Here is a 57671-nt window from a genome sequence, read left to right as displayed (position 1 = left end):
CGTGCAGGGCGTGGAGTACTACCGCAACGCCGACCCGAACGACCGCGTCCCGGGTCTCATGCACGTCACCTTCGGCGACTACCACGTATCGGACGTGGACTTTGTCGCGGCGTTCGACGTGGACGCCAAGAAGGTCGGCATGGACCTCGCGGAGGCGATCGTCGCCAGCGAGAACAACACCATCAAGCTCTGCGACGTGCCGCCCACCGGCGTCAGCGTCCAGCGCGGCCCGACCTTCGACGGCCTGGGCCAGTACTACCGCGAGATCATCGAGGAGTCCGACGCCGCGCCGGTCGACGTGACCAAGGCGCTGCGCGACGCCCAGGTCGACGTGGTCGTCTGCTACCTGCCGGTCGGCTCCGAGCAGGCCGCCAAGTTCTACGCCCAGGCCGCGATCGACGCCGGCTGCGCCTTCGTCAACGCGCTGCCGGTCTTCATCGCCTCCGACCCGGAGTGGGCGCAGAAGTTCACCGACGCCGGCCTGCCGATCGTCGGTGACGACATCAAGAGCCAGGTCGGCGCCACCATCGTGCACCGCGCGCTGGCGAAGCTGTTCGAGGACCGGGGCGTCGAGCTGCTGCGCACCTACCAGCTCAACTTCGGCGGCAACATGGACTTCATGAACATGCTGGAGCGCACCCGGCTGGTCTCGAAGAAGATCTCGAAGACCCAGTCGGTCACGTCCCAGATCCCGCACGAGATGGTCAAGAGCGACGTGCACATCGGCCCGTCGGACCACGTGCCGTGGCTGGACGACCGCAAGTGGGCGTACATCCGCCTGGAGGGCCGTTCCTTCGGTGACACCCCGCTCAACGCCGAGCTGAAGCTCGAGGTGTGGGACTCGCCGAACTCCGCCGGTGTCATCATCGACGCCGTCCGGGCCGCCAAGATCGCCCTGGACCGCAAGGTCGGTGGCCCGATCCTCTCGGCCTCCTCCTACTTCATGAAGTCCCCGCCGGAGCAGTACGCCGACCACGACGCGCACGCCGCCGTCGAGTCCTTCATCAAGGGCGACATCGAGCGCTGACGCGCCCACCACCAGCACCACCGAGGGCCGGGTCCGTACGGACCCGGCCCTCGCGTGTTCAGCCCGCCATCTCCAGGTACGGCGACAGCCGCAACGTCAACTCCTCGACCGAGTCGACCTCACCACTGGTCAACGCGTCGGTCAACGCCATCCGGTCCTTGGCCGGCATGGTGAGGCGCAGGCCGGAACGAGTCAGCAGGATGCGCATCGCCGCCCAGGCGAGCCCGGCGTTCCACAGGTCGAGGGGACGCCAGACCGTCAACCCGTGCAGCAGTGCCGCCGCCCGGTCCAGCGCGGTCGGGTAGGCGGCCTGTCCGACCAACCGCGCGTGCGGTCGGGCCGCCGCCGCCACGAGTATCCCGGCGTCCCGCACCTGGCTCCGGGGGCCGGTGTGCTCGGCGAGCAGGGTCAGCAGGTCCTCGGCGTCCGGCCAGGGGTGGGTCATCTGTCCCCCAGCATCTCGAAGAACTCCGCGTCCTCCTCGAACACCCGGCGGGCGGCCTGACGGGTCCATTCGTCCCGGTCGTGCCGGTCCAGGTAGGCCTGCACCGCCACCTCGACCGTCTTGTGCATCGACCGGTGCTCCGCCTCGGCGAGTTCCTTGAGTCGCTGCTCGACCTCGGGCTTCAGGTTCAGGGTGAAGGCCATACCAGAGTTGTATAACTCGTCGCTCGGCTGGTCAACCACGCTCGACGCCACGTCTCCTCCTCGCTGGGTCGCCGTCCGCGACGATGGTGGCGAGGACCGCTCGGATCAGGGCGGACGGACTGTGCGATCACCCCTCGGGCAGCCAGGCGCGGCGCAGCGCCACCCCCGCCTCCAACTCCAACAGCGTCACCTTGCGCGGCAGGCCGCCGCCGAAGCCGACCAGCTTGCCGCCCGCGCCGACGATCCGGTGGCAGGGCACGATCACCGGGACCGGGTTGCGGTTGCAGGCCACCCCGACCGCACGTGCCGCGCCGGGGTCGCCGACCAGCCGGGCCACCTCGCCGTAGGTGAGCGTCTCCCCGTACGGGATGCGGGTCATCTCCCGCCAGACGGCGCGCTCGAACTCGGACCCGCGCGGCACCGTCACCGGCACGGTGAACCCGGTCAGCTCACCGGCGAAGTACGCCAGCAGTTCCGCCACCGCCCGACCGGTCAACCCGTCGACGGGCTCGTCGTCGGCCGAGGCGACCCGGCCGAAGTGCGTGCCGCAGACCGCCGTCCCGTCGGTGGCGACGGAGAATTCCCCGATCGGCGAGTCCAGCACGGTCCAACGCATGCGGCCATTCTTCACGCACCGCCGGGACACCGGGCGGTGCCCCTAGCTCCCGTACGAGATGCTCCATTCCTTGCCGTCGAAAACGGCCTTCGCGCTGGTCATGCCGGCGGGATAGGACACCTGTGCCGGTGTGGTGAGTTCGGAGACGTCCATCACCTCGCTGCTCTCGAAGCTCCCGAAGGCGACCCAGTAGGTGGGTTTCGGGTCGAACTCGACGCTGGCGTTGGTCAGGGTCGGCACGACGAACGTGCCGGCCCCTGACATGCCGATCCCTACACTTCCCTGGTCCTGGTCCCCCGGCCCCGGGACAGTATTGTCCTCCTTGATTATCAGGCTTCCGTTCTTTCCGGAGGAACTGGTTGGCCCGAATTCGAAACCGCCTTTGACGTAGGAGAGGGTGACCAGGTTGTTCTGGGTCAGGTCGGCCGACAGGGTCTGGCCCGCCACGAACTGCGTTCCGGGGACGAGAGCCCCGACCTGACCCCAGACGAAGTTGTAGTCGATGTTCCACTGGTATTCGACGGTGGTCGACGGGTGGCACATCTTCGACATCCAGGCGAGCGTGACCGCGTCGCTCGGGAGGACTGGCATCTCCTGGAAGAGGATGGCGTTCATGCCATCGAGCGCCGAATTGTTCAGGATCGTAATGCTGTACCCGACTGCACCCGGCGGGGCTGAGCTGGCCCGAGAGACGCCCTCGCGCGCCCCGGCCGCTGCCCGGCCGGCAGGACCCGCACCAAGCAGCGCGGCACCGAGTCCTGCGCCCAGCGCGACAAACCCGTCCCGTCGACTGATTCTGAATTCCTTCATGAACCCTCCTCGCTCGCAAAGAACGCCCCTGCTGGCGCCCCCTGAAGAGGAGAGGTACGCGTCAAGGCTCGATTTATCCGAAGCTTCATCTCGGATCAGCAATTTGGCGTTGTCAATATGTTAGATAGGATTTACCGCAAGCGCAAGGGATTCCCCCTCATGCGGAACGGGCAACTCCCAGCTGCCGATAATTGCGCGGGAAAGTAGTTCGATATACGCACTGTGCAGCGGAAGACGCTTCAGGTGCGGTGCGGCCGCAACGGACCGCCGCCCCGATCCAGGGACGGGTGCCCGACGCCCCCCGTCGGTCCCGAGCGGGAGCAGGCGGGAGCGGTCGGCAGGCGACGGCGACAAAAGTGCGTCGGACGGGGCAAGGTTTCCCCGCTGCCGAGCGTCTTCGGTACGGAGGTGAACGGTGACCGAAGGCACCGACGGGGAGTTCACCGCGTTCGTCAACGAACGGGGGGACGCGCTGCTGCGCGTCGCGTACGCGCTGGCGGGCAGCCAGCACGCCGCCGAGGACCTGCTGCAGAACGCGCTGGCCAAGGCGTACGCCCGGTGGCCCCGCATCCGGGGTGACGCCGAGCCGTACGTGCGCCGCATTCTCTACCACGACCAGGTCTCCGGCTGGCGACGGCTGGCCCGGCGCCGTGAGGTCCCGGTGGCGGTGTTGCCGGAACGACCCGGCGAGCGCAACAGCAGCCACGACAGCGAGCTGCGGATGCTGCTGCGCGACGCGCTCCGGACGCTGCCGCCCCGGCAACGGGCGGTGCTGACGCTGCGCTACCTGGAGGACCTCAGTGTCGAGCAGACCGCCGCGATCCTCGGCTGCCGGGCCGGCACGGTGGCCAGCCAGGCCTCCCGCGCGCTGACCCGGCTGCGGGAACTGGTGCCGTCCTTCGACGATCTCATCGGCAGCCCGGAGGTGAAGCGATGAGCCGACGGGCGGAGGACGCGCTGCGGGCCGCCGTACACGATCTCGCCGACGAGGCGCGGCCGTCGCCCCGGCTGGCCCTGGCGGCGCTGGCCCGGGGCCATCGGCTGCGCACCCGACGCCGGGTCGCGGTGGTCGGCACGGCGGTGGTGGTGGCGGTGGCGCTGGTGGTGCCGTTCGTGCTGATCCGGCCGGAGCACCCGGTCCGACCGGTGCGGCCCACGCCGAGCCCCACCCCCGGTACGACGCTGCTGCCCACCCCCGGTGCCGACTGGCCGACCCGGCCGTTGGCGCTACCCGGTGGCTGGGTGGTCACCGGCGGCGTGACCGGCGGCACCGGGTACGTGCTGGACCGCACCCGGTCCCGTTACGTCCGTGCCGGCGGATATGCCGAGGTGTGGCCGGCCCCCACCGGCACGGTCACCGCCGTGCGGGACGAGCAGCGCCCCGGCCAGCTCGGTCTCGCCGACGCGGCCACCGGGAAGCTGCGCTGGCAGCGGGTCCGGGGTGCGCTGGACGTCCAGTGGTCGCCGGACGGCCGCCGGTTGGCGGTGACCGTCCGGCGGGGCGGGGTGCACCACCTCGGCGTGCTGGAGGTCGGCGGGCGGTACCGGGAGTACCGGGTGGACCCCGTCAGGTACCGCTGCACCGACTACTGCGCCTTCACCTGGACCCGGGACGGCCGGGAGGTGGCGTTGCCGCTGACCGACAGCTTCGCGCCACAGTCCGAGAGCAGCCGCCATCCACGCTGGGGGGTGCAGTTCTTCTCCGCCGACGACGGGCGGCCGACCCGGTTCGTGAAGATCCCCGGCGACCCGGCCGGCCCGTGGTCCTGGTCGCCCGACGGGAACCGGGTGGTGGTCCAGGGGCAGCGGGAGCCGTTGCTGGTCGACGCGGTCACCGGTGCGGTGCTCGGCCCGCTGCCGGTGGCCGAGGTCGCCTGGGTCGACGACGACCGGCTGCTCTACCGGCGGCCGGGTGGCTACCGGGACGTCGTACTCGCCGACCCCGCCGGCCACGAGCTGCAACGGTTGCCGCTGCCGAGGGAGTTGGCCGAACGGACGGTGTCCATCGCCCCCAAATGATCACGCGGAACGTTGCGTCGGGTCGCTACCGTGCAGGTCGTGGCCACGGGGACGCTCATCTTTCTGATCATCGGTGGGGCGGGCGTCGGTGTGCTCGCGCTCGCCCTGCTCGGCGGCGAAATCCTGCATTTCGGTCATCCCGACGTCGACGGTCCGGTCTCCGTCGAGGCCGTCGCCGGTTTCCTCGGCGCGTTCGGCTTCGGCGCGGCCATCGTCAACGAGCTGCTCGGTGGGCGTACCCCGGGGATGATCGCGGCGGCGGTCGGTGGCGGCGCACTCGCCGCGGTGCCCACCGCGTGGCTGGCGGGTCGGCTGAGCCGGGCGGCGCGCGACATGCGCACCGACGCCACCCCCACCCGGGACGACCTGGTCGGCGCGCTCGGCCTGGTGGTCACCCCGATCCCGACCGGCGGCTACGGCGAGGTGCGGGTACGCGTCGCCGGCCAACCGGTGAAACTCAACGCCCGCGCCGACGAGCCCATCCCGCTCGGTGCGCAGATCTTCGTGGTGCAGACGCTGAGCGAGACCAGCGTGCACGTCGAGACCTACTGACCCCTCTTCTCGCAGAGACGGAACCCCCATGCCTCTCCTCATCGCCATCGGTGGCGCGGTCGTCCTCGCCCTCGTCCTCGTGTTGTTCGTGCTCTCCCGGATCAAGGTCGCCGGCCCGAACGAGGCGTTCATCGTCACCGGCCGCAAGGGTCGGACCACGCAGACCGCCGACGGCGGCCGGTCCACCGACAACTCCGGCCAGAAGGTCGTCCTCGGCGCGTCCGTCTTCGTCCTGCCGGTGGTGCAGAAGCTCCAGTCGCTCGACCTGTCCAGCCGCCGCATCGACGTCGGCATCCGGGGCGCGGTCAGCAAGCAGGGCATCCGGGCCGACCTGCACGGTGTCGCCATCGTCAAGGTTGGCGGCACCGAGGACGCGATCCGCGCCGCCGCCCAACGGTTCCTGCACCAGCAGGACGAGATCGACAACTTCACCCGGGAGGTGCTGGCCGGCGCGCTGCGCTCGATCGTCGGCCGGCTCACCGTCGAGGAGGTCATCCGGGACCGGGCGGCGTTCGCCAACGCGGTCGCCGAGGAGGCCGAGCACTCGATGACCAACCAGGGGCTGGTGCTGGACACCTTCCAGCTCCAGGACATCCTCGCCGAGGGGTCGTACCTGCAGGACCTCGGTCGGCCGGAGGCGGCCCGGGTGCTCAAGGACGCCGCCATCGCCGAGGCCCGCGCCCGGCAGCAGGCCGAGCAGGAGCGGCTGCTGGCCGAGGAGGCGATCGCCGAGGCGAACCGGAACCTGTCGCTGAAGCAGGCCGGCATCCAGGCCGAGATCGACGCGGCGAAGGCGAAGTCGGCGGCGGCCGGGCCGCTCGCCCAGGCCGAGCGGGACCAGGCGATCCTCTCCGAGCAGCAGAAGGTGGCCGAGCGCAACGCCGAGCTGAAGCAGCGTCAGCTCGACACCGAGGTGCGCAAGCCGGCCGACGCGGCCCGGTACAAGGTGGAGCAGGAGGCCGAGGCGGCCCGTAACGCGGCGGTGCTGAACGCCGACGCGCAGCGGCAGGCCACCATCGCCGCCGCCCAGGCCGCCGCCGAGCAGGCCCGGCTCACCGGTGAGGGCGAGCGGGCCCGCCGCGCGGCGCTGGCCGAGGCCAACGCGATCGAAGGTGCCAAGGAGGGTGAGGCCGAGCAGCGGCGGCGGTCCGCGATCGCCGAGGCGGTCGAGCGGGAGGGCCAGGCCGAGGCCACGGCCATCCTGGCCCGCGGTCAGGCCGAGGCCGACGCGATGGCCCGTAAGGCCGAGGCGTTCGCCGCGTACGGTGAGGCCGCCGTGCTCGACCTGCTGGTCAAGATGTTGCCGCAGGTGGTCGAGGCGGCCAGCGCCCCGATCGGCGCGATCGACAAACTGACGGTGATCTCCACCGACGGGGCGTCCTCGTTGACCAAGTCGGTGGCCGGCAACGTGGCCCAGGGCCTCCAGCTCGGCTCCGACCTCACCGGCATCGACCTGTCGGCCCTGCTCGCCAAGCTCGGCGCGGCGTCGGCCGGGTCCCCGGCCAACGGCAAGCCGCCGGTCGAGGGCAGCGCGGTCGAGACCCGCTGACCGTACGACGGAAGGGGCCGTCCGGTGTGCCGGGCGGCCCCTTCCGTCGGTCAGCTCAGCGCAGGCCCTGGTCGTGGGCCCAGCGCAGCAGTTCCGCCTCGGCCTCGTCACGGTCGAGCGGGCCGCGTTCCAGGCGCAGCTCCTTGAGGTGCTGCCAGGCCCGGCCGACCAGCGGACCGGGCGGCACGCCGAGCAGCTCCATGATCGCGTTGCCGTCGAGGTCGGGCCGGACCCGGGCCAGGTCCTCCTCGGCGGCGATCCGGGTGATCCGCTCCTCCAACGCGTCGTAGTCGGCGGCCAACTGGGCGGCCTTGCGCCGGTTGCGGGTGGTGCAGTCCGAGCGGGTCAGCTTGTGCAGCCGGTCCACCAGGTCACCGGCGTCGGTGACGTACCGGCGCACGGCCGAGTCGGTCCACTCGCCCCGGCCGTACCCGTAGAACCGCAGGTGCAGGCCGACCAGCTTGGTGACCTGGGAGGTGACGTCCTTCGGGTAGCGCAGGGCCTTCATCCGCGCCTTGGTCAGCCGGGCACCGACCACCTCGTGGTGGTGGAAGCTGACCCGCCCGTCCCCACCGACCGCCTTGGTGGCCGGCTTGCCCACGTCGTGCATGAGCGCGGCCATCCGGAGCACGAAGTCACAGCCGTCCGTCTCGTAGGACACCGCGTTGCTCACCACGGTCAACGTGTGCTCGTAGACGTCCTTGTGCTGGGCGTGCTCGTCGATGGTCAGCTTGAGGCCGGTCAGCTCGGGCAGGAACCGGTCGGCCAGCCCGGTGTCGACCAGCAGCCGCAGCCCGGTGATCGGGTCGGTGCCGCACAGCAGCTTGGTGAACTCGTCGCGGATCCGCTCGGCGGTGATCCGGTCCAGGTCGGCGGCCATCGAGGTCATCGCCGTCCGTACGTCGGGGTGGACGGCGAAGCAGAGCTGGGCGGCGAACCGGGCGGCCCGCAGCATCCGCAGCGGGTCGTCGCCGAACGACTCGGCCGGCGTGCCCGGGGTACGGATGATCTTCGCGGCCAGGTCGTCCAGCCCGCCGTACGGGTCGGTGAACCGGTGGTCGGGGAGGCTGACCGCCATCGCGTTGACGGTGAAGTCGCGCCGCCGCAGGTCGTCGGTGAGGTTGGTGCCGTACTCCACCACCGGGTTGCGGCTGACCTGGTCGTACGCCTCGGCACGGAAGGTGGTGACCTCCAGCCGGAGGCCGTCGCGCTGGCAGCCGATGGTGCCGAACTCCCGACCGGTCTCCCAGATCGACTCGGCCCAGCCCTTGATGATCCGTAACGTCTGGTCGGGGTGGGCGTCGGTGCAGAAGTCCAGGTCGTCGCCGAGCCGCCCGAGCAGGGCGTCGCGCACCGAACCACCCACCAGGTGCAGCTCGTGGCCGGCGCGGGCGAACCGGCGGCCCAGCTCGTCGGCGACCGGTGAGACGCGGAGCAGCTCGGCGACGGCGTTGCGCTGCGCGGTGGTCAGCTCACGGCGTTCGGCGGCGTGGGGTGTGGAGGCTTCGGACATGGGATCGCCAGCCTATCGGGCGGGGACGGGAACCAATCCGCCGGGCGCGGATGTCGGGTCCGGGTTGACTATGGTCATGGCGTGCGGACCGGTACCGGCTCCGACGGATCCCTGGGAGGCTGGAGATGAGCGGCGGGCTCTACCGCAGCGCGAACGCCGCGCAGGGTGACGACGGGCTCCGGCCGTACGACGGGGCGACCTTCATCTCCGCCGAGCCGCTGAACCAGCCGGGTGTGGAGGCGACCGCGCCGCCGCAGGAGGTGGTCGCGGAGACCAGCGCCGCGGCGAACAGCGCGGTGATGGCGGTCGGCAGCCTGGTCAGCCGGGGCACCGGCTTCATCCGCAACCTGATGATCGGTGCCGCGCTGGGCAGCGCCGTCGGCGACGCGTTCACCACCGCCCAGTTCCTGCCCAACCAGGTGTACGAGTTCCTGCTCGGCGGCGTGCTGACCAGTGTGCTGATCCCGGTGCTGGTACGTCGGCGCAAGGCCGACCCGGACCGGGGTGAGGCGTACGCCCAGCGGCTGCTGACTCTCGCGGTGCTGGCCCTCGCGGTCACGGTCGTGCTGGCCCTGCTGCTGGCCTCGACCCTGACCACGCTCTACGCCGGCGGCAAGAACGCGGCGTACACCGGCCTGGTCACGAACCTGTCGTACCTGATGCTGCCGATGCTGTTCTTCACCGGCGTCAGCGCGTTGATCGCGGCGGTGCTGAACACCCGGGGGCACTTCGCCGCGCCGATGTGGGCGCCGATCCTCAACAACCTGGTCGTCATCGGCACCTTCGGCCTCTACATCGTGGTGTACGACGCGCAGGCGCTGGGCCCGGAGGACATCGGCTGGGACCGGATCCTGCTGGTCGGCGGGGGCACCCTGCTCGGCGTGGCGGTGCAGGCTGCCGGGCTGCTGCCGGCGCTGCGCAAGGTGGGTTTCCGGTGGAAGCTGCGGTTCGACTTCCGGGAGTTGGGTCTACGTGAGCTGGCCCGGCTCGGTGGCTGGATGTTCTGCTACGTCGCGGTCAACCAGCTCGGCCTGTTCGTGGTGGTCAACCTGCTCACCCGGGCCGCCGGTGGCGACGACAGCAACGCCGGCCTGCTGATCTACAACAACGTCTTCCTGCTGCTGATGATGGCGCACGGCATCATCGCCGTCTCGATCATCACGGCGCTGATGCCCCGGATGAGCGCCGCCGCCGCCGAGGGCCGGTTCGCCGACGTCACCGCCGACCTGTCCCGGGGCACCCGGATGGTGACGGCGGTGCTCGCCCCGATCGCGGTCTGTTACGCGGTGCTGGCCGGCCCGGTCTCCGTGGTGGTCTTCCGGTACGGCGCGTTCACCGGCGACAACGCGCTTGCCACCTCGCTGGTGCTGCTGGTCGCCGCGCTGGGCCTGGTGCCGTTCGCGATCAGCCAGCTGTTCACCTTCGCCTTCTACGCGCTGCCGGACACCCGCACCCCGGCGCTGGTCAACATCCCGGTGGTGATCCTGCGGGTGGCCGTGCAGATCGGGGTCTTCGTCGCCTTCTCGGCCACCTTCGCGGCGGCCGGCATGATGCTCGGCAACGCCGTCTCGTACGTGGCGGCGGCGGTGCTGTCGGCGATGCTGCTGCGGCCCCGGGTGGGCCGGATCGGGCTGGGCCGGATCATGCGGACCGTGGGCAAGGTGCTGGTGGCGGCGCTCGGCGCGGCGCTGGTCGGCCTGCTGGTGGTCAACCTGCTCCCCGGTGACCCGGGCAACCTGAGCTGGACGGCGGCGGCGGTGCGGCTGGTCCTCGGCGGGGTGGTGATCGGCGGGACGTACCTGGGCCTGGCGATGGTGCTGCGGATCGGTGAGATCACCGAGGTGGTCGGGATGGTGCGCCGCCGGCTCGGCCGCTGATCCGCTGACCGTGCGGGGCCGGGCGGACAGGGGACACGCAGGGTGAACGAGGATCACCAGCCTGGGGACACGCCTGTGGATAACTTGGTTAGTCCCCGCTCAGTCACCGTAAGGGCCTGTGGACAACCAACCGTACGGCTGAGCATGTGCGGCCGTTCGGGGGGAACCTGACGTACTGCCACCGGGTTGTCACCGGTGGGCCGGCCCGAGGGTCGGTGGCTTGCGGCCAGCGTCTAGATTGGCCAGTACATGTGCCAGCAACGCGGGCGAGAGTGGCGGTAACCGGACTAATCCCCTCATATGCGACAGCCCGTTGAGCGCGGCGGGAAGATGACATGTCGGGATGGCGGGCGGTCCGGGTAAGGTCGCTGTCGACGGACACGGCAGGTGGCCGACTCCCGCGTCGACGCCGCCGGCCGCTCCATCGACGGCGGATCGGGAAGCCACATGCCCAGCAGTTCGGGTCCATCGATCGACACGATCACCGAGGGAGGACGGGTGACCCAGGTCGGCGAGGGTCAGGAGGCGGAGGAAACCGCTCCTCCGGTCATGACCTTCGGTGCTCCCACAGCCGGTGAGATCCTCGCCGAGCGGTACGAGTTGGTCGAGCACATCAACAACGACAGCGCCGGGCGCCTGGTCTGGCGGGGTGTCGACGTCATCCTGCGCCGCCCCGTGGCCGTGGTGCTCCGCTACCCGGGAGGCGACTCCGCCACCGAGATGCTCCAGGCCGCCGTGGCGGCCAGCCGGGTCATCCACCCGAACCTGGTCGGCGTCTACGACGCCATCGACGAGGACGTCCGGGCCTACGTCGTCCGGGAGTGGGTCGACGGTCGGTCCCTGCGTGAGCTGGTCGCCGACGGTCCGTTGGATCCGGCCCGAGCCACCGCCATCGGCAACGCGGTCGCCAGCGCCATGGCCGCCGTGCACGCCACCGGGATGGTCCACGGCAACGTGCACCCCGGCACCGTGATGATCAGCGATGACGGCCGGGTGGTGCTGGCCGACGCCCGCACCGACGGCGACGACAGCCAGGAAGCCGACATCCGCGCGGTGGGCGGCATCCTCTACTTCGCCCTCACCGGGCACTGGCCGCACGCCGAGGCGCCGCTGCGCGGTGCGACCGCCGGCCACGGCCGCGCCGCCATCCCGGACGCCGTCCGCGACGCCAGCGGCGCCATCGCCGCACCCCGGCAGGTCCGGGCCGGCGTGCCGGCGTACCTCGACGACCTGACCATGGACCTGCTCGACGCCGAGATCGCCCCGCCGTCGTCGGACGTGCTCTCGGCCGAGCTGGGCCGGCTCGACATCCCCGCCGAGGACCACTTCCTCGACCAGACCGGCACCATCCGGTTCACCGCCGACGGCGTCGAGGACCGCTCGCCGCTCGCCGCCGCAGGGGGTCGGAAGGTCGCCATCGGCATCGCCGGTCTGCTGGCGGTCGCCCTGATCGGCCTGCTCATCGGCATCAACACGCTGGGTGGCGACGACGACCCGCAGACCGAGCCGGTGGCCCGCCCCTCCGCCAGCACCCCGGCCGGCGACGCCACCCCGGCCCCCGCCGTGCGCAAGCTGAACATCCAGGACATCCGGATCATCGACCCGGACAGCCGGCAACGCAACGAGCTGGGCGACGCCGAAAAGATGCTGGACGGCGACGAGGACAAGGGTTGGGAGACCGACACCTACTACTCGGCCAACTTCAGCAACTACAAGAAGGGCATGGGGGTCTGGATCGACCTCGGCGCCCCGCACACCGTCAAGTCACTCACGGCCACCCTGTCGGACTCCGGCGTCTCCGCGGCCCTGTTCACCGGCACCGGCGACTTCCCGTCCAGCTCGCAGGGCGACAAGGACCTGGTCAAGGGGTTCAAGACGCGGATCGGGCAGCCGTTCGAGCAGCACGACGGCACCAAGATGGCCTTCGACGGCTTCGACCCCGAGCAGAAATACCAGTACCTGCTCTTCTGGATCACCGAGCTGCCCTCCACCGAGCGGGGCTTCAAGCTGGGCGTCCAGGAGATCGCGGTCCAGGGATCGTGACCTGCCGGCCGCGACCCCGTCACCGCCTCCGCCGGGCGTGGTGATGGTCGGTCGCGGCGGGCACCCACCCGACCCGGCGACCGGCGGGCCGACGGCGACCGGGGCACCGCAGCCCGAGGCCACCGACCTGGACCTGCTGCGTGCCCACGTCGCCGGTGACCGGGACGCCTTCACCGAACTCTTCCACCGGCACCGCGACCGGCTCTGGGCGGTGGCCCTGCGGACCACGGGTGACCGGGAGGAGGCAGCCGACGCACTCCAGGACGCACTGCTGTCCGCCCACCGCGCCGCCGGCCGGTTCCGGGGCGACTCCGCCGTCACCACCTGGCTACACCGGATCGTGGTCAACGCCTGTCTGGACCGGCTCCGCCGCCGGCAGGCCCACCCCACCGTCCCGCTGTCCGACGGCAACCACACCGACGACGCCCGGGGCACCGGCGGCGTCGAGCCGGCGGCACCCGCCACCGACCACGACACCGCCCTGGTGGTACGCCAGGCGCTGGCCGGGTTGCCGGTCGAGCAGCGGGCCGCGCTGATCCTGGTGGACGTGCAGGGCTACCCGGTGGCCGAAGTCGCCCTGATCCTCGGGGTGGCCGAGGGCACGGTCAAGAGTCGCTGCGCCCGGGGCCGGGCCCGGCTCGCCCGGGTGCTCGGGCACCTGCGCTCAGGTGGGGACGAACCGTCGCCCTACCCGGCCGCCAGCTCAGCGACCACGCGGGGCGGGCACCTCCGGACGGGTCGGGACGTTTCCGACGTCACACCGGGGAACCGGCAGCCGACCGACGGCGTCCGATCGGGGTCGGGGCAGGCCCGGCGGGGCGCCATCCAGGAGGAGACGTGACGGGCCGGGAGTTCAGGGAGGTCGACCACGACCTGCTCGCCGACTATCTGGGCGGGGCACTGGACGGCACCCCGGAGCAGACCGTCGTCGCCCGACTCGTCGCCGAGGACCCGGCCTGGTCCGACGCGCACGACGTGCTGGCCCCCGCCCTGACCCGGGTGCACGACGAGCTGACGGGTTGGGGTGCCGCCGTACCGGAGATGCCCCTGGCCGTGGTGGAGCGGCTCACCGCCGTGCTCGCCGGTGCCGGCCCGGCCACCCCACCCACCGACGACACCGCCACACCCGACCGCGCCGACCCGCAGGTCGGCCCGGTGCCCACGCAACCGGGCGGGTCGCGTACCCCCGGCGGTCGGGCCGGAGCCGGACGCACCGATGCGTCGGGTCCCGGTCGGCGACGGCGCTGGGCGCGGCTCGCCGGGCCGGTCAGCATCGCCGCGGTGTCGTTGGCCGCAGTGGGGTTCGGCGTGGCCCACCTGCTCGACGGCGCGGCCTCCCGGGACTCCCCCGCCACGACGATGGCCGGGCCGGCGCAGGACGGCGCGGAAAACGCGGGCCGGGGGTTCCGGTTCACCGGTGAGACCCAACGCAGCGGCATCGACTGGTCCCCGACGACGCTGCGCGGCACCACGGCCGCCCCACTGCCCCGCCCCGTCACCCCGCCGGGTCTCCAGTCCGCGGAGGGGCCCGAGGTCACCACCCAGATCGACCCCACCACGCCGGAGAGCAAGCGACTCACCGCACCCGGTGGGCTCGACCGGCTGACCGGGCGGGCGGCGCTCGACGCCTGTCTCGCCGACATCGCCGCCGAGCACAACCGTGGGCCGGTCGCCGTCGAGCTGGTCGACTACGCCACGTTCAACGGTCTGCCTGCGGTGGTGGTCCGCTTCACCGATCCCGGCGGTGCACGGTGGGCGTGGGCGAGCGGTGCGGAGTGCGGTGTGCCGGGGTCCGGCGCGGACACCCGCTACCAGGCGCAGGTAGGGTGAGGACCCGGTCACCCCTCGTCCCGCATCGCGTGACGTGACCCACCGGACGACCGGTCCGGGAATCCCCGGTTCGTACGATGACGTTCTGCAAGTCAGCCGCCGACGTCGTTGAACCGTCGGCGCTCGGATCGACGTCGGTGCGCCGCCGATGTCGTACACACACATCGGGAGACGGCAGTGGACGAGGTCCGCAACCTGATCATCATCGGCTCCGGGCCGGCCGGCTACACGGCGGCGGTCTACGCCGCGCGCGCCAACCTGAAGCCACTCGTGATCGAGGGTGTGCAGTCCGGTGGTGCGTTGATGACCACGACCGAGGTGGAGAACTTCCCCGGTTTCGCCGACGGCATCCTCGGCCCCGAGCTGATGGACAACATGCGCAAGCAGGCCGAACGGTTCGGTGCGGAGTTCCTGACCGACGACGTCACCCGGGTCGAGCTGAAGGACACCGGCGACACCGGTTCCGACGCGGTGAGCACCGTGTGGGTCGGGCAGACCGCCTACCGGGCCAAGGCCGTCATCCTCTCCACCGGCTCGGCCTGGCGTCCGTTGGGCGTGCCGGGCGAGCAGGAATACCTGGGGCACGGCGTGTCGTCCTGCGCCACCTGTGACGGGTTCTTCTTCCGCAACCAGCACATCGTGGTGGTCGGCGGCGGTGACTCCGCGATGGAGGAGGCCAGCTTCCTCACCCGGTTCGCCGAGTCGGTCACCATCATCCACCGGCGCGACTCGTTCCGGGCCAGCAAGATCATGGCCGACCGCGCGCTGGGCAACGACAAGATCAGGGTGGAGTGGAACAGCACCGTCGAGGAGGTGCTCGGCGACGACGGCAAGGTGACCGGCGTCCGGGTCCGCAACGTGCACACCGGCGACGTCAAGGTGCTCGACGTGACCGGCGTCTTCGTGGCGATCGGCCACGACCCGCGCAGCGAACTCTTCCGCGACCAGGTCGAGCTGGACGACGAGGGTTACGTGAAGGTGCAGGCCCCGAGCACCCGCACCAGCGTGCCGGGTGTCTTCGCCGCCGGTGACGTGGTCGACCACACCTACCGGCAGGCAATCACCGCCGCCGGCACGGGCTGCGCCGCCGCCCTCGACGCCGAGCGGTTCATCGCCACCCTGAGCTGAACGACAGCAACACCAACAATCTGAGGAGGAGGGTCATAGTGGGAGCAACGAAGGTCGTCACCGACGCCAGCTTCACCGCCGACGTGCTGAAGTCCGACAAGCCGGTCCTGGTGGACTTCTGGGCCGAGTGGTGCGGCCCGTGCCGCAAGGTCTCGCCGCTGCTGGAGGAGATCGCGGGCGAGATGGCCGGTCAGGTCACCATCGTCAAGCTCAACATCGACGAGAACCCGGAGACGGCCCGCGCCTACCGGATCATGTCGGTGCCGACCCTCACCATCTTCAAGAACGGCGAGCCGGTGCAGTCGATCGCGGGGGCCAAGCCGAAGGGCGAACTGGTCCGGCTGATCGAGTCGGCGCTGTAACACCTGCGCACCACCGGAACCCCGTACCCCCACCGGGTGCGGGGTTCCGGTCGTCCCGGCCACCTGACCTGCGCGAACCGCCGGCCGGACCAGACCGGTCACGGTACGCTCCGTAAGCGCTGGTCCTCCGGACGCACAGCGTGGCCGTCTGCGAAGGTGCCCGGCAGCCAACCTCTGAGGGGGTCCTGCGTGCGTCCGATCCGATCCGGTGACCGTGGACCGGCAGTGACCGAGATCCGTGCCGTCCTGACCGGCCTGGACCTCCTCGCCGCCACACCCGGTGACGAGTTCGACGTCGCCACCGAACGTGCCGTCCGGGCCTTCCAGCAGTCCCGCGGGCTCAGCGCCGACGGCCGGGTCGGCGCGGAGACCTGGCGGGCCCTGGACGCCGCCCGCTGGCGACTCGGGGCCCGCACCCTCTACCACGCGGTGCCCGAACCCCTCACCGGCGATGACGTCCGCTCCCTGCAGGAACGACTGCTGGAGATGGGGTACGACGTCGGGGGCGCCGACGCCGTCTACGGCGTACGCACCTCCCGGGCGGTGGCCCAGTTCCAACGTGAGGTCGGGTTGAAGCCCGACGGCTCCTGCGGCCCGTACACGATGGGTGCGCTGCGGCGGCTCGGCCGCAAGGTCGTCGGCGGACGCCCCCAGTGGCTGCGGGAGTCCGACGCCATCCGGCAGTCCGGCCCGACGCTGGTCGGGCGGACCGTGGTCATCGACCCGGGGCACGGCGGCACCGACCCGGGCGTGGTGGTGCCCGACGGTTCGCTGCGCTGGACCGAGGCGGACCTGGTGCACGACCTGGCCAGCCGGCTGGAGGGGCGGCTCGCCGCAGCCGGGGTACGGGTGCAGCTGACCCGTGGCCCCGCCCCCCGCGACTGCCTGCCGGACGTCGACCGGGCGGAACTGGCCAACTCCCTCGGTGCCGACGTGTTCATCTCGCTGCACACCGACGGTCACGCCGACCCGGCCGCCGACGGGGTCGCCACCTACCACTACGGCACCGACAACGGCGTCACCTCGGCCACCGGGGAACGACTCGCCGGGCTGGTGCAGCGGGAGATCGTGGCGCGGACCGGGCTGCGGGACTGCCGTACCCACGCCAAGGCGTGGGACCTGCTGCGACTGACCAGGATGCCGGCCGTCCGGGTCGAGGTGGGCTACCTGACCTCACCGCAGGACCGGGCCCGGCTGGTCGACCCCCGGTTCCGGGACCGGGTCGTCGAGGCGATCGTGGCCGCCGTACAACGGATGTTCTTCCCGGTCGAACGGGACGTGCCGACCGGCTCGATCGACGTCAGCGCCCTGCGGGCGGTGGTGACGGCCGGCGCGGTCCGCGACTGACCCGGGCGCGGCCCGGGTCGGCGGCCCGCTCAGCCGGCGCTGGACCGGGTCGCCGGGGCGGGGCGCACCGGCCGCAGCAGGCTCTCCGGGCTCATCGAGCCGAGCAGCTTCTCCAACGCGTACTCGACGTCGGACTTCCAGCTCAGCGCGGTGCGCAGCTCCAGGCGCAGGCGCGGGTAGCGGGGGTGCGGACGGACCGTCTTGAAGCCCACCGAGAGGAAGAAGTCGGTCGGGGCGACGCAGGCCCGCACGGTGTCCTCCGGCTCGTCACCGAACTTCGCGTCACCGAACGCCTCGATCGCCTTGATGCCCCGCTTGGTCAGGTCCCGGGCGACACCCTGCACCAGCATCCGGCCCAGCCCACCGCCCGCGAACGCGGGCACCACACTGGCGGTCATCAGCAACGCGGCGTCCGCCGACACCGGCGAGGTCGGGAAGGCCATCGAGCGGGGCACGTAGGCCGGCGGTGCGTACAGCACGAAACCGGCGGGCATCCCGTCGACGTACGCCAGCTTGCCGCAGGAACCCCACTCCAGCAGCGTCTGGGAGACCCACGCCTCCTTCTCCAGCCCCGGGTCACCGTTGGCGCAGGCCCGCTCGGCGGAGACCGGGTCCAACTCCCAGTAGACGCACTGCCGGCACGGGCGAGGCAGGTCCTCCAGGGTGTCGAGGGTCAGACTGACCAGACGTCGCGACATCAGCGCATCCCCACACTCAGGCTCGGAGGCGAGACCAGCCCGCAGCGGCGGCACACCGGCTGCGTCCCCGACGAGCGATCGTACGCCGCCTGCCGACCGTACGGGAGGGGACGCGCGAATCGCCACCCGGGCCCGGGGACGGACGTCCGGGATGTGGACGGGGACCACATCGTGACCGACGACCGTCCCGCCGGGGATTACGATCGACCGACCGGCGTCCCCGCGCCGCCATGGTCGCCGGCACCGCGGGTACCCCAGCGGGCGGGAGCCCGACCGACACCCGATCGAGGTGATGTCATGACCGGCACGACGCTTGACGACTACACCGACCGGTACGCCCGGCGCGTCCGGGGCATGACCGCCTCGGAGATCCGGGCCCTCTTCGCGGTGGCCAGCCGGCCGGAGGTCGTCTCGCTCGCCGGTGGCGCACCCTACATCGCCGCGTTGCCGCTCGACGCGGTCGGCGAGATGCTCGGCAAGCTCGGCAGCGAGCTCGGCACCACCACCCTCCAGTACGGCATCGGTCAGGGCACCCTGGAGCTGCGCGAACGGATCTGCGAGGTGATGGCGGACTCCGGCATCGACGCCTCCTGCGGCGCCTCCCCCGACGACGTGGTGGTCACCGTCGGCGGTCAGCAGGCGCTCGACCTGGTGGCCCGGCTCTTCCTCGACCCGGGTGACGTGGTGCTCGCCGAAGGCCCGACCTACGTCGGCGCACTCGGGGTGTTCCAGGCCGCCCAGGCGCAGGTCGTCCACGTGCCGATGGACGATGACGGGCTGATCCCGGAGGCCCTGGAGGTGGCGATCGCCGACCAGGCCCGCGCCGGCCGGCGGGTGAAGTTCCTCTACACCATCCCCACCTACCAGAACCCGGCCGGCGTGACGCTGAGCGAGGAACGGCGGGAACGGGTGCTCGACATCTGCGAGCGCGCCGGCCTGCTGGTGGTCGAGGACGACCCGTACGGCCAGCTGGGTTTCGAGGGTGAGGCGCCCAGGCCGCTGCGGGCCCGCCGCCGCGACGGGGTGTTCTATCTGAGCACCTTCTCCAAGACCTTTGCCCCCGGGCTGCGGGTGGGTTGGATCCTGGCCCCGCACGCGGTCCGCGACAAACTGGTCATCGCCAGTGAGGCGCAGATCCTCTGCCCCAGCGCTTTCGCGCAGGCCGCCGTCACGACGTACCTGTCGACGATGCCGTGGCGCGAACAGCTCAAGGTCTACCGCGAGGTCTACCGGGAACGGCGTGACGCCCTGCTCGGCGCGCTGCACGACCTGATGCCGGAGGGCACCACCTGGACCAGGCCCACCGGCGGTCTCTTCGTCTGGGCCAGCCTGCCCGACGGGCTGGACGCCAAGGCGATGGTGCCACGTTCCATCGCCGCCCGGGTCGCATACGTACCGGGCACCGGTTTCTATGCCGACGGCACCGGCACCGGCAACATGCGGCTCAACTTCTCCTTCCCCACCCCGGAGCGGATCCGGGAGGGGGTACGCCGGCTGGCCCGGGTCATGGAGCAGGAGATCGCCATGCGGCAGGTCTTCGGCCCGGTCGGGCCGACCGGGAGCCGGCGGGGCGGGGCGGACGTCCCCGGCCCCGACTTGGCATGATGCCCGCATGGCTGCCATCCCCGTCGAGCGCACCGTCGTGACCGATTCCGCCGCCGCAGTTCCTGCGACCACCGGTCCCGCCACCGACCTGCACATCCTGGTGCTGGCCGGTGGCCTGTCGTACGAGCGGGACGTCTCCCTACGGTCCGGCCGGCGGGTCCTCGACGCGCTGCGCAGCGCCGGGGTGGAGGCGGAGCTACGGGACGCCGACGTGGCACTGCTGCCCGCGCTGGCCGCCGACCCGCCGGACGCCGTGGTGATCGCCCTGCACGGTGCGACCGGCGAGGACGGCTCGCTACGCGGGGTGCTCGACCTGTGCGACGTGCCCTACGTCGGCTGTGACGCGCGGGCCGCCCGGCTGGCCTGGGACAAACCGTCGGCCAAGGCGGTGCTGCGGGAGAACGGCATCCCCACCCCCGACTGGGTGGCCCTGCCGCACGACCGCTTCTCCGAGCTGGGCGCGGTGGCCGTGCTCGACCGCATCGTGCAACGGTTGGGGTTGCCGCTGATGGTCAAGCCCACGCAGGGCGGCTCGGGCCTGGGCGCCGCCGTGGTGCGGGATACCGCCGCCCTCCCGGCCGCGATGGTCGGTTGCTTCGCGTACGACTCGACGGCACTGGTCGAGCGGTACGTGCCCGGCATGGACGTGGCGGTGTCGGTGCTCGACCTGGGCGACGGGCCACAGGCGCTACCGCCGGTGGAGATCGTGCCCCGCAACGGCGTGTACGACTACGCTGCCCGCTACACCGCCGGCCGGACCACCTGGCACGCACCGGCCCGCCTCGACCCGGCGGTGGCCGGCGCGGTGGCCGAGGTGGCGTTGGCCGCCCACACCGCGCTCGGGCTGCGCGACCTCTCCCGGGTCGACCTGATCGTCGACGGGGACGGCCGACCCCACGTGCTGGAGGTCAACGTGTCGCCCGGCATGACGGAGACGTCGCTGCTGCCGTTGGCGATCCAGGCGGCCGGGCTGGACTTCGGTCAGGTCCTCGGCACACTGGTCGGCCGGACGGCAGCCCGCCGCCGCCCCTGATCCGCGCCCGCGCTGCCGGGCTTTCCCCGCTGCCGGGCTTTCCCCGCTGCCGGGTTGCCCGGACAGGGGTCGGTAGCCCTGCGGGTCGGGGTGGTCCCCGTGCGGCCGGATCAGCGCCGGTCGGGGTCTGACGCGACAGTCACGCCGGGCCCGTCGTGGGCTTCGCCGCGCTGCCGGCGTCGGTCCCGTCCGTACCGTCGACTGCCGTGCCTTCGGCCTCCGACGCGACCGTGTCGGTGTTCCCCGGCCCGGTACCGGGCCGGTCCGTTCCGCTGCCACCCGGGCCGGTGCCGGTGGCGGCGGCAGCCCGGTCGGCCGTGCCCCTCGGATCCGGACGGGCAGCCGTGTCGGCCCGTCCCGGACCGGCACCGTCAGCGGTGCCGTCGTCGTCAGCGCCGACGGTGCGGGGTTCCCTGCTGTCGGCGTCCCGGGTGGCGGTTTCTCTGCTGTCGGCGTCCCGGGTGCTGCGCGGATCGAGGCCGAGGGCCGCGCTGTCGGGCCCGGTCCTCTCCGGGGCCGACGCGGTCGCACTCTGTACCGACGCGGTCCCGGTGTTGATTCCGGTCTCAGCTTCGGCCCCGGTCGAGCCTTCCGTCGGGACCGGAAGAGGGATCTCCTCCTCCGACTCGATCACGGAGACGGCGTCTCCGGCGGCCGCAGCCGCGGCTGCCTCGGCCGACGACTGCGCGGCGATGCTGGAGGGCGTCTGCCACTGGATTCGCGGCGGCTCGGCGAGGGGCCGGCCGCCGAACTCGGCGAGCCAGGCCGCGACATGTGCGAGGTTTTCCCGCCACTGGGATTCGGAGATGGGCGGCAGGATCGAGTCCCAGAGCGACAGGAAGGTGCCACGCAGCTGGAGTCGGCCGTACGGGCGGGCCAGGAACCACATGTGCAGGTGGGCGGACCCGTCACCCCACCGGTTCACATGCACCCGGGCGACGCCGTCCAGCGAGCGGATGGCGCGTTCCAGTCGGACGGTCATCACCCCGAGTTCGGCAGCGAGCAGATTGGGCAGGTCGCCCAGGTCGAGATGCGACCGCGACTCAAGGATCAGCACCATCGGCAGGCCGGTCGGACGGTCCATGGCCCGCACCCGCCACCGCTCACCCACCCAGATGTACGCGTCGTCGGGTGCTTTGCAGGCGATGCACTCCCGGAGCCCTTCACCCTTACGGGGAGGCTCGACCGCCACCGGTTCGTCGAGGTGCTTGACGCGCAGCTCGCCCTCGAAGGGAAACGACGGCCACTGGGTGAAGTCTGGAACTGGGGAGGCAGGGGTGTCGTGCACGACGCTGACCCTAACCGAGACCGGCACCGCTGTCCCTACCCCGAACGCCGCTGATCACGACGGGATTTCGGCCGATCGAATCGGCTGACACCGGGGCGCGGCGGGGGCGACGGGTGGGTTGTCCACAGGCTGATGAGATCACCACCACACCCCGTCATCCACAGGCTGGGGATGGCTCTGACGCGCTGTTTCACGTGAAACGGGTAGGGCCTGTGGAAAACTCCTGTGGATAACTTTGGCGTTCGTCCACAGCACTGTTCACAGGGGTGACGTGCTCGACTCGTTCAACGATCGAAGGGCGGCTGTAGCTGTCGGCAGCTCCGGGCTTTTAGCCCGGACACCGGTCCCCTCGGGCATGCGATCGGTCCCGTGGGCGAGCGCCAGACCGCCGGCCTTGCTCCTGTCGCCAGCTCCTTCTCCCCCCGAGAGCACTCTCGACCTCCTGCACGATCCATCGAGAGCCCCGCTCGATCACGAGGGATACGGGAGACCCATGTCCTCATCGGCCGCCGTGGCGCTGTTCGCTCCCGACCGCCGATCACCGCGATCGCCCGCTGGGATCACCATTCGCTGCTACCTGCGCCGCCGGCCGGAGCCGACTCCATGGCTACGCACGCGAGTCCGGCTTCAGGGGGAACGGCGAACGCCGCCCCGGGCACCTGGTGCGATCGTCGGTGGAGCGGCAGGCCCGTTTCACGTGAAACCGGCGCAGTGTCGACTGCCGAGTGGCAGCTCCGACACCTCCCCGCCGGTACCGCCCGCCGCCATCGGATGGAAGGTTCGGCGAGGTAGAAGTTGGATCGCAACCGCAGGGGCATGTTCCACGTGAAACCTGATCGAGGCAGTTGTTCCACGTGGAACATCGTCGTTTCGGTAGTAGCGTCCCGGCGGCCGGCAGCAGCATCTCCCCCCGAGGGCGGACGGCCCGGAGGTGGACGGCCTGAGGGCTGGGCCCGGAGGGGCGGGGGCGGAGAGCCAGGGGGCGGGGGCCCGACCCTCGGGGCCCCCGAGGGTCGGGGGCCGGAGTGCAGGAGGGGCCAAGGGGCCAAGGGGCCAAGGGGCCAAGGGGCCAAGGGGCCAAGGGGCCAAGGGGCCGGAAGGCGGAGGGGCCGGAGGGTCGGAGGGTGGGGGTCGCGCGACCCGGCCACGGCCGGAGGCGACCACGGCCGATGCCCGACCCGCTGTCGTGCCCGCCATGCCCGCAAATCCCACGGCACGGACCGTCCTCCAGGACGAAAGCCCTGCCTCGCTCCCCAGTGCGCGGCCGTGGCTCCGCGTCGCGCAGCGGGCCGAGGCCCTCAGATCGACTGAGCCGCCACGTGAGCGTCTCGGGTACCACCAGGGCGGGACGTCACCTTTCCAGCCGTCTCCGGCGTCCTGAGCGATCCGGTGCACCCATCATCGGCAGCCGCCGGACGGATCAGCAGACCGCTCGGCGGACGGCGGCTCCTCCGCGAAGCCGTGGATGCCAGGTGGTCCGCGCCCGCCGGTCCGCGCGGTCGGTTCCCGCCGGCCCGTGCCGTCCGCGCCCACCGGCGCGCGCGGTCGGGCGGTTCCCGGCCGACCGGTCGACTGGTGGGCAGTTCGCGGCCGGTCGGTGACTGGTGGACGGTTCCGCACGCGATCGGCGGGTGGGACGCGACTGGCCTGCGGCCCACTCTGCGCTCCTGCGTTTCACGTGAAACAGGGGCGACGCTCGGCTCGGTGGCGGCACCCGAGGACATGTCGACCCGCAGGGGAGAAGCCCGCCGACCCCGAGCAGAACGGCCGCCGGGCGGGAAGCCCTCGGAGTCGGGTGATGAAGGGCGAGGGCCCGGCGTGGACGTGCTCTGCTGAGAGCAGCAGGTCCACCGCCCACGTTGGCAGCGGAGCAGCACCACCAGAACGGCCGCGTACCCGTCTCGGGTACGCGGCCGGGGAACGGCGGGAAACGGATCAGTCCTCGGGCTCGGATTGGCCTTCCTCGCCGACCCCGATGATGCCGACGATCCGCTCCAGGTCGTCCACCGTGGCGAACTCGATCGTGATCTTTCCCTTGCTCCGACCGATGTCCACCTTCACCCGGGTGTCGAACCGGTCGGAGAGCCGGTCGGCCAGATCGGTCAACGCCGGGGCGTGCGCCTTGGACCGGCGCTTGGCTGCCGGGGTCTTCGCGGGGCCGTCGCTGAGCGTCAGTGCCACGATTTCCTCGGTGGCCCGGACCGAGAGCCCTTCGGCGACGATCCGCAGGGCCAACTGCTCCTGCGCCTCGGACTCGTCGAGGCTGAGCAGCGCGCGGGCGTGGCCGGCCGACAACACACCGGCCGCCACCCGGCGCTGGACCTGCGGGGGCAGATTCAGCAGCCGGATCGTGTTCGAGATCTGTGGCCGGCTCCGCCCGATCCGCCGGGCCAGCTCCTCGTGGGTCGCGCCGAACTCCTCCAGCAGCTGCTGGTAGGCCGCAGCCTCTTCCAACGGGTTGAGGTTGGCCCGGTGGATGTTCTCCAGGAGCGCGTCCCGGAGCATGGCGTCGTCCTTCGTCTCCCGGACGATCGCGGGAATGCTCTCCCGACCGACCGCCTGGGCGGCACGCCAGCGCCGTTCACCCATGACGAGTTCGTACTTCTCGCTGTCCAGCTGCCGGACCACGATCGGCTGGAGGAAGCCGACCTCCTGGATGGAGGTCTTGAGTTCTTCCAGCGCCTCCTCGTCGAAGACGTGCCGGGGTTGCTTGGGGTTCGGCACGATCGCGTCGACGGAGATCTCGGCGAAGCGCGCACCGGGCACCGGGCTGAGTTGCGGCTCGTCGGGCGGCGGTGCGAGGGCCACCGGCGCAGGCGTCGTCACGTCCAGGGCCACCGGATCGGTGGACGTCTCGGTCGCCGGCCGCACCGGGTCGACCTCCACGGGCAAGGTCGCCGTGGTCGTGCTCTCCTGCACCGGCCCGGTCGGGATCAGCGCACCGAGCCCTCTACCCAGACCGCCCCGGGGACGGTTCTTCATACGACGCCTCCCAGCGACTCGTCCGCACTACGCATTCCGGCTCACCGGCTCCTTGGCACCGCGCTCGGCGATTTCCTGGGCAGCCTCGAAGTAACTCGTGGCTCCCCGCGATCCGGGATCGTAGGTCATCACGGACTGCCCGTAGCTCGGGGCCTCCGACACCCGCACGTTGCGGGGGATGACGGCCTGGAGGACCTTGTCGCCGAAGTGGTTCCGGACGTCCTGCTCCACCGCGTCGGCGAGCCGGGTACGGCGGTCGTACATGGTGAGCAGGATCGTGGAGACCTCCAGCTTCGGGTTGAGGTGCTGGCGAACCAGGTTGATGTTGTTTATCAACTGGTTCAGCCCCTCCAGCGCGTAGTACTCGCACTGGATCGGGATCAGCACCTCCTGCGCGGCCACCAGGGCGTTGACCGTCAGCAGCCCGAGGGAGGGTGGGCAGTCGATGAAGACGTAGTCGAAGTGCCCCGGGTACGCCTCGATGGCCCGGTTGAGCCGGGACTCCCGGGCGACCACGGAGACCAGTTCGATCTCGGCGCCGGCCAGGTCGATGGTCGCCGGCACGCACCACAGGTTGGGGATGCCCTCGACCTCCTGGGCCACCTCCGCCAGCGGCACGCTGTCGATCAGGCAGTCATAGACGTCCGGCACCCCGGTGTGGTGCGGGACGTTCAACCCGGTGGAAGCGTTGCCCTGCGGGTCGAGGTCGACCACCAGCACCCGGTTGCCGTGCAGGGCCAGCGCCACCGCCAGGTTCACCGTGGTCGTGGTCTTGCCCACGCCGCCCTTCTGATTGGCAACGCACATCACCCGGGTCCGCTCAGGACGGGGCATGGTCACCTCGCCACTCGGATTAAGGATCTGCACGGCGCGCATCGCCTCCATAGCCAACGGTGGGTCATCCTCTTCGCGCGTCGGAGTTTCACGTGAAACGTACGCGGCGTCCGCCGAACCCACGGCGACGGGCCCGGGGACGGGCCCGGGAATGTCGAGGGCAGGCGTCGCGTCGGGCACCGCGTCGGGGTGGGGTTGGGTGGGCACCGATGGTGTATTGCCGTGCAGCGGAGCCGTGAACCGCGACGACGCCCCCGCGTTACGTCGTGCCGAGGGTGCCGCCCGGCCGTCGGGAGCACGGGTGGGACCGCCGTCGGAGCCGGATCGGACGGTAGGCGGCGGAACGTACGACTCGGGAGCCGGGCGTGCCGCACCCACCACCGGAGGCTCACGCCGCGATCCGGGAGTGCGCTCCGGCGGATGGATCGTCGGCTGCCCGCCGGCAGTCCGGTCCTGATGGTCGGTTTCACGTGAAACAGGGCCCGCGTCCGAGCCCGACCCGTCGGGACGGTTCACCCGTGGATCGTCGTACCTGCCGTCGTCATGCACCTGTCATCCCTACCCGCTCCGGATGGTCGGTCCGCACCCCGTCTCGCTTGCCGTACGCGCTCGCACCGCGGAGCGTACGGCCCGGCGGGGGCGATCGGGACCCGGTGCGCCCGACATCCACCCGCCCCACACTATCGACGCGCGGTCAGCCTACGGGGGACGGGCGCGGCGGGTCCATCTTCGTTCTCCGGCGGCACCGCGTCTGCCGCGGATCGGTGCCACCGCACCGGGCAGCCGGGGGCAGCGGGCACCGATCCGCGTCGACAGACAGGACTCAGCGGGCGCGCTTCCGGCCACCGCGAGCACGCTTCGACGCCACCTTGGCCCCCGGTGGTCGGACGACCCGCTCCCGCACGATCTCCACCACGGTGGTCGGCGGATCGAGGAGGCCGGTGCCGCACAGCTGCACCGTCGGCTCGCCGCCGCCCAGCTTCGCCACGGCCCCGGCATGCTCGGCGATCTCGTCCAGCGCGGACGACCCCTTGAGGGCGAGCAGCCGGCCGCCGCGAACCACCAGCGGCAGGCTCCAGGTGGCGAGGCGGTCCAACGGTGCCACCGCGCGGGCGGTCACCACGTCGGCGGTGAACGGGCCGACGCCGGACGCCCCGGTGGCTGCCTCGTCGGCCCGGCCCCGGAACACCCGGACCATCCTGGCCAGCCCGAGCCGCTCCACCGTCTCGACGAGGAACGAGGTACGCCGGGCCAGCGGCTCGACCAGGACGACGTTCAGGTCGGGACGGGCGATCGCCAGCACCAGCCCGGGTAGGCCGGCTCCGGAGCCGACGTCGATCACGCTGGCACCCTCGGGGATGCGCTCGGCGACGGCGGCGCAGTTGAGCAGGTGCCGGTCCCAGATCCGGGGTGCCTCCCGGGGGCCGATCAGGCCACGCACCACACCGTCGGTGGCGAGCAGCTCGGCGTACCCGGCGGCCAGGTCGAGCCGGTCACCGAAGAGCGCCGTCGCGGCGGCGGCCAGCTCGGCCGGGAGGGTGGCGTCCTGGACAGATGGGGCGGACGGGCCGGAATGCTCGGACGGCGGCCCGGGCGGCGTGCCGCCCGGGCCGGGACCGGCTTCCGTCGTGAGGTCGTCGGGCGTCACCAGTTCAGTCCGCCGGCCGGACGACGATGCGCCGCGTCGGCTCGACACCCTCGGACTCGCTCTCCACCCCGCTCATCGCGTTGACCACGTCGTGCACGCACTTGCGCTCGAAGGCCGACATCGGCTCAAGCCGCACCGGCTCGCCGTGCTCCTTGACCTTCTCCACCGCGTTCTTGGCGACGGCGGCGAGTTCCTTGCGCCGGGTGGCCCGGTAGCCGCCAACGTCGAGCAGGAGCCGACTCGGCGAGCCGGTCTGGCGGAACACAGCCAGTCGGGCCAGCTCCTGGAGTGCCTCCAGGGTGGCGCCGCGTTGGCCGACCAGGTTCTGCAACCGGCCACCGACCACCTCGACGACCGGCCGACCACCGGAGACCAGCTCGTCGATGTCGCCGTCGTAGTCGAGGATGTCGAGCAGCCCCTCGATGTAGTCGGCGGCGATCTCGCTCTGGGCGAACAGCTCGCCCTCGCCGGCTGACTTCTTCTCCTTGCCGCCGTCGGCGGGCTCACCCTCACCGGTGGCGGCGGTCGGGACGGTCTCCTCGTCGAGCGAGGCGTCCGCGCTGGGGATGCTGGTGTCGGTCACGGTGTCATCTCCGTACTAGCTCGGCCGGACCGTCGGGTCCGCTGGTCTCCCGGGCGACCGGCGGAAAGAGGCCGGTTCGGTCACGGGCACGTCTGGTACGGGCGGTCTCGCCCGTAACCGCGCGGGGCGCGGCGGTCCCGGCCCGGCGCCGGCCGTGAGGCGGCTGCGCGGTGCCGGAGAGCCGCCGTCGGTCGTCCCGACGGCGGCCCGGTGGCTCAGCCCTGGCGCTTGGCCGGGCCCTTCTTGGGGTTGGCCGGCTTGGCACCCGGCTTCGGCCCGGCGACCTTCGGCGCGGCCGGCTTGGCGGGCGCCTGCGCGACCGGCTTGTTCCGGTTGAGGAAACCGCCGGTCTTGGCCGGCTGCACCGGACCGGAGCTGGTCGCCTTGGTGCCGGTGACCCCCTTGTTGGTCACCAGCGGCGGGAACTTGCGGAGCACCCACTGCTGCTGGCCGAGGGTGAACAGGTTGTTGGTGACCCAGTAGATGATCACGCCGATCGGGAAGATCGAGCCGGAGACGAGCAGGGAGAGCGGGATGCCGTAGAGCATCAGCCGCTGGATCATCCGCTGCTGCGGGTCCTCCGCCCAGCCGGTCTTGAGGATCATCTGACGGCTGGTCAGGTAGGTGGTGCCCATCATGACCAGGACCAGGATGCCGGCGATCACCTTCACGGTGGTGCCGTTGGCGCCGAGCCGGGCCAGCTCGTCGGCGGTGGAGCCGAACTTGCCGGCGATCGGGGCGGTGAAGATCGTGGCGCTGGAGGCGCTGTCGAACTGCTCGGCGGTCCAGCCGTAGAGGCTCTTGGCCTCCTTGGCCGGGTCGAGCCGGCGCAGCACGTGGAAGAGACCCAGGAAGACCGGGATCTGGAGGAACATCGGAAGGCAGCCCATCAGCGGGTTGGCCTTTTCCTTCCGATAGAGCTCCATCATCTCCTTCTGGAGCGTCTCCCGGTCACCCTTGTGCTTCTCCTGGAGCTCCTTGACCTTCGGCTGGAGCGCCTGCATCGCCCGCTGGGACTTGATCTGCTTGACGAAGACCGGGAAGAGGATGACCCGGACGGTGACCACCAGGAAGACGATGGCGAGAATCCACGACCAGTTCGTGCCGAGCACCGTGCGGACCGGCACCCCGATGGCGTCCCACGCCGAGTGCCAGGTCAGCAGGATCCACGAGATCGCGTAGTAGATCCAGTCGAGACTCAATTCTCAGACTCCAGTCACGTCGGCGCGTCGGCGGCCGCCCGGCTCCGGAACCGGGTCGTGTCCACCAGGGTGGAAAGGGTGGCAGCGCGACAGCCGCCGGACCGTCAGGCCGACCCCCCGGAGCGCGCCGTGACGGGTCACCGCCTCCAGGGCGTAGGCACTGCACGACGGGTAGAACCGGCAGCGGGCCGGCAACGCCGGGCTTATCCAACGACGGTACGCGATGATGGGACCACTGAGCATCCGGGCACCCATGCTCCGGCGTGCCGACACGGCGGGTCCGTTGCTCACCGCGACCGCCGCGCCCGAGGCGTCCGGGCGGCGGCGATCGCCGCGTCCAGGTCGCTGCCGAGCCGGGCGTACGGCGTGCCGGCGGCGGGGGGCAGGGCGCGTACCACCAGGGTGCTGCCGGCCGGTAGCGCGTCCAGCCGCTCACGGACCAGGTGCCGCAGCCGGCGGCGAACCTTGTTGCGGACCACGGCGGGCCCGACGGCTTTGGACACGACGAAGCCGGCGCGGCTCGATCCGGAGGTCAGCTCCGGGTCGGTGCTCCGCGCCGGCTCCGGCGAGGTTGTCCCGAGGGGTGTGGTCGCGGCGGATGTGGAGGCCACCGGCAGTGTCAGGTGGACGACGACGGCACCACGCCCGACGCGTCGACCACCACGGACGGCTGCGGCGAAGTCGCTGCTACGCCGCAGGCGCTGTGCGGCCGTCAGCACGACTGTCCACGTCCCCGGACCGGTCGGCCTCAGGCCGACAGGCGGTTACGGCCCTTGGCACGGCGGGTCGACAGAATGGCGCGGCCGGCACGGGTGCGCATGCGCAGCCGGAAGCCGTGGGTCTTCGCGCGCCGGCGGTTGTTCGGCTGGTAGGTGCGCTTGCTCACGTCAGGCTCTCCGTTTTCGTACGTCCCCGGCGCGGGTTCGCCCGGGGTCGTTTGGTGGACCAGACCACCTCGGTGGTGGCCTCCGATCGGTGCTGCCCGGCGGCGCGGAACCTCGGCGATGCGGGGCGACGACCACGGACAGCGAGCACCCATCACCCTAGCAGAGGGCGACAGAGCAGCCCCTCCAGCCTACGCAGGGGGGCAATGACCGTCAAACCACCCGGACCGGCGATCCGCTGGTCCGGTGTCCTGTCGAGCAGGTGTCCCGCCCGGGGTGGGGGCGGCGGTCGGGGTGGCGGCGGTTGATGGCGGCCCGTCGTCGCTGTTACCGTGCGCGTTTGCGGTCAGCTTCGGTTCCGGGTTGTGGTCGGAGGGCAAGACCGGACCCGGCAGTGAATCGTTCGGCACGGTGAACCCGCTTCAAACGCCCTCCCCGACAGGGGGGCAGGTCCGACCCGCGCCCGGCGGGCGGCCACAATCGGTCGGTACACACAGGCTGTGGATAACTTGTGGATGCCGGCCGGTCAGCCGTCCGGTGGGTGAGCGGTACCACCCGCGAACGCGGTGGCGGGCCCGGCACAACCGCTGGACCACAGCGGCGGTCGGGAGCAGAGGCGAGGGGGTGGCACGACGGTGGCCGGAACGATCGACCTTGCCGCGGTGTGGACCGCGGCGACGGACGAACTCGCCGACGAGATCATCTCCGCCCAGCAGCGGGCCTACCTCAGGCTGACCCGGTTGCGGGCGATCGTCGAGGACACCGCGCTGCTCTCCGTGCCGGACGCCTTCACCCGGGACGTCATCGAGTCGCGGCTGCGACCGGCCATCACCGAGGCGCTCACCCGACGACTGGGCCGGCCGATACAGGTCGCGGTGACCGTGCGGATCGCCGAGGACGCCGCCGGGCGGCCCGCCGGCACCGTCTACCGCAGCGGGCCGGAGGCCGCCGTCGTGGCGGAGCCCGGTCCGGCCGTGGACGATTATCCGGGGTTCCGGCCGTCGGCCTACGACGAACCCGAACCGTCGTACCCCCGGGAGGCCGGGCCACCGCCGGAGCAGCCCGGGGGCCGGTCGCCCGCCGGGCAACCGGAGCCGGACGGCCACCGCCCGGCCCGGGTTCCGGCCAGCCGCGACGGTGGTCAGGACACGCTGTTCGGCGTCGGCTTCGCCGAACCGGCGCGGATGGACCGCCCCACCACCGAGCGACGCGGTTTCGAGGAACGTCACCGCGCCGAGCCCGACACCGACCCACGCGGCTACGAGCCCGCCTACCGGGACCAGGGGCGGCCGCCGCGCGACCAGCAGGGTCCGCGCGGCCCGGCCCGCGACGGCGTCACCGACAGCGGGCCCGGTCGGGCCGGCTCCGACCACCGGCCCGGTGGCGGTGACCGACGCCCCGGCGGTACGGAGGGCAGCGGCAACCGGCTCAACCCGAAGTACATGTTCGAGACGTTCGTCATCGGCTCGTCCAACCGGTTCGCCCACGCGGCGAGCGTCGCGGTGGCCGAGTCACCGGCCAAGGCGTACAACCCGCTGTTCATCTACGGCAGCTCGGGGCTGGGCAAGACGCACCTGCTGCACGCGATCGGGCACTACGCCCAGACGCTCGGCAACGCCCGCTCGGTCCGGTACGTCTCGACCGAGGAGTTCACCAACGACTTCATCAACTCCCTGCGGGACGACAAGACCAGTGCGTTCCAGCGCCGCTACCGCGACGTCGACATCCTGCTGATCGACGACATCCAGTTCCTGGAGAACCGTGAGCGGACCCAGGAGGAGTTCTTCCACACCTTCAACACCCTGCACAACGCCAACAAGCAGATCGTGATCACCTCCGACCGTTCGCCGAAGCAGCTGGCGACGCTGGAGGACCGGCTGCGGACCCGGTTCGAGTGGGGGCTGCTCGCCGACATCCAGCCGCCCGACCTGGAGACCCGGATCGCGATCCTGCAGAAGAAGGCCGCCCAGGAGCGGCTGTACGCCCCGCCGGACGTGCTGGAGTTCATCGCCTCCCGGGTGTCGAACTCGATCCGGGAGCTGGAGGGGGCGCTGATCCGGGTCACCGCGTTCGCCAGCCTCACCCGGTCCACCGTCGAGCTGTCGTTGGCCGAGGAGGTGCTGCGGGACTTCATCCCCGACGGCGCGGGCCCGGAGATCACCGCCGACCAGATCATGGTTTCCACCTCGGAGTACTTCGGGGTGAGCCTGGAGGACCTGCGCGGGCACTCACGCTCCCGGGTGCTGGTCAACGCCCGTCAGGTGGCCATGTACCTGTGTCGGGAGCTGACCGACCTCTCACTGCCCCGGATCGGGCAGGCGTTCGGCGGCCGGGACCACACCACCGTCATGCACGCCGACCGGAAGATCCGCCAGCAGATGGCGGAGCGGCGCTCGCTCTACAACCAGATCGCCGAGCTGACCAACCGGATCAAGCAGAACACTTGAGACGTACGCCACTTTCCACCCGTCGTCGACGCCCGGCCGAGCATCTCGGTCGGGCGTCTTCGTGTCGGCGCACAGCCCCGGTGGTCCCGGCCGCCCCGGATCGCCGGGGCGCGTCCTGTGGATGAGTCGTCACCTTCGTCCACAGGACGGCCCGGTTGTCCACACCCCCTGTTCCACAGCCGGTGGATAACCACGCTCCGTCCCGAGCCGGTTACCCACAGACTGTGGATAAACCCTGGGGACGGTGCTGTGGACGGCTGGGGACAACCGGGTCGTCCTCCACAGCCGACGGTGGACCTGTGGGCAACCTGTTGAAGGTTCTGGGGACGGGCCGGCTCCGGGCCGACGCCGTCGTCCACAGCACTGGGGGTAAACCCGGTGGATAACCGGTGGACAACCGGTGGACGACGGTGGACAACGGTGGGGACATCCGGTGCCTGTGGACGACCGACCGGGTTTTCCCCCCGGTTCTCCACAGCGAACCCACCGGTGGATAACGGGTCTGACCTGCGACGACGCGAGTTACCCACAGTTTGCACAGGTGCGATGAAGACGATGAGTTATCTCTTCTAAAGAATCAAAAACCAATCATCACCGTTGGACTTCCTGTGGATCGGGCCGCAGCACTGCCGTCGGCAGTCGCCCCGGCACCGGAAGCACGGGGTCGGGCGCACAGCCGATGCCCACGCGCCCTAAGGTGCGATGGGTACCCGCACGGTCGGGCGGGACGGTGGGCAGCGGTCGGCATGAGAGAGTTGTCGCTGACGTCGACGCGGAGGCATTGATGAAGTTCCGAGTGGAGCGCGACGCGCTCGCCGAAGCGGTGGCGTGGACCGCGAAGAGCCTGCCCAGCCGGCCGTCCGTACCGGTGCTCGCCGGGGTGATGCTGCGGGTCACCGACGGCAACCTCCAGGTCTCCGGCTTCGACTACGAGGTCTCCAGCCAGGTGACCGTCGAGGTGCAGGGGGACGCCGACGGCGCCGCCCTGGTCTCCGGCCGGCTGCTCGCCGAGATCACCAAAGCGCTCCCGGCCAAGCCGGTCGACATCGCCGCCGTCGGTGCCCACCTGGAGCTGGTCTGTGGCAGCGCCCGGTTCACCCTGCCGACCATGCCGGTGGAGGACTACCCCGCCCTGCCGGAGATGCCGGAGAGCGCGGGCACCGTCGAGGCCGCCGCGTTCGCCGCCGCCGTCGCCCAGGTGGCCATCGCGGCCGGCCGGGACGAGACGCTGCCGATGATGACCGGCGTCCGGCTGGAACTGTCCGGTGGCACCCTGGCGATGCTCGCCACCGACCGCTACCGGCTCGCCCTGCGCGAGATGGAGTGGAACCCGGACGACCCGGAGATCAGCATCAACGCCCTGGTGCCCGCCCGCACCCTGAACGACACCGCGAAGGCGCTCGGCCCGCTCGGCGGCCCGGTGACCATGGCGCTGTCCCAGGGTGCCGCCGGCGAGGGCATGATCGGCTTCTCCGGCGGCACCCGCCGGACCACCAGCAGGCTGCTCGACGGGGCCAACTACCCGCCGGTCCGCTCGCTCTTCCCGGCCACCAGCAACGCCGAGGCACGGGTCCCGGTCAGCACCCTGATCGAGGTGGTCAAGCGGGTCGCCCTGGTCGCCGAGCGGACCACCCCGGTGCTGCTCAGCTTCAGCAGCGACGGCCTGGTGGTCGAGGCCGGCGGCACCGAGGAGGCGCGGGCCAGTGAGGCGATGGAGGCCACCTTCACGGGTGAGCCACTGACCATCGGCTTCAACCCGCAGTACCTGATCGACGGCCTGGCCAACCTGGGGGCCCAGTACGCCCTGCTGCGGTTCGTGGACGCGTTCAAGCCGGCGGTGATTTCGCCCGCAGGCGAGGATGGCGAGGTCATCCCTGGGTACCGGTACCTCATCATGCCGATCCGCGTGTCCCGCTGATCGGCACCGGCACCACCCAGACGCACGGAGGTAGGGGCAGATGCAGCTCGGCCTGGTAGGACTCGGCCGGATGGGCGGCAACATGCGCGAGCGGTTGCGCGCAGCCGGCCAGGAGGTCGTCGGCTACGACCGCAACGCCGACCGCAGTGACGTCGCGAGCCTCGCCGAGCTGGCCGACAAGCTGGAGTCGCCCCGCGCGGTCTGGGTGATGGTCCCCGCCGCGGTCACCGACGCCACGATCGACGCGCTCGCCGAGGTGCTGGGCGACGGCGACATCATCATCGACGGTGGCAACTCGCGGTTCAGCGACGACGCCCCCCGGGCCGAACGGCTGGCCGCCCGCGGCATCGGCTACGTCGACGTCGGTGTCTCCGGCGGGGTCTGGGGCAACGTGAACGGCTACGCCCTGATGGTCGGCGGCGCGCAGGAGCACGTCGACCACCTGATGCCGATCTTCGAGGCGTTGAAGCCGGCCGGCGACCACGGCTTCGTGCACGCCGGTCCGGTCGGTGCCGGCCACTACGCCAAGATGGTGCACAACGGCATCGAGTACGGCCTGATGCACGCCTACGCCGAGGGTTTCGAGCTGCTGTCCGCCGCCGAGATGGTGACGAACGTGCCGGGCATCATCAAGTCGTGGCGGGAGGGCACCGTCGTCCAGTCCTGGCTGCTCGACCTGCTGGACCGGGCGTTGGACGAGGACCCGGACCTGGCCACCCTGACCGGCTACACCGACGACACCGGTGAGGGGCGCTGGACGGTCGACGAGGCGATCCGGCTGGCCGTCCCGCTGAACGTCATCACCGCCGCCCTGTTCGCCCGGTTCTCCTCCCGGCAGGACGACTCGCCCGCGATGAAGGCGGTCGCCGCGCTGCGCCAGCAGTTCGGCGGGCACGCCGTGCACAAGCGCTGAGCGGCATCCACAGGCTGTGTACGTCCGCCGGCTCGAACTGGTCGACTTCCGCTCGTACGAGCGGGTCGGCGTCGACCTGGAGCCGGGGCCGAACGTCCTGACCGGGGCGAACGGCGTCGGCAAGACCAACCTGGCGGAGGCGCTGGGCTATGTGGCGACCCTGGATTCGCACCGGGTCGCCACCGACGCCCCGCTGGTCCGGCTGGGCGCCACCTCGGCGGTGATCCGCTGCGCGGTGGTGCACGACGGCCGGGAACTCCTGATCGAGCTGGAGATCGTCCCCGGTAAGGCCAACCGGGCCCGGCTGGGGCGCTCCCCGGCCCGACGGGCCCGGGACGTGATCGGCGCGTTGCGGCTGGTGCTGTTCGCCCCGGAGGACCTGGAACTCGTCCGGGGCGACCCGGCGGAACGCCGCCGCTACCTCGACGATCTGCTGGTGCTCCGGCAGCCCCGGTACGCGGGGGTGCGTGCCGACTACGAACGGGTGGTCAAGCAGCGCAACGCCCTGCTCCGCACGGCGTACCTGGCCCGTAAGACGGGCGGGTCGCGCGGCGGTGACCTGTCGACCCTGGCGGTCTGGGACGCCCACCTGGCGCAGCACGGGGCCGAGTTGCTCGCCGGCCGGCTGGAACTGGTCGCCGCGCTCACCCCGCACGTGGCGAAGGCGTACGACGCGGTGGCGGCGGGAGCGGGAGCGGCGGGGATCGCGTACCGGCCGTCGGTGGAGCTGAGCGGGGTGGGCACCGACCGGCAGGTGCTGGCCGAGGCGTTGACCGCCGCGCTGGCCGAGTCCCGGTCGGCCGAGATCGAACGGGGCACCACCCTGGTCGGGCCGCACCGCGACGACCTGGTGCTCACCCTCGGCCCGCTGCCCGCCAAGGGGTACGCCAGCCACGGCGAGTCCTGGTCGTACGCGCTGGCCCTGCGGCTGGCCGGGTACGACCTGCTGCGCGCCGACGGGATCGAACCGGTGCTGGTGCTCGACGACGTCTTCGCCGAGCTGGACGCGGGTCGCCGGGAACGGCTGGCCGAACTGGTCGGTGGGGCCGGTCAGCTGCTGGTGACCTGTGCGGTGGACGACGACGTCCCGGTGGCCCTGCGCGGCGCCCGGTACGCGGTGGGCGACGGGACGGTCCGCCGTGTCGACTGAGCCGGAGCAACCCGCCGGGCCCCGGAAGGCGACCGGCGGCCAGGGGCGCACCGCCCCGGGCGGGGCACGCGGTGCGCGTACCGCAGGGGGGACCGGTGGGGGTGCGGACGGCGCGCGGGCCCGCTCGGCCGGCACCGGCGCGGACGCCGGTGCCGGTGGTGGTGCGGATGCCGCCTCCCGGGGCGGTGCCGGGGCCGGTGGTGGACGGGCCGGTGGTGGTGCGGACACCGCTGGACCGTCGGGTGCCGGCTCGTCCGACGCCGGGGCGGGCGGTGGTGCCGGGGTGACGGAGGCGGGTGCGGCGCAGGCGACCGGGCCGGAGCTGGCGCGGGCGGTGCTGGACGCGGCGAAGGCCCGGCGGGAGTCGGCGGCCCGTAACCGTCGCCCGGGGGTCACCGGTGCTGCCGACGGGGCCGGCCGGCGGCTGCGCGGCTATTCGGGGCCGGGGCCGGACCCGCGTGACCCGCAACCGCTGGGTGCGGTGCTGGAGCGGCTGATGAAGGCGCGCGGCTGGCAGCAACCGGCCGCCGAGGCGACCGTCTTCGGTGCCTGGGAGAAGGTCGTCGGGGCGGAGATCGCCCAGCACAGCCGCCCGGTCAAGCTGGAGGACGGCGAGTTGACCGTGGAGGCCCGGTCGACCGCGTGGGCCACCCAGCTGCGCTTGCTGGCCGGGTCGCTGCTGAAGCGGATCGCCGGGGAGGTCGGCCACAACGTGGTGCGCAAGCTGCACATCCACGGGCCGGCGGCACCGTCCTGGTCACGGGGGCCGCGTCGGGTACGCGGTCGGGGGCCGCGCGACACCTACGGCTGAGGCTCACCGCTCGGCGCGACGGGCCTCCCGCTCGGCGCGTTTGCGTTCCCGCTGCTCGCGGCTCCACTGCTTGCGTCGTTCCAGGTCGGCTTTCCAGGCGTCGCGGGCCTGGCGGGAGCCGCCCTGCACCGCGCCGGCCACCTCCGGCGGGCCGGCCAGGTTCTTGAAGGCCCAGGCGAGGAGTCGACCGCCCTCGCCCGGGGCCTTCGTCACCGGCTTGTCCTCGCTCATCGGCACCGACCCCCCTGCTGACGATTGGTGTACAAACCATTGGTACACCAATCGTTGGTAGCATCGCAACGGCGACGAGGAGGTGCACGTGGTGGACGGCCCACCCGACGGGGATCCGCTGGCGCTGGAGGAGCAGGTCTGCTTCGCGCTCTCCGTCGCCGCGCGCGGCGTCGTCGCGGTCTACCGGCCGCTCCTGGAACCGATGGGGCTGACCCACCCGCAGTATCTGGTCATGCTGGCGCTCTGGCAGCACGCGCCGCTGTCGGTACGCGAGCTGAGCCGGCTGCTCCAGCTCGACCCCGGCACCCTGTCGCCACTGCTCAAACGCCTGGAGGCGGCCGGCTACCTCCGCCGTGAGCGGGACCCCGCCGACGAACGCAGCCTCGCGGTCTCGCTCACCGGGAGCGGGCGGGCGCTGCGGGCCCGTGCCGAGCAGATCCCCCCGGCCGTCGTCGCCCGGCTCGGGCTGCCGCTGGCCGAACTACGCGACCTGCACGGGGCGCTGACCCGGGTGATCGCCGCCGCCAACGGCGCGGTGACGGTCGGGCCGCCACCTGCCGGGCCGGCGACGCCGGACAGCTAGCGGCCGCGCACCGCCCGGCCAGCCGGCGTCAGCCGCCACCGTGCGGGTGCGGTCAGGGCTGCGGGCCGGGCCGGCGACCGGGCTCGGCGTCGGCGTAGACCGCGAAGCCCCGGTCGGCGCAGCGCCGGTAGAAGGCGGCCAGGACGCCCAGCTCGGCACAGGTGAAGTCCCACTGCGGCGGGTCACCGTTCTCGTCGCGCAGCCGGTCGAGCCGGCTGCCCAGCCAGCGCAGCTGCTGCTCGGCGAGACGCCCGTCACCGAGCAGCGCGCGGAGCACGTCGCTGACCGACTCGAAGGTCACCGTCTCGCCGTGCGGCCGGTGCTGGACGACGAACTTCTCCACCCCGCCGGCGATCCAGGAGCAACCGTCCGGGTCGATCACCGGGTCCTCGTCCTCGGCGGCGGCGTCGGTGGCGTAGAGCACATTCTCCAGGCCGAGGATCAGGTCGACCAGCTCGGTGTAGGCGGTGGCCCGGACCGTGCCGGTCTTGGCGATGTGCTCGGCGAGCGCGGCGGTCGGCGCGGAGATCCGGGGGATGTCCACGATCTCGCCGAAGTCGACGAACTCGGCCGGCGCGACCGGGTCGTAGAAGCGGCCGGTCCGCGGCCAGTGCACCGCGACATTGTCCAGCCCCATCTGGTGTCACCTTTCGAGAGCACGGGTCGGGTCGATCGGGTCCATCGTCCCGGTTGCGGGTGGAAAAGATCAAGACGGGCAACTTCGCCGCGCGCCGCAAAGCTACGGTACGGCCACCGTCGGACGCGACCCCCCGCCCGCCCGGCAGGGCGGCCGATTCCGTGGCGGCGGCCACGGAGGTGGGGCCGGGGCGTGTAGGGGGAGTCGCGGACAGCGAGATTCGGCCGGCTACGAGGGTCTCAGCCGCCTTCCAGGGGTGCCGAGTGGCGGTTCTGTCGTGTGCGCACAGTAAGATTGACGGTGAGACGACGACCTGACGCGGTGCGACGGACAGGGGCCCTCACCGGCCCTTGATCAACGTCCCGGGTCGGGTCTGGCCGATCGCGATCCGCGGGCAACCGCGGCGACCGGCGCGCACGATCCGCGACCGCCCTGCGGGGCCGCCGCCCGTGTGCGCCGACGTCGTGTCCTGTCCGCCGAACCCGCGCACCCGCGCCCCGGCGCGGGCGGTGCGAGAAAGTGGCCGAGGGTGGCAGCGCAGGACAAGCAGGAGTACGGCGCAGAGTCGATCACCGTCCTCGAAGGGCTGGAGGCGGTCCGCAAGCGGCCCGGCATGTACATCGGGTCCACCGGCGAGCGTGGCCTGCACCACCTGGTGTGGGAGGTCGTGGACAACGCGGTCGACGAGGCGCTCGCCGGCCACTGCGACACCATCGACGTGGTGCTGCTCGCCGACGGCGGGGTCCGGGTCACCGACAACGGCCGTGGCTTCCCGGTCGACCTGCACCCCAAGCTCAAGAAGCCGGGTGTCGAGGTCGCGCTGACCGTGCTGCACGCGGGCGGCAAGTTCGACGGCAAGGCGTACGCGGTCTCCGGCGGTCTGCACGGTGTCGGCGTCTCCGTGGTGAACGCCCTCTCCACCCGGATGGCCGTCGAGATCCACAAGTCCGGCTTCGTCTGGCGGCAGAAATACCACAACTCCAAGCCCGACGCGCTGGAGAAGGGCGAGACCACCGACCGCACCGGCTCGGCGGTCTCCTTCTGGCCGGACCCGGACGTCTTCGAGACGGTCGACTTCGACTTCCAGACCATCTACCGCCGGCTCCAGGAGATGGCCTTCCTCAACCGGGCCCTCTCCATCCACCTGCTCGACGAGCGGGTCGCCGAGGGCGAGGAGGGCAAGCCCCGCGAGGTCACCTTCTACTACGAGGGCGGCATCGCGGACTTCGTCCGGCACCTCAACGCCTCCAAGAACCCGATGCACAAGACGGTGGTCGAGTTCGCCGCCGAAGAAGAAGGCATGTCGGTCGAGATCGCCATGCAGTGGAACGAGTCGTACGGCGAGTCGGTCTACACCTTTGCCAACACGATCAACACGCACGAGGGCGGCACCCACGAGGAGGGCTTCCGGGCCGCGCTGACCAGCGTGGTCAACCGCTACGGCGCGGACAAGAAGCTGCTCAAGGGCGACGAGAAGCTCTCCGGCGAGGACATCCGTGAGGGCCTGGCCGCGATCATCTCGGTCAAGCTGGCCAACCCGCAGTTCGAGGGCCAGACCAAGACCAAGCTGGGCAACACCCCGGTCAAGAGCTTCGTGCAGCGGGTCTGCAACGACCGGCTGGTCGACTGGTTCGACCGGAACCCGGCCGAGGCCAAGACGATCATCCAGAAGGCGTCCCAGGCGGCCCGGGCCCGGATCGCCGCCCAGCAGGCGCGCAAGCTGGCCCGGCGTAAGTCGCTGCTGGAGTCGGGCTCGATGCCCGGCAAGCTGGCCGACTGCCAGTCCACCGACCCGCGCGAGTCCGAGGTGTTCATCGTCGAGGGCGACTCGGCCGGCGGCTCGGCCAAGCAGGGGCGCGACCCGCGTACCCAGGCGATCCTGCCGATCCGCGGCAAGATCCTCAACGTGGAGAAGGCCCGGATCGACCGGGTGCTCAAGAACAATGAGGTCCAGGCGCTGATCACCGCGCTGGGCACCGGCATCCACGACGACTTCGACATGGAGAAGCTGCGGTACCACAAGGTGGTGCTGATGGCCGACGCCGACGTCGACGGCCAGCACATCCAGACCCTCCTGCTCACCCTGCTGTTCCGCTTCATGCGTCCGCTGGTCGAGCTGGGTCACGTCTACCTGGCCGCCCCGCCGCTCTACAAGATCAAGTGGAACAAGAAGGGCGACGACGCCCAGTACGCGTACTCCGACCGGGAACGCGACGGGCTGATCGCGCTGCGCCAGCAGAAGAAGCCCAACGCCAAGCCGGACGACATCCAGCGGTTCAAGGGTCTCGGCGAGATGAACTATCCCGAGCTGTGGGAGACCACGATGAACCCGGCCACCCGGACCCTGCGTCAGGTAACCCTCGATGACGCCGCCACCGCCGACGAGCTGTTCAGCGTGCTGATGGGTGAGGACGTCGAGGCCCGCCGCTCGTTCATCCAGCGCAACGCCAAGGACGTGCGGTTCCTCGACATCTGACGGGCCGGCCGACCGGTGCCGCACCGGTCGGCCGCCGTCCACCGGGTTATCCACAGCCTGGCCGGTTTCCACAGCGTTATCCACAGCACGAACACGACTCTGAGTCTGATAAGGGTTAACAGTGACCGATACTCCCGAGTCCACCCCGAACGAGCCGGAGACCCCCGAGACACCACTCGCGGCGGTCGTCCAGCACGACCGGATCGAGCCGGTCGGGCTCGAGGTCGAGATGCAGCGCTCGTACCTCGACTACGCGATGAGCGTGATCGTCGGGCGGGCACTGCCGGACGTCCGGGACGGGCTCAAGCCGGTCCACCGCAAGATCCTCTACGCCATGTACGACTCGGGTTACCGGCCGGACCGGGGCTACGTGAAGTGCTCCCGGGTCGTCGGCGACGTGATGGGGCAGTTCCACCCGCACGGCGACTCGGCCATCTATGACGCGCTGGTCCGGATGGCCCAGCCCTGGGCGCTGCGCTACCCCCTGGTCGACGGCAACGGCAACTTCGGCTCGCCCGGTAACGACCCGGCTGCCGCGATGCGCTACTGCCTGACCGCTGACGTCCGGATTCGTACGGTGGACGGCAGCATTCGGATCGGCGACATCGTGCCGGGTGCTGCGCCGAGCAGCGAGACCGACGTCGACCTCAAGGTCCGCGACCGCAACGGCGACCTGGTCCGGGCGTCGAAGTTCTTCCACTCCGGCGAGCACCCGACGCTGCGGCTGCGCACCCGCGAAGGGTACGAGCTGACCGGCACCCACAACCACCCGGTGCTCTGCCTGGTGGACGTGGCCGGCGTGCCGACCCTGCTGTGGAAGCTGCTCGCCGAGCTCTCCCCGGGCGACCGGGTGGTGCTCCAGCGGACGGTGCCGGACGAGATCGGCTACCCGATGCTGGAGCACGTCGAGGCGGCCGTGCTCGCCGGTGCGTTCGTGTCGGAGGGCTGGGTCTCGGCGGCCCGCGCGGGCTTCAACAACGTGGACCGGGACTACTTCCTGCGCGTCGTCGCCGCCTACGACCTGGCCGTCGGTGGCCCCCGGTACGTCAGCGAGCGGGTGATCGCCTCGGGCAGCACCCTGCACGAGCTGGACGTCCAGGACCTGTCGGCGTTGCGCGCCAGCATCCTCGGCGAGCTGGTCGGTGCGCATAGCGCCGCGAAGTTCGTGCCCGAGTTCGTCTGGCAGGGGCCGGCCGCGATCAAGCGGGCGTTCCTCCAGGCGCTGTTCGAGGGCGACGGGTCGTCCTCGCTGCTGCCCCGCAACACCATCCAGGTCTCGTATTCGACCCGCAGCGAGCGGTTGGCCCGCGAGGTCCAGCAGCTGCTGCTGGAGTTCGGCGTGATCAGCCGGCAGACCCGGTACGACGACGGCGAGATCAAGGTCGTGGTGACCAACCGTCGCGATGCCCGGATCTTCGCCGCCCATGTCGGCTTCCTCGGCCGTAAGCAGGCCAAGCTGGAGTCCGAGCTGGCTCAGGTGCCGGCGAGCAGCACGGCGCTGTCCAGCGACCATGTTCCGCTGGTCGGCGACTTCATCCGGGAGCACGGCGCGGCCCGCTGGACCGAGCGGGACTGGCTGCGTCGGCACAACGTCGACCGGATCGAGCGTTGGGAGCGGGACCGCGACGAGATCGCCGCCCGGATCACCAACACCGAGGTGCTCGACGTCGTCGAGCCGTTGGTCGACGGGCGGTTCTACTACGCCGAGGTCGCCGAGGTCGCCGATGCGGGCGTGCAGCCGGTCTACAGCGTCCGGGTGGACACCGAGGACCACTCCTTCGTCTCGGACGGGTTCGTCAGCCACAACACCGAATGCAAGCTGGACCCGCTGGCGATGGAGATGCTGCGGGACATCGACGAGGACACCGTCGACCTCCAGGACAACTACGACGGCCGGGCCAAGGAGCCCACCATCCTGCCGTCGCGCATCCCCAACCTGCTGGTCAACGGCTCCGAGGGCATCGCGGTCGGGATGGCCACCAAGATCCCGCCGCACAACCTGCGCGAGATCGGCGCGGCGGTGCAGTGGTGCCTGGAGAACCCGGAGGCCGACGAGGCGACCACGCTCGAAGCGCTGCTGGAGATCGTCAAGGGTCCGGACTTCCCCACCCACGGGTTGATCGTCGGTCAGTCCGCCATCCAGGACGCGTACCGGACCGGTCGCGGGTCCATCCGGATGCGTGCGGTGGTGGAGGTCGAGGAGGACAAGCGGGGCCGGCCGGCGCTCGTCGTCAGCGAGCTGCCCTACCAGGTCAACCCGGACAACCTGGCCGAGCGGATCGCCGAGCTGATCAAGGAGGGCAAGCTCGCCGGCATCGCCGACATCCGGGACGAGTCCTCCGGGCGTACCGGCATGCGGATCGTGCTGGTGCTCAAGCGCGACGCGGTCGCCAAGGTGGTGCTGAACAACCTCTACAAGCACACCCAGCTCCAGGAGACCTTCGGCGCCAACATGCTGGCCCTGGTCGACGGGGTGCCGCGCACGCTCAACCTGGCCCAGTTCCTCCGCTACTACGTCGAGCACCAGATCGAGGTGATCCGGCGGCGGACCGCGTTCCGGCTGCGCAAGGCCGAGGAGCGGGCGCACATCCTGCGCGGTCTGTCCAAGGCGCTGGACGCGCTGGACGAGGTGATCGCCCTGATCCGGCGCTCGCCCACCGTCGACGACGCCCGGCAGGGCCTGATCCGGCTGCTGGAGATCGACGAGATCCAGGCGACCGCGATCCTGGACATGCAGCTGCGCCGGCTGGCCGCCCTGGAACGGCAGCGGATCCTGGACGACCTGGCCAAGCTCGAACTGGAGATCGCCGACCTCAAGGACATCCTCGCCAAGCCGGAGCGGCAGCGGAAGATCGTCTCCGAGGAGCTGAGCGAGATCGTCGCGAAGTGGGGCGACGAGCGGCGTACGAAGATCATCCCGTTCGACGGCGAGGTCTCGATGGAGGACCTGATCGCCCGTGAGGACGTGGTGGTGACCATCACCCGCACCGGGTACGCCAAGCGCACCAAGGTCGACCTCTACCGCTCCCAGCGGCGCGGCGGCAAGGGCGTGAGCGGCGCGACCCTGCGGCAGGACGACATTGTCAGCCACTTCTTCGTATGCTCCACGCACGACTGGATTTTGTTCTTCACCAACAAGGGCCGCGTGTACCGGGCCAAGGCGTACGAGTTGCCCGAGGCCAGTAGGGTGGCCAAGGGCCAACACGTGGCCAACCTGCTCGCCTTCCAGCCGGACGAGCAGATCGCGCAGATCATCGAAATCCCGAACTACCAGGTGGCCCCCTACCTGGTACTGGCCACGAGAAACGGCCTGGTGAAGAAGACCCGACTCGAGGAGTTCGACTCCAACCGGTCCGGCGGCGTCATCGCGATCAACCTGCGCGATGAGGACGAGCTGGTCGGTGCCGTCCTCGCGGCACCGGAGCAGGACCTGCTGCTCGTCTCCAAGAAGGCCCAGGCGATCCGGTTCAACGCCTCCGACGAGGCGCTGCGCCCGATGGGCCGGGCCACCTCGGGTGTGATCGGCATGCGCTTCACCGACGACGACGTCCTGCTGGCCATGGAGGTCGTCCGGGAGGGCCTGGACGTCCTGGTGGCCACGAACGGGGGATACGCGAAACGTACCCCCATCGAGGAATACCCCGTCCAGGGTCGGGGAGGTAAGGGCGTGTTGACTGCGAAGATCACCGAGCGCCGCGGTGGTCTGGTCGGCGCGGTCGTGATCGACCCGGACGACGAGCTGTTCGCGATCACCAGCAACGGCGGCGTCATCCGGACTCCGGTGAAGCCTGTACGCCGTACCCGTGACCGGAACACAATGGGGGTCAAGCTGATGGACCTCCCGGACGGCGTGACTATCGTGGCGATTGCTCGCAATGCCGACGAGCCTGACGAACAGGACTAGTTGAATGACGGAGACACAGGCGAAGTCGGGGAACAAGGGGACCTCGGCCACCCCGGTCGACGAGGAGGCCGCCAAGAGCGGCACAACCCCCGCCGGCCGCGCCGCGGTGGGCCGGGCGACCGTCCCCGCCGACGCGCCTGCCCCGAAGTTCACCCGGGCACCCGGCATGGCACCGCCGCCGGACAAGCCGGGTGAGGACTCGGGGACGACCGAGCAACCCCAGCCGACGGGCACCGACGCGCCGTCCTCCGCCACCCAGCCGGTGGCCACCACGGCCAGGTCGAGCAACACGACACAGCCGATCTCACTGGGGGCAGCCGCCTCCCCGTCCACGACCGGCACCCAGCCGAAGATCGGCGGCGGGTTCCGGCCGTCCCCGGACACCGGGCGTACCGGCGCGGGCGGGGGCGCGGGTAACACCCGGCCGGCCAACGGCGGTGGGCTGCCACCGGGCCTCGGTGGCCCGGCGGCCGTCGGAGCCGCCCGGGTGGGTGACGCGGTACGCGCCGCGCGTACCTCGGTCAGTTCCGCTGCCTCCCGGGGGCCGCGCCGCGCCCGGCTGAACCTCAAGCGGATCGACCCGTGGTCCGTGATGAAGTTCGCCTTCGCGGTCTCCGTCGTCCTGTTCATCGTGGTGGTCGTGGCGACCTCGGTGCTCTATCTCGCGCTGGATGCGATGGGTGTCTTCCAGAGCGTCAACGACAGCTTGACCGACCTGGTCAGCGCGAGCGGTGGGCAGGGCGCCGACGGTGGCTTCCAGATCACCGCCAAGGGCGTCATCCTCACCTCCGCCCTGATCGGGCTGGTCAACGTGGTGCTGTTCACCGCGCTGGCCACCCTCGGCGCGTTCGTCTACAACGTCTGTGCCGACCTGGTCGGCGGGATCGAGTTGACGCTCGCCGAGCGCGACTGATTCGACCCGACGCCGGGGTGCCGCCTACCGCGGTCACCCCGGCGTCGTGCTTTCCCACCCACCCGCCTACCACCAGCCGTCCCCGCCCCTCGCTCACGGGGGGATGCGGCGGTGTGGGAGCCGCTCCGCTACCGCTGTGGCGGGGTTGGAGGGGAGCTCCGATCGTCCGACCGGGGTAAACGGCTCGCCCCGATCAGGGGTGGCCGGTACGGTCGGGAAGGCGCGGGCGCACCGGCCACCCCGATTTGGGAGCGGACGATGCGATGGGTTAACCTTGCTCGTCGCTACGCGGGGCTATAGCTCAGTCGGTTAGAGCGCAGAGCTGATAACTCTGAGGTCGCTGGTTCGATTCCAGCTAGCCCCACCGCACACAGTTCCGGCGAGCAGTCGAGTCGAGCGCGAGGGGTCGCCCCATGTTCAAGAAGCTGCTGTTCCTGGTCGGCATCATCGGTGTCGCCGCCGTGGTGGCCAAGAAGGTCAAGGCTTCCAACGACGAGCGCGCCCTCTGGCACGAGGCGACCACCTCGCCCGACCTGCGCTGACCGGTCCGGCTCCGGCCAGCACCCGGCGGCCCGGCCCGCCCGGGGGCCCTAGCTCAACTGGCAGAGCACTGCCTTTGCAAGGCAGGGGTTAGGGGTTCGAGTCCCCTGGGCTCCACCGACCGCACCATTGTGCGAACCGGTGGTACTCCTGAAGTGCCCCCGTCCGTCTTGGGCGGGGGCATCGTCGTGTCGGTGGGGATCTTGAACACGGGGACGACTCCTTGGTCGGTGAGTTGGACTTCGGCGATGAGGGTCTCGATGGCGGCCTTGCGTTCGGTGTCGCTGCCGCTGGCCATGATCGTGGTGAGGTAGTCGCGGATCAGGGCGATGGTGCCGGGTGCCGGTGGGGCGGGCTGGGCGGCGAGACCGGCGGCGAGTTCGGCGTGCCGGCCATGGAGTAGGGCGAGTCGTTGGCGGAGTTTGCGGATGCGGGGGCCAGCGGTGGCGTCGTCCATGGTGCCGTTCTCGAACGCGGTGTGATACCGGTCGATGGCGGCCTCGGTGGTGGTGATCTGGTGGGCGAGGGCGGTGAGTTCGGCGCTGCGGTCGTCCGTGGTTGCGGCGCGTTGGGCGTGGGCGCGTTCGATCATGGCGGTCAGCACGGGCTCGGCGGTGGTATAGAAGTCGTGCAGCGCGGTGAGGATGGCGTTGTCGAGGTCGTCGGCGGGTAGGCGGGGTGCGTCGCAGGTGGCGTGTTTGCCGTAGCGGGTGCGGGTGAAGCAGGTGTAGTAGCGGTAGCGGCGGGTCCGTCCGTTGGCGGACGTGCCGATGTAGCGCTGTCCGCAGCGCGGACATGTCAACAGGCCGGTGAGGTAGTAGTCCGAGTCGGACATCGCCCGCTGGGTTTGGACGTCGCCTCGGGCTGCGGCGATGTCCTGGGCGCGTTGGAAGGTGTCCCGGTCGATCAGCGGGTCGTGGGCGTCGGGGACGTAGACGTCGCGGTAGGCGATGTCCCCGACGTAGGCGGGGTTGTCCAGGATCCGGTTGATGGTGTGTCCGGACCACTTCTTCCCGGTCCGGTTCGGAACCCCGCGGGAGTTCAGCTCGGTGGCGATGGCGCGGGTGCCGACGCGGTCGCGGGTGTATAGGCGGAAGATGTCGCGGAGGATGGGTGCCTCGTCGGGGTGGGGGACGAGGCGGTGGTCGGGGTTGACGAGGTAGCCGTAGGGGCGGGTGCCGCCGGCCCATTTGCCTTTGCTGGCTTTCGCGGTCATGCCACTTTTCACTCGGTCGATGATGATGTTGCGTTCGAATTCGGCGAACACGGCGAGGAGTTGGAGCATCATGCGGCCGAAGGGTCCGCCGGTGTCGACGGGTTCGGTGGCGGAGGAGAATCGGACGCCGGATTCTTCGAGGGTATTGATGAGGTCGAGTAGATCGGCGACGCTGCGGCTGAATCGGTCGAGTCGGTAAACGAGCAGGACGTCGTAGAGGCCGGCTTTCGCGGCGTGGAGTGCTTTTCGCAGGCCGGGTCGGTGGGTAGTGGCGCCGGAGGCGTCGTCTTCATATTCGGCGACGATGGTCCAGCCCGGCTGGGAGGTGACGTATTTCTCCAGGGCTGCGCGTTGGGCGTCGAGCGAGAACGGTTGGTGTTCGTCATCGGTGGAGCGGCGGATGTAGACGCAGACCCGGCACGGGCCGGATGGGCGTTCAACTGTGGTGGGTTGGTGGGCACGTCGTCCGCGTCGCTTGGGCGGGGTGAGGGGTGGCGCAGTCATGCGGTGGTGTCCTTCGCGGTAGAGGGGTGGGTGCCGGTGGCGGCCGGGCGGCCCGCCACCGGCGGGGTGGGTTACGGGAAGAGATCGGGGTGGTCGTCGATGAAGTGATTGAGTAGAACGGCGAGTGCTTCGGCGGCGTTGTCGAGTTCGGTAGGGGACATGGGTACGGTTTCGATCCGCGCGATCCGCATAGGAATACTGGTTTCTCTGTTGCGGGTGCGGGGTGTCTTCGCACCGCCGTTGTTGGTGGCGGTACCGGGATGTGGTGCGTCAGGATAGCTCCGGACGTCGTTTTCGTGGTGCGGCTTGTGGGCCACGTTCCTCCGAAAAGCGAGAAAACCGGCTGGGGTCGGGGGATTCCGTTCATCCGTTGCTCCTCTCGTTCGAATTTCAGCCCGTCGAGTCGGGCGGGAGGGTAGCTCGGTGATCTGTCAGCGGCTGGGACTTCGATCTCGCTGGAATCTGTCAGGCGCTTTCGGCGGGCTGTCGACAGATCCGTGACAGACCGGCAGGGCCGTCAGTCGGCGATGGCGTCGCGGTGGTGGTCGGTGTGGAGGGTGTGGTCGGCCAGGTCGGCCAGGCGCAGCCGATGCGGCCCGCCAACGATCCAGACGGCGTCGGCGGGGCTCAGGCCGGCAGTAGCGGCGTAGTCGCGGGCGGCGGTCGCGACGGGGAGTCCGGTGGGTTCGTCGGCCAGCCGGAGGCGCAGGTTGCGTTCCCGGGTGGTGGAGTGCAGCCAGAACAGCACGGGCCAGACCTGGCCGAGGGTGCCGAACAGATCCCGGTAGCCGGCGAGTTTGCCGGTCAGCACATCGAGCTGTTCGCCGCCGGTGTCGTACTCGACGAACACCGGCACCAGGCGGCCGTGTTCGGCCCACAGGGCGTAGCCGTCGGGTCGGACCCGGGGCTGGTAGGCGCGGACCAGGGCGGGGTCGTCGGGTCGGGTGAACGCGCCGGGGCGTGCGCATGCGGCCTCGGGTAGCCAGCGGACCAGGTCCGTGTCGGGGTGGGTGCGGGCGTAGCCGGCAAGGTCGGTGAAGAACTGGTTCACCCCGAGCCGGTGGGTCAGTGTCCGGGTGGAGGTCCACCGCCGCCGCTGAATGCGGGCGTGGTCGCGGCGGGGTGGGCGCTCGTCGCGGTCCGCGGCGACGACGTCGGCGCCGAGCTGGTCGAGCAGGTAGTGGTAGGGGTAGGAGCCGCCGTCGGGCCGCTGCGGCCGGAACCGGTCCACCAGCCGCAACTGGTGCAGCTTGCGTAGCCGCCGTTGGCAGAAGTCCAGCGACGGGAACAGGGCATGGGCGATCTGGGACGAGGTCAGCACGCCGTGGTCGTACAGCCAGCCCAGCAGGACCCGGTCCCGTCCGGTCAGCTGGGACTGGACCCGAAGCACAGGATCAACCATCAGCGGCGGTCACCCCCTTCCAAGCGAATGCGGATGACGCACCCCCTGAGGGGAGACCCGAGACGTGGAGGGTCTGTCGGAGGACAGGTGGCAGCCAGTGACAGTCGGAGCGACCTGCACTGTGAGGAGGGGACGGGGGTCCGTTCGGGGGTCAGGTTCAACACTGACGTCAACACGGACGCCGACCCTGACCCCCGAGCGGGGATCAAGACGGGTTCTGTCAGCACTGGCCCGCGACGTCGAGCCGGCCGGGCGGTGCCGGCGGTCGGAGAGTTGAGCGAGAAGCAACGAGACTCCTTGTGGAAGGGGTAGTGATAAGGAACCGCAGGGGTCGACGGTCCGAAGGGTCGAGATCATTCCGGTGGTGTCGCCGCCGCTCCTCGGGCCGGGCAGGACTTGGGCGCGGCCATGTCTCATCCGGCGAGCGGTACGGCGCGAGCGGCAGCGAGGGCTGGTCTCTGTGTAGTTGCCAAAGTCTCTGTGTAGTTGCCAAAGAACACGGCCATCCCTGGGCGGAGCTGGACGGCCGATGCGGAAGCGGACAGCACCCATCGCCACGGCCGTGGAACCTACGACCGTGGGTGACAGATGCTCGGCAAACGGGCGAGAAAACGATCAAGCGGTGCACCCGGTCCTAAACCCAGGCGAAGGGCGGGACCGGGGCTACTGGGCGGCGCGCGTCAACGCGTGCAGCACGATGGGCCGGCTCAGCTCGCCGGAACCAGATCCTTCATCGGGGACCTCCTGTCGGGTAGCTCGTATGCCGACGACCTGTCGAGGGCCGCGACGACAGCGAGCGCTCCACCCGGGAGCGTTCGCCCGTGCGCTGATCAGCCCGGTAGCCAGGTCGCCGCACGAGGACGTGCCTCTATTGCGCATCAGCGGAGTACGCCGGTCAAGTGCGATCGGCCGGTCCGTAGCGCTGGCCGGAGCGAGGAACGTTCGCCTCTGTTCACCTGAGTCCACGCACGGTTGCAACAGTCCGCTCCAGTCCCGCCCTATCCAGACCAAAGAATCTTGAGGAAATCTCTCGGTCTCTCATAATGTGAGACGCCGGGCAATGTCGGGCACCACCGTAAGTTTCTTGTGGCCGCAGTCCTCACGCGCCTCGACTGGCGGCTGCTTCCGACAGCACGGGATTGCCGGTGAGCATCTGCGGAATGAGTAGTTCGCGAAGCGTTCGGGTGGCCTGGATGACGTCCTTGTGTGCGCGGATCTTTGTGTCGATGGCCCTGGCGATCTCGGCAATGCCCTGCTGAACGGCTGCGGGGGGCAGCACGAGGGGCATCTCCCGGACCTTGCGCCCGTTGAGCGTCGGCAGCACTCCGCGCTGGGTGTACTCGGCCAGCCACTCCTGCACCGCCGGGTGAATGAGGTAGCAGGCGAGGTAGTCCGCGGAGATGTCTTGGGTCGCGCGGATACGGATGCAGGAGCCGCCGAGCAGCCAGCGCGCCTCTCGCTCGCTCACCACCGCGTGCCGGGTTGTTCTGCCAATGCGCACCAGCACGATGTCGCCGGGGCTGAGTTCGTATCGTGGCCGAAGGCGTTCGGCGGTTTCCTCGTCCACGCTGACGGTGGGGTTGATGCCCTCGGGGCCGATATCGCCGGCCTTCACGACGGGGACACCTCCGATCACGTACGCGGAGGAACTCAACGTGGTGCCGGACGGGCCTGGCTGCACGTCGCAGCACTCGCCAAGCTGCCGCGTTTGCCAGTCATCCGGGACGGGGCCAATCAGCGTGTCCACGACACCAACCTTTCGAGGCAGAGGTCGAGGGTCAGGTCGGCTGTTCTGGCCTCGTCGTCCAGCCGGGCCAGGTTGCTTCGCAATGCGGGAAGCGTGGGCGAGGTCCGCCGGTCGGTCACGACTTGCCGACGCTGATTCAGATAGGTGCTGGGCTGAAGGTCGTAGCTGCGCTCCCGGATCTCCGTCACCGTCGCTGTGGTAGCGGCGAAGTCTTCCGTCGCGATCGGGAGGACGGCCGTCTTGTTCATCCATCCTTGATACGCGTCGAGGACTGCTTGGCAGCCAGGCTCTGTCAACACCCGGTGGGTAGGGCCGATCTTGCGAGTCGCTCCCCGCGCATCGACGAAGAGGACCTTCTCGCCTGCAGTGTCGCCAGGATGAGCCAAGATCCACACTGTTACCGGGACCGTGGTCTCGCGGAACAGGTGACTGGGCAGCGCGACAACACAGCGAACGGCTCCACGCTCGACCATCGCCCCCCTGATCTCCCGCTCCCGGACGGTGAGCGCGAACGTGGCGTTGTAAGGCATGATCACGGCAGCCCGGCCGCCGGGTGCGAGCGCCTCGACCGCCGCCTGCAACCAGGCCATGGTGACGTTGTGCGGGGAAGGCTCGCCGTACGGCCACGGGCGTGCCGATCGGGCCGTGGGAAGGCTCCAGTTCCTCATGCCGAACGGCGGGTTGAGCAGCACAACGTCGAACCGGCCCGGTTCGGCGTCGATCTCCCCGGGGTCCGACGGCGGCCCATCTCCGAGGTCGATCCGTACGCCATGGATTGCGGCATTCATCGTGGCTAGGCTCCAGGTCCTGGCCGTCGCAGCCCGTCCGGTCAGTGCCGCCGGTGAACCCGATCCGGTCATGCGCGTCATGTGTTTCCCCGCCGCCACCAGCAGGTTCCCCAGGCCGCAGCAAGGGTCGTGTACGCGGCTCCCGGGTACGGGATCGACCATCCGCACCATCAGACTCGCCAGCCCAGCCGGAACCAGGTATTCGTCTGGGCTGCTGTGGCGGAACCTGGCGAACTGGTCGAGCAGGTACTCGAACACCTTGTCGCCGGGTGTGCGGACGTCGGAGAGGATGCGAACGATGTTGAGGAGCTGATGCCGTCCGTAGACGGTTGCTGGAGCGTCTCGAAGGACTGTTGTGGCAGTCGAAAGGGGTGCCGCCTGCCGCTGCCACGCCTGCCTGACAACCCCATGAATCGTGTCGATGGAGGATCTCGATATCGCCGCCCAGTCGACAGGGGAGGCATCTCGTAGGCACAGGAGGGACAAGACGATGGCCTCGAAGACTGCCGGTACCTCGCTCTTGCGTAGCAGCCGCTCCAGGGGCGACCACAACCGCTCGTCGAGTGACTCCGCCGCCGGTGCAGGCATCGGATCAACGGTAGCTGGTGGTACCGGATACCCGACCGCGGAGCGGAACCGTTCCCCGTAGGTCGTTCCCTGAGGCTCGCCCGGCAGTAACGCTGGACGCGGGATCAGGCGGCCATCGAGCCACGCCGCCATCGCCGACGTCAGGTACCCAACCTGGGAGCCGCGCCGAACGAGCTGAGGAAAGTTCTTGGGATGCCTACGCGCCCAGTTGCTCACCGCCTGGGTGGTGACGGCTGCGGCGTGAGCCACCTCATCCTTCGTCATCAGCTGTTCCACCGTGGACATGGTCAGCGCCCCTCTCGGTTGCTGCCACGGGAGCTACCTCCCGGGCGGACCGATCCACGCACCGCGCGGATCAGCTGCGTGAGGTGACGGGTCCGCTGCTCGCTCATGATCACCCAGCCCAGGAACAGCAGCACCGGTAACAGGATCGCACCCATGATGTACGGCCCGGGGAGATCACCGACCAGCTGCGCCAGCCTCGCCGCCATGCTGCCTCCTCCTGTGAGATTTCGTTGTCGCACTCGAAGCTAGGGGCAGCAGCCCGACGAACGAAGCGCGTATCGATAATACGCGCATATCTGTTTCGCGGCTGTCCGGGCGTAGCGGCGAAGGGCGCCGGTATCCCATCGTGGGCAAGGGAGGCCAGCTCAAACTCGCGCAAGGGTGTCGATCCTTGCGGATCAGGCCCTGGCAGTCGAAGGTCGAGGGCGTGCAGATATGGGATCCGCTGAAGGAACACCAGCTGCTGTTGCTGCGGCGGATCGGCGACGGAGACGATCTCAGCGGCCCAGACGGACTCGACCAGCGCCACTCGGCTCGAGCACTGCAGACCCGCCGGCTCGTCGACGTCAGCCGCCGGGGCGGTGTGTGGCGGGCCCAGATCACCGACGCCGGCCGCTTCTACCTCGACAATGGCATCCACCCCGACCACCCCGACCGGCTCTCGCCTGGCAGGGCGACACCCCGTCAGCGCACCCGGCCCGCCATCACCGCCAACCGCAGTGGGTCGGCTTCGAGCCGGTCGCCAGCCGGTGGCAGCGCCACATCGGCCGACTCGCCGCAGCCTCCGACCACCGCAACAGTCGAGCAGGCCCGGCTGCTCGTGGAACGCCTGCGGGCCGAGGGCGGAACCGTGCGAGTCGAGAGCCCCGACGCCGAGGAACGTGCCCTGTATCGGCGGGTCATCCACGCGGCCAAGCAGCACGGCCTTGTACCCGCTGGCTTCCACCTCAAGCACACCGGCCGCGCCGCCGGAGACCTGATCATCCGGCTATCCAACGACGACGACCCGAACGACAGGGATTGGAACCGGATCCGGCTCAACACACGCCGCGTCACCACCGATCCCGGCCTCGTGTTCGCCGCGCTGGAGAAGAACCCGGCCGGACTGGAGGTCACGAAGGAATCTGTCCCCCGGGCGCTGGACCTGATCCGTGGCCTCGCCGCCGAAGCCCGACGACGGGGCCACCGGGTCGGGGTGAACACCAAGACGAAGAACCCGTCGGTCTACCTCCAAGTCGACAAGACCCGTCGCAGAGTCCGGTTGATCGAGGAGTACGACGAGATCCCCCACGTGCCCACCGAGCAAGAGGCCCGGCAGCTGCGGCGCAACCGGTGGATGGTGCTTCCGAAGACCGACCGGGTCGCCTCCGGCCGGCTGCGGATGGAGATCGCCCGCGCTGGCTGGGACAAGAAGGACACTTGGACCGACGACAAGCGCACCACCCTGGAGAAACGTCTTCCCCGCATCATCCGCGATGTCGAAGCCGGCATCGTCGCCGACGAGGAAGCCAAGCAGGCTGCCCAGCGTGCCCACGACGAATACGTCGCCGAGCTGAATCGGAAGGAGGTCGAGGAGCGTCGCCGCTGGCAGGCGGCCCTCGACGAGGCCCGCCCCCAGGCCGCCGAACTCCTACGCAAGAAGGCGTTCCGGCGGGCCTACGACTCCTGGATCTCCGCCAACGAGATCCGCGCCTTCTGCGACGCTCTCGAACACGCCGCACCCGACCAACTGGCCGACTCGGGCAACCGCACCCGATGGATCGACTGGGCCCGAGCCGCCGCCGACCGCCTCGACCCCACACAAGGGGAACGAACACTCGCCGAGATTGGCTTCGACATCGAGCCGAAGCCCGGCGACCTGCGGCCCTTCATCGGCGACTGGAGCCCCACCGAGCCCCGCCGCGAATACCGCTCCGAACGCGACCAACAGGCAATCGACGCGACCCGGCTCCAGGCCGATGCCTGGCACCACGGCATGCGTGGACGCGCAACCTGGTGGCGCAAGTAGCGGCCATGGGCAGAAGCGCGGCCCCGTAAGTCGACGGCCTGTTGGGCTCGTCCGGCGGATGCGTTCGCCTACTGGTGGGTGAAGTGGCCGTTCTTGGTGCCGGCCAAGAAGCTCGTCCAATCCTTCCGGCGGAACAGGAGAGCCGGGCCGGTCGGGTCCTTGCCGTCCCGGAGAGCCACCTCGTCGGCGAGGTCGGCGACCTCGACGCATTGGCCGTTCCCGCTGGACCGGGTGCTCTTCTTCCACTGGGCGCGGGACAGGTCAACCGAGGTCATCCCGTACCTCCTTCCTGACTGATCGCGGCAGCGTGTTCCTGGATCAGCTTGATCGAGCTGGTCGGATCGAGTGCGGTGGCGCGAAGGTGTTCGAACGTGCTGGTGTAACGGCGGACGTCTGCTTCCCGTTCGAGGAACAGGTCGCCGGCCATGCTGTCGATGTAGACCAGGGCGGGGTCGGCTGGGTCGGGGAAGTCCATGACGACGAACGAGCCGGGCATGCCGGCGTGCGCGCCCGAGGTGAACGGGATGACTTGAAGCGTGACGTGCGGCTGGCCCGCCGCGCTCACCAGAGCGTCGAGCTGTTCGGCCATGACGGCTGGTCCGCCAGTCAGCCGGTGCAGGACGGCTTCGTCGAGGATCGCCCAGAAGCGCAGCGGCTCCGTCTTGCGGAGTGACTCCTGCCGCTGCATGCGCGCCTTCACCCGGGCATGCACGTCCGCGTCGGTCGCCAGCGGCAACACGCCCCGGATGACGGCGCGGGCGTAGTCGTCGGTCTGCAGGAGGCCCGGGACGAAGAGCGACTCATAGTTGCGGACCGAGCGAGCTTCGGCTTCGAAGCTGATGTACGTGGTGTAGAGCTCCGGCAGTTCCGACTCGTACGCCTGGAGCCAGCCCAGCTGCGCGGCCTGGCGGGACAGGGCGATCAGCTCGCTGCGCTTGTCCTCGTCGGTGACGCCGTACTTGTCCAGCATCGCCATCAGGGTGCGCCGCTGCGGGCGGACCTTGGCCGTCTCGATGCGGTGGAGCGTTGCGGGATTGATGCCGGTCTGCTCGCTGACCTCGTCGCGGGTGAGGCCGGCCGCGGTACGCAGTCCGCGCAGTTCCGCCGCGAGCCGCCGGAGGCGCACGGTGGGCGGTTGCCGTCGAGCTGACAACTCCATGTCCCTTCGCTCCTGTCGTAGTCAGAGTGTGCCCGCCGTGCGGATGCAACCTCCAGGCAGGCCAGGCAAGTGACGTACATGCGAATGCAATCCTTGCATTCTCACTAGTGCATAGGCACTATGGGCATGAGCATGTCAGGTCGGTGCGGCTCATCAAGCCGCGCGGTGCGGCGGTGGGCTTGCGCTCCCAGGGGGCCCACCAACCGTCCGGCCTCGGACGCCGCTCGATGGGACGCAGCCCGTCACCCGAAGCAGGCTGCGTCCCCGCCGAGAGGCTGAGTCAGGGAGGCAACGCGGTGGTTTCATCCCTCGTCCTGCTGGTGGTCGCGATGCTCGGCTTCGCCGCCGGACTGTTCCTGTTCAAGGTCAAGTCCCGATGGTGTCGACGGTGCGGGTCGGCACTGAACTGCCCCGACTGCGGAGGCCGCAGATCCCGCCCGTGTCCCGGCCGGACGAGTTGGATGAGTGGATTGTGACCCCGACGCCGATCACACCTGTAGTCGCCGTCGCGCCCGGCGACGTCGTGCACCTACGTGAACAGGACTACCAGCACAGCAGCGGCCCGCTTCGGCTGCGGATCGTCTGCGTCCGCCTCGACCTCAGCCTCTGGTACGACGGCCAGTGGGTGTGGCTCGAAGGCATCGAGCTGTGCTCGCCCGGCCGCGCCGGACGCTTCCGGCACGTCCTCGCCCGCGTCGCTGCCCTCCCACAGCCGCAGGAATGACGTGGCCGCCACCGTCTACCTGTCCGCAGCGGCCAACGACCAGCTCACGACCGCGCAGCGAGCGCTCGACGAGCACGTCACCTCCAGTGCCACCGGCTACTGCCTGCGCTGCCAGCTCATCGGCCCCTGCCCCACCAACGAGCAAGCCGCCGCCACCTTCACCCGCTACGGCCGCCTGCCCCGAAGAACGCCCGGCGCCACCCGACCGCAGCTCATCAACGCCCGCCGCATCACTGCCGGCCCCGATCCCGCAGCCGACCTCACCCGGAGGTACCAACCGTGAGCATGCCCGACATCGCCGCCGCGCTCCGAGACCTGCACGTCTCCATCGGCCAACAGCATGACCTGATGAAGGTCGTCATCCAGGACGCCGAAAACGCCCGAGCCGAGTTCCGCGCCCTGACCACCGGAGCCACCAATCCCCTGGTCAACCGGGCGCTGGGCAACTACGCCCAAGGCATAGTCAAGCTCCGCGACGGCTCATGGCTGCTCGCCGAAGCAGGCGGCATCCTCGCCGAGTACGCCCGAGCGATCGGCATCGACATGCCGCCACGGCAGGGTCTGCTGCACCGATAGGTGACAGTTTCAGTCACGCGGCCTGATTGGCCGGTGGGGTCATGATGGTCTCGTACTCGATGGGGGTCAACCG

General features: G+C 70.6%; 52 protein-coding genes, 2 tRNA genes and 2 pseudogenes (1 of these 56 running past the window's edge). 31 read left to right on the top strand and 25 right to left on the bottom strand.

Translation table 11 applies throughout. The features are described 5' to 3' along the window. Positions 1-1027 carry the 3' portion of an inositol-3-phosphate synthase gene (locus tag AB0B63_RS15580; RefSeq protein ID WP_208565154.1) on the top strand. 53 nt of this gene lie to the left of the window's left edge, so 1027 of the gene's 1080 nt are visible here — the last part of the coding sequence; its start codon lies beyond the left edge, outside the window; the stop codon is at positions 1025-1027. A gap of 58 nt (positions 1028-1085) precedes the next feature. On the opposite strand, the gene AB0B63_RS15575 is transcribed toward AB0B63_RS15580, so the two are convergent. From AB0B63_RS15575 to AB0B63_RS15560, 4 genes are all read right to left on the bottom strand, one after another. Beyond that, complete coding sequence (locus AB0B63_RS15575) at positions 1086-1472, bottom strand: hypothetical protein (protein ID WP_208565155.1); 387 nt, start codon at positions 1470-1472, stop codon at positions 1086-1088. Then, entirely contained in the window at positions 1469-1675 is a 207-nt protein-coding gene (locus tag AB0B63_RS15570) for a ribbon-helix-helix protein, CopG family (RefSeq protein ID WP_067310753.1), read from the bottom strand. Before AB0B63_RS15570 ends, AB0B63_RS15575 begins: the two co-directional genes overlap by 4 nt. Before the next feature lie 127 nt (positions 1676-1802). After that, entirely contained in the window at positions 1803-2291 is a 489-nt protein-coding gene (locus tag AB0B63_RS15565) for a methylated-DNA--[protein]-cysteine S-methyltransferase (protein ID WP_357018824.1), read from the bottom strand. Between the two features lie 42 nt (positions 2292-2333). Next, the gene (locus tag AB0B63_RS15560; protein ID WP_208565157.1) at positions 2334-3101 is read right to left on the bottom strand and encodes a hypothetical protein; all 768 of its coding nucleotides are present in this window, start codon (positions 3099-3101) and stop codon (positions 2334-2336) included. A gap of 415 nt (positions 3102-3516) precedes the next feature. Between AB0B63_RS15560 and AB0B63_RS15555 the strand changes: the two genes are divergently transcribed. Genes AB0B63_RS15555 through AB0B63_RS15540 form a run of 4 tightly spaced genes read left to right on the top strand, consistent with a single transcriptional unit; the run spans position 3517 to position 7221 of the window. Then, on the top strand, positions 3517-4038 hold the full coding sequence (locus tag AB0B63_RS15555) for a SigE family RNA polymerase sigma factor (RefSeq protein ID WP_357018820.1): 522 nt from the start codon (positions 3517-3519) through the stop codon (positions 4036-4038). Beyond that, positions 4035-5120 carry a hypothetical protein gene (locus tag AB0B63_RS15550; protein WP_357018817.1) on the top strand — a complete coding sequence of 362 codons (1086 nt, stop codon included), beginning with the start codon at positions 4035-4037 and terminating at the stop codon, positions 5118-5120. Before AB0B63_RS15555 ends, AB0B63_RS15550 begins: the two co-directional genes overlap by 4 nt. A gap of 30 nt (positions 5121-5150) precedes the next feature. After that, positions 5151-5672 carry a hypothetical protein gene (locus AB0B63_RS15545; protein ID WP_357018814.1) on the top strand — a complete coding sequence of 174 codons (522 nt, stop codon included), beginning with the start codon at positions 5151-5153 and terminating at the stop codon, positions 5670-5672. 28 nt (positions 5673-5700) lie between these two features. Then, complete coding sequence (locus AB0B63_RS15540) at positions 5701-7221, top strand: flotillin family protein (RefSeq protein ID WP_208565160.1); 1521 nt, start codon at positions 5701-5703, stop codon at positions 7219-7221. Positions 7222-7276: 55 nt separating this feature from the next. Here the strand turns inward: AB0B63_RS15540 and AB0B63_RS15535 are convergent, their stop codons facing one another. Then, a complete protein-coding gene (locus AB0B63_RS15535) occupies positions 7277-8734 on the bottom strand; it encodes a CCA tRNA nucleotidyltransferase (protein ID WP_357018811.1) in 1458 nt (485 codons plus the stop codon). Positions 8735-8859: 125 nt separating this feature from the next. On the opposite strand from AB0B63_RS15535, the gene murJ reads away from it, so the two are divergent. The 7 genes from murJ (at position 8860) to AB0B63_RS15500 (ending at position 17321) form a co-directional block, all read left to right on the top strand. Further along, positions 8860-10611, top strand: coding sequence for a murein biosynthesis integral membrane protein MurJ (murJ, locus tag AB0B63_RS15530; RefSeq protein ID WP_357018808.1), 1752 nt, complete (start codon positions 8860-8862; stop codon positions 10609-10611). A 447-nt stretch (positions 10612-11058) separates the two neighbouring features. Next, positions 11059-12654, top strand: a complete 1596-nt coding sequence (locus tag AB0B63_RS15525) for a protein kinase family protein (protein ID WP_357019170.1) — start codon at positions 11059-11061, stop codon at positions 12652-12654. Between the two features lie 43 nt (positions 12655-12697). After that, positions 12698-13495, top strand: coding sequence for an RNA polymerase sigma factor SigM (sigM, locus tag AB0B63_RS15520; RefSeq protein WP_357018805.1), 798 nt, complete (start codon positions 12698-12700; stop codon positions 13493-13495). After that, the gene (locus tag AB0B63_RS15515; protein ID WP_357018802.1) at positions 13492-14484 is read left to right on the top strand and encodes a hypothetical protein; all 993 of its coding nucleotides are present in this window, start codon (positions 13492-13494) and stop codon (positions 14482-14484) included. The genes sigM and AB0B63_RS15515 overlap by 4 nt, the downstream gene beginning before the upstream one ends. Positions 14485-14661: 177 nt before the next feature. Continuing rightward, complete coding sequence (trxB, locus tag AB0B63_RS15510) at positions 14662-15612, top strand: thioredoxin-disulfide reductase (protein ID WP_208565165.1); 951 nt, start codon at positions 14662-14664, stop codon at positions 15610-15612. A gap of 38 nt (positions 15613-15650) precedes the next feature. Then, on the top strand, positions 15651-15974 hold the full coding sequence (trxA, locus tag AB0B63_RS15505) for a thioredoxin (protein ID WP_067310719.1): 324 nt from the start codon (positions 15651-15653) through the stop codon (positions 15972-15974). Between the two features lie 189 nt (positions 15975-16163). Continuing rightward, positions 16164-17321: an N-acetylmuramoyl-L-alanine amidase gene (locus tag AB0B63_RS15500; protein ID WP_357018797.1), complete on the top strand. Its 1158-nt coding sequence runs from the start codon at positions 16164-16166 to the stop codon at positions 17319-17321. Between the two features lie 29 nt (positions 17322-17350). On the opposite strand, the gene AB0B63_RS15495 is transcribed toward AB0B63_RS15500, so the two are convergent. Continuing rightward, positions 17351-18019: a GNAT family N-acetyltransferase gene (locus AB0B63_RS15495; protein ID WP_208565167.1), complete on the bottom strand. Its 669-nt coding sequence runs from the start codon at positions 18017-18019 to the stop codon at positions 17351-17353. Positions 18020-18316: 297 nt separating this feature from the next. Between AB0B63_RS15495 and AB0B63_RS15490 the strand changes: the two genes are divergently transcribed. Then, the gene (locus AB0B63_RS15490; RefSeq protein ID WP_357018793.1) at positions 18317-19624 is read left to right on the top strand and encodes a PLP-dependent aminotransferase family protein; all 1308 of its coding nucleotides are present in this window, start codon (positions 18317-18319) and stop codon (positions 19622-19624) included. A gap of 37 nt (positions 19625-19661) precedes the next feature. Then, positions 19662-20657 carry a D-alanine--D-alanine ligase gene (locus AB0B63_RS15485; protein WP_208565796.1) on the top strand — a complete coding sequence of 332 codons (996 nt, stop codon included), beginning with the start codon at positions 19662-19664 and terminating at the stop codon, positions 20655-20657. 694 nt (positions 20658-21351) lie between these two features. Here AB0B63_RS15485 and AB0B63_RS15480 read toward each other — a convergent pair. The 9 genes and pseudogenes from AB0B63_RS15480 to rpmH form a co-directional block, all read right to left on the bottom strand. Then, positions 21352-21945, bottom strand: a pseudogene (locus AB0B63_RS15480) (hypothetical protein); the annotation flags it as partial. Positions 21946-23880: 1935 nt separating this feature from the next. Beyond that, positions 23881-24927 (bottom strand): ParB/RepB/Spo0J family partition protein, encoded by a 1047-nt coding sequence (locus tag AB0B63_RS15475; protein WP_357018790.1) that lies wholly within the window; start codon positions 24925-24927, stop codon positions 23881-23883. A 27-nt stretch (positions 24928-24954) separates the two neighbouring features. Beyond that, on the bottom strand, positions 24955-26310 hold the full coding sequence (locus AB0B63_RS15470; protein WP_357018787.1) for an AAA family ATPase: 1356 nt from the start codon (positions 26308-26310) through the stop codon (positions 24955-24957). Between the two features lie 274 nt (positions 26311-26584). Further along, positions 26585-27286: a 16S rRNA (guanine(527)-N(7))-methyltransferase RsmG gene (gene rsmG, locus AB0B63_RS15465; RefSeq protein WP_244251651.1), complete on the bottom strand. Its 702-nt coding sequence runs from the start codon at positions 27284-27286 to the stop codon at positions 26585-26587. Positions 27287-27413: 127 nt separating this feature from the next. Then, positions 27414-27992, bottom strand: coding sequence for a R3H domain-containing nucleic acid-binding protein (locus AB0B63_RS15460; RefSeq protein ID WP_208565172.1), 579 nt, complete (start codon positions 27990-27992; stop codon positions 27414-27416). Positions 27993-28207: 215 nt separating this feature from the next. After that, positions 28208-29194 (bottom strand): membrane protein insertase YidC, encoded by a 987-nt coding sequence (yidC, locus tag AB0B63_RS15455; protein ID WP_357018784.1) that lies wholly within the window; start codon positions 29192-29194, stop codon positions 28208-28210. A gap of 3 nt (positions 29195-29197) precedes the next feature. Beyond that, positions 29198-29437: a membrane protein insertion efficiency factor YidD gene (gene yidD / locus AB0B63_RS15450; RefSeq protein WP_208565174.1), complete on the bottom strand. Its 240-nt coding sequence runs from the start codon at positions 29435-29437 to the stop codon at positions 29198-29200. 44 nt (positions 29438-29481) lie between these two features. Further along, positions 29482-29913, bottom strand: a complete 432-nt coding sequence (gene rnpA / locus AB0B63_RS15445; RefSeq protein ID WP_208565175.1) for a ribonuclease P protein component — start codon at positions 29911-29913, stop codon at positions 29482-29484. Positions 29914-29942: 29 nt separating this feature from the next. Then, on the bottom strand, positions 29943-30080 hold the full coding sequence (gene rpmH / locus AB0B63_RS15440) for a 50S ribosomal protein L34 (RefSeq protein ID WP_208565176.1): 138 nt from the start codon (positions 30078-30080) through the stop codon (positions 29943-29945). Between the two features lie 633 nt (positions 30081-30713). On the opposite strand from rpmH, the gene dnaA reads away from it, so the two are divergent. From dnaA to AB0B63_RS15415, 5 genes are all read left to right on the top strand, one after another. Then, the gene (gene dnaA, locus AB0B63_RS15435; protein WP_357018779.1) at positions 30714-32525 is read left to right on the top strand and encodes a chromosomal replication initiator protein DnaA; all 1812 of its coding nucleotides are present in this window, start codon (positions 30714-30716) and stop codon (positions 32523-32525) included. A gap of 784 nt (positions 32526-33309) precedes the next feature. Further along, positions 33310-34443: a DNA polymerase III subunit beta gene (gene dnaN, locus AB0B63_RS15430; RefSeq protein WP_208565178.1), complete on the top strand. Its 1134-nt coding sequence runs from the start codon at positions 33310-33312 to the stop codon at positions 34441-34443. A 40-nt stretch (positions 34444-34483) separates the two neighbouring features. Then, a complete protein-coding gene (gnd, locus tag AB0B63_RS15425; RefSeq protein WP_208565179.1) occupies positions 34484-35356 on the top strand; it encodes a phosphogluconate dehydrogenase (NAD(+)-dependent, decarboxylating) in 873 nt (290 codons plus the stop codon). Between the two features lie 16 nt (positions 35357-35372). Then, positions 35373-36506 carry a DNA replication/repair protein RecF gene (gene recF, locus AB0B63_RS15420; protein WP_357018774.1) on the top strand — a complete coding sequence of 378 codons (1134 nt, stop codon included), beginning with the start codon at positions 35373-35375 and terminating at the stop codon, positions 36504-36506. Positions 36507-36789: 283 nt separating this feature from the next. Beyond that, a complete protein-coding gene (locus AB0B63_RS15415) occupies positions 36790-37317 on the top strand; it encodes a DciA family protein (RefSeq protein ID WP_208565797.1) in 528 nt (175 codons plus the stop codon). A gap of 3 nt (positions 37318-37320) precedes the next feature. On the opposite strand, the gene AB0B63_RS15410 is transcribed toward AB0B63_RS15415, so the two are convergent. Continuing rightward, entirely contained in the window at positions 37321-37548 is a 228-nt protein-coding gene (locus AB0B63_RS15410) for a hypothetical protein (protein ID WP_208565181.1), read from the bottom strand. A gap of 88 nt (positions 37549-37636) precedes the next feature. Between AB0B63_RS15410 and AB0B63_RS15405 the strand changes: the two genes are divergently transcribed. After that, complete coding sequence (locus AB0B63_RS15405; RefSeq protein ID WP_357018771.1) at positions 37637-38131, top strand: MarR family transcriptional regulator; 495 nt, start codon at positions 37637-37639, stop codon at positions 38129-38131. Positions 38132-38183: 52 nt separating this feature from the next. Here AB0B63_RS15405 and AB0B63_RS15400 read toward each other — a convergent pair whose 3' ends face one another. Further along, positions 38184-38768, bottom strand: a complete 585-nt coding sequence (locus tag AB0B63_RS15400) for a hypothetical protein (RefSeq protein WP_208565183.1) — start codon at positions 38766-38768, stop codon at positions 38184-38186. A gap of 529 nt (positions 38769-39297) precedes the next feature. Between AB0B63_RS15400 and gyrB the strand changes: the two genes are divergently transcribed. The 7 genes from gyrB (at position 39298) to AB0B63_RS15365 (ending at position 47274) form a co-directional block, all read left to right on the top strand. Then, a complete protein-coding gene (gene gyrB / locus AB0B63_RS15395; protein WP_208565184.1) occupies positions 39298-41244 on the top strand; it encodes a DNA topoisomerase (ATP-hydrolyzing) subunit B in 1947 nt (648 codons plus the stop codon). 121 nt (positions 41245-41365) lie between these two features. After that, positions 41366-45148, top strand: a complete 3783-nt coding sequence (gene gyrA, locus AB0B63_RS15390; protein ID WP_357018767.1) for an intein-containing DNA gyrase subunit A — start codon at positions 41366-41368, stop codon at positions 45146-45148. Positions 45149-45152: 4 nt separating this feature from the next. Beyond that, complete coding sequence (locus AB0B63_RS15385; RefSeq protein WP_208565186.1) at positions 45153-46061, top strand: DUF3566 domain-containing protein; 909 nt, start codon at positions 45153-45155, stop codon at positions 46059-46061. 290 nt (positions 46062-46351) lie between these two features. Further along, positions 46352-46425: transfer RNA gene (locus tag AB0B63_RS15380), tRNA-Ile, on the top strand. A 49-nt stretch (positions 46426-46474) separates the two neighbouring features. Further along, complete coding sequence (locus AB0B63_RS15375; protein WP_218108253.1) at positions 46475-46603, top strand: DLW-39 family protein; 129 nt, start codon at positions 46475-46477, stop codon at positions 46601-46603. A 42-nt stretch (positions 46604-46645) separates the two neighbouring features. Beyond that, a tRNA-Ala gene (locus AB0B63_RS15370) sits at positions 46646-46718 on the top strand. A 295-nt stretch (positions 46719-47013) separates the two neighbouring features. Further along, positions 47014-47274 (top strand): hypothetical protein, encoded by a 261-nt coding sequence (locus AB0B63_RS15365; protein WP_357018764.1) that lies wholly within the window; start codon positions 47014-47016, stop codon positions 47272-47274. Positions 47275-47292: 18 nt separating this feature from the next. Here AB0B63_RS15365 and AB0B63_RS15360 read toward each other — a convergent pair. The 6 genes and pseudogenes from AB0B63_RS15360 to AB0B63_RS15335 all read right to left on the bottom strand — a co-directional run. Continuing rightward, positions 47293-48321: pseudogene (locus AB0B63_RS15360) on the bottom strand (recombinase family protein); the annotation flags it as partial. A gap of 71 nt (positions 48322-48392) precedes the next feature. Beyond that, the gene (locus AB0B63_RS15355; protein ID WP_357018763.1) at positions 48393-48638 is read right to left on the bottom strand and encodes a hypothetical protein; all 246 of its coding nucleotides are present in this window, start codon (positions 48636-48638) and stop codon (positions 48393-48395) included. 200 nt (positions 48639-48838) lie between these two features. Beyond that, positions 48839-49723 (bottom strand): replication-relaxation family protein, encoded by an 885-nt coding sequence (locus tag AB0B63_RS15350; protein ID WP_357018760.1) that lies wholly within the window; start codon positions 49721-49723, stop codon positions 48839-48841. 1099 nt (positions 49724-50822) lie between these two features. Next, positions 50823-51470 (bottom strand): restriction endonuclease subunit S, encoded by a 648-nt coding sequence (locus AB0B63_RS15345; protein WP_357018757.1) that lies wholly within the window; start codon positions 51468-51470, stop codon positions 50823-50825. Beyond that, positions 51458-53131, bottom strand: a complete 1674-nt coding sequence (locus tag AB0B63_RS15340; protein WP_357018755.1) for an N-6 DNA methylase — start codon at positions 53129-53131, stop codon at positions 51458-51460. The genes AB0B63_RS15345 and AB0B63_RS15340 overlap by 13 nt, the downstream gene beginning before the upstream one ends. A 2-nt stretch (positions 53132-53133) precedes the next feature. Next, the gene (locus AB0B63_RS15335) at positions 53134-53337 is read right to left on the bottom strand and encodes a hypothetical protein (RefSeq protein WP_357018753.1); all 204 of its coding nucleotides are present in this window, start codon (positions 53335-53337) and stop codon (positions 53134-53136) included. A gap of 185 nt (positions 53338-53522) precedes the next feature. Between AB0B63_RS15335 and AB0B63_RS15330 the strand changes: the two genes are divergently transcribed. Then, entirely contained in the window at positions 53523-55139 is a 1617-nt protein-coding gene (locus tag AB0B63_RS15330; protein WP_357018749.1) for a hypothetical protein, read from the top strand. A gap of 68 nt (positions 55140-55207) precedes the next feature. Here the strand turns inward: AB0B63_RS15330 and AB0B63_RS15325 are convergent, their stop codons facing one another. Next, a complete protein-coding gene (locus AB0B63_RS15325; protein WP_357018746.1) occupies positions 55208-55414 on the bottom strand; it encodes a DUF397 domain-containing protein in 207 nt (68 codons plus the stop codon). Next, entirely contained in the window at positions 55411-56298 is an 888-nt protein-coding gene (locus AB0B63_RS15320; protein ID WP_357018743.1) for a helix-turn-helix transcriptional regulator, read from the bottom strand. The genes AB0B63_RS15325 and AB0B63_RS15320 overlap by 4 nt, the downstream gene beginning before the upstream one ends. A 388-nt stretch (positions 56299-56686) precedes the next feature. On the opposite strand from AB0B63_RS15320, the gene AB0B63_RS15315 reads away from it, so the two are divergent. Genes AB0B63_RS15315 through AB0B63_RS15305 form a run of 3 tightly spaced genes read left to right on the top strand, consistent with a single transcriptional unit; the run spans position 56687 to position 57598 of the window. Next, positions 56687-57022 (top strand): hypothetical protein, encoded by a 336-nt coding sequence (locus AB0B63_RS15315; RefSeq protein ID WP_357018740.1) that lies wholly within the window; start codon positions 56687-56689, stop codon positions 57020-57022. A gap of 1 nt (position 57023) precedes the next feature. After that, complete coding sequence (locus AB0B63_RS15310; protein ID WP_357018737.1) at positions 57024-57305, top strand: hypothetical protein; 282 nt, start codon at positions 57024-57026, stop codon at positions 57303-57305. After that, entirely contained in the window at positions 57302-57598 is a 297-nt protein-coding gene (locus AB0B63_RS15305) for a hypothetical protein (RefSeq protein ID WP_357018734.1), read from the top strand. The genes AB0B63_RS15310 and AB0B63_RS15305 overlap by 4 nt, the downstream gene beginning before the upstream one ends. Positions 57599-57671 lie beyond the last annotated feature (73 nt).

This window comes from Micromonospora sp. NPDC049081, from assembly GCF_040648835.1.
Classification (GTDB): Bacteria; Actinomycetota; Actinomycetes; order Mycobacteriales; family Micromonosporaceae; genus Micromonospora; species Micromonospora antibiotica.
The sequence above is the reverse complement of the archived record's forward strand: the minus strand, read 5'-3'. Positions and strand labels throughout refer to the sequence as shown.

Bases quoted from the DNA above. Each gene is read 5' to 3' on its own strand.
- AB0B63_RS15575 (WP_208565155.1), bottom strand. From the start codon at position 1,472: ATGACCCACCCCTGGCCGGACGCCGAGGACCTGCTGACCCTGCTCGCC.
- AB0B63_RS15570 (WP_067310753.1), bottom strand. From the start codon at position 1,675: ATGGCCTTCACCCTGAACCTGAAGCCCGAGGTCGAGCAGCGACTCAAG.
- AB0B63_RS15565 (WP_357018824.1), bottom strand. From the start codon at position 2,291: ATGCGTTGGACCGTGCTGGACTCGCCGATCGGGGAATTCTCCGTCGCC.
- AB0B63_RS15560 (WP_208565157.1), bottom strand. From the start codon at position 3,101: ATGAAGGAATTCAGAATCAGTCGACGGGACGGGTTTGTCGCGCTGGGC.
- AB0B63_RS15550 (WP_357018817.1), top strand. From the start codon at position 4,035: ATGAGCCGACGGGCGGAGGACGCGCTGCGGGCCGCCGTACACGATCTC.
- AB0B63_RS15540 (WP_208565160.1), top strand. From the start codon at position 5,701: ATGCCTCTCCTCATCGCCATCGGTGGCGCGGTCGTCCTCGCCCTCGTC.
- AB0B63_RS15535 (WP_357018811.1), bottom strand. From the start codon at position 8,734: ATGTCCGAAGCCTCCACACCCCACGCCGCCGAACGCCGTGAGCTGACC.
- murJ (WP_357018808.1), top strand. From the start codon at position 8,860: ATGAGCGGCGGGCTCTACCGCAGCGCGAACGCCGCGCAGGGTGACGAC.
- AB0B63_RS15525 (WP_357019170.1), top strand. From the start codon at position 11,059: ATGCCCAGCAGTTCGGGTCCATCGATCGACACGATCACCGAGGGAGGA.
- sigM (WP_357018805.1), top strand. From the start codon at position 12,698: ATGGTCGGTCGCGGCGGGCACCCACCCGACCCGGCGACCGGCGGGCCG.
- AB0B63_RS15495 (WP_208565167.1), bottom strand. From the start codon at position 18,019: ATGTCGCGACGTCTGGTCAGTCTGACCCTCGACACCCTGGAGGACCTG.
- AB0B63_RS15490 (WP_357018793.1), top strand. From the start codon at position 18,317: ATGACCGGCACGACGCTTGACGACTACACCGACCGGTACGCCCGGCGC.
- AB0B63_RS15475 (WP_357018790.1), bottom strand. From the start codon at position 24,927: ATGAAGAACCGTCCCCGGGGCGGTCTGGGTAGAGGGCTCGGTGCGCTG.
- yidD (WP_208565174.1), bottom strand. From the start codon at position 29,437: ATGCTCAGTGGTCCCATCATCGCGTACCGTCGTTGGATAAGCCCGGCG.
- dnaN (WP_208565178.1), top strand. From the start codon at position 33,310: ATGAAGTTCCGAGTGGAGCGCGACGCGCTCGCCGAAGCGGTGGCGTGG.
- gnd (WP_208565179.1), top strand. From the start codon at position 34,484: ATGCAGCTCGGCCTGGTAGGACTCGGCCGGATGGGCGGCAACATGCGC.
- AB0B63_RS15410 (WP_208565181.1), bottom strand. From the start codon at position 37,548: ATGAGCGAGGACAAGCCGGTGACGAAGGCCCCGGGCGAGGGCGGTCGA.
- AB0B63_RS15400 (WP_208565183.1), bottom strand. From the start codon at position 38,768: ATGGGGCTGGACAATGTCGCGGTGCACTGGCCGCGGACCGGCCGCTTC.
- AB0B63_RS15385 (WP_208565186.1), top strand. From the start codon at position 45,153: ATGACGGAGACACAGGCGAAGTCGGGGAACAAGGGGACCTCGGCCACC.
- AB0B63_RS15375 (WP_218108253.1), top strand. From the start codon at position 46,475: ATGTTCAAGAAGCTGCTGTTCCTGGTCGGCATCATCGGTGTCGCCGCC.
- AB0B63_RS15350 (WP_357018760.1), bottom strand. From the start codon at position 49,723: ATGGTTGATCCTGTGCTTCGGGTCCAGTCCCAGCTGACCGGACGGGAC.
- AB0B63_RS15340 (WP_357018755.1), bottom strand. From the start codon at position 53,131: ATGTCCACGGTGGAACAGCTGATGACGAAGGATGAGGTGGCTCACGCC.
- AB0B63_RS15335 (WP_357018753.1), bottom strand. From the start codon at position 53,337: ATGGCGGCGAGGCTGGCGCAGCTGGTCGGTGATCTCCCCGGGCCGTAC.
- AB0B63_RS15325 (WP_357018746.1), bottom strand. From the start codon at position 55,414: ATGACCTCGGTTGACCTGTCCCGCGCCCAGTGGAAGAAGAGCACCCGG.
- AB0B63_RS15320 (WP_357018743.1), bottom strand. From the start codon at position 56,298: ATGGAGTTGTCAGCTCGACGGCAACCGCCCACCGTGCGCCTCCGGCGG.